Here is a 56,642-nt window from a genome sequence, read left to right on the forward strand (position 1 = left end):
CCTGCCTCCCTGCCCCATTCCCTAACTTACATTTGTCCCCAACAATTCTTCTATGGCTTGTTGTTCAACTGGGGTATGTGATGGAACTGTCTGACGGGCATCGGTAATCAGCCAGTCTAAAGCAGCCGCTTGAACATCGATCGCAGCCCCAGTTTTATCCACACAATAACGTCCAAAGACCAGCTTATCGACTAACCGGACTCCGGGGCCCAGGCGCGACCATTCAAAGATCACGCTGTTGTCTACTGTTGCGCCACTACATATCCAACAATTGGGGCCAATCATTGCCGGGCCGACAATTTTAGCTCCGTCTTCTATTCTCGTCATGCCACCAATGTAAACTGGGCCTGTGATATCTACTTTGTCCCAATTTACAGCGACATTTAAGCCAGTGTAGATACCAGGGGCAACTTCATGACCGGGGATTTGCACATTTTTGATTTCACCCAGCAGTACACCGCGAATCGCCCGCCAATAGTCTGGTACTTTACCAATATCTACCCATTCAAAGTCCATAGGGATGGCGTAGAAGGGGGCGTCGATTTCCACCAATTTCGGGAACAATTGACCACCGATGTCATACTCGACTTCAGAAGGAATGTAATTAAATACTTCTGGCTCAAAGATGTAAATACCTGTGTTGATGTTGGTGCTGAGGGCTTCTTCAGTTGAGGGCTTTTCTTGGAAAGCTTTGATGCGTCCGTCTTCGTCAGTGACAACCACACCGTAGCTAGAAACTTCTTCCTTGGGGACAGATTTCGTGATAATAGTAGCGATCGCCCCTTTAGCTTTATGCCATTTAACCGCCGCAGTCAAATCCAAGTCAATCAAGGCATCACCGCACAAAACCACAAAGGTATCATCAAAAAACGGTGAGAAATCTTGGATGCGCCGCATCCCTCCAGCAGAACCTATTGCTTCGCCGACTAGTTTACCGTCGTCATCAATTTTCCCTTCAAAGGAATAGGCAATCTGCACACCAAACCGTTGACCGTCACGGAAATAATTTTCTATTTCCTCAGCCAAATGACTAACGTTGACCATAATTTGGTCAAATCCATGTTGGCGTAACAGTTCTAGTAAGAACTCCATCACTGGTTTTTGCAAGATGGGAATCATCGGTTTGGGAATTGTATAGGTAATCGGACGCACGCGAGTACCCTTACCAGCTGCGAGAATCATCGCTTTCATAAAAATTTATTCCTCAACCACAAACCAGTTTACTTTCATCGAGTGATACTTAATCATCAGTTTTATTTCTGCTGTAAGCCATCCATCAAAACAGAGATAACAAGAATTTAGTGGTTATTGCAACCATAAGTATACTTAGATGACAAGCGATCGCTTATCTTTTCAATTTACTCGGATTTTGGGGTTGAAGCAAAAATATGTCAATTATCTGTAGGGCTACTTTTGGCTTTCTTAGTTCATCGGGTGCTCAAAAGGTTTGCAGATGTTAGCTGAATCTGTAAGTAAGCGAATTTTAATTTCATCGTAAAACTCCTCTTGAACTAGCTCTACTTTTGATTGAGCCGAGAGTAGTAGTAGCGCCCAGAAAACGCTAACTAGGTTAGTGTGTTTAGACTCATGTCCAGATCCATTTTGGTTGAGAAGCTTTGTCTGAATCCACAACTCTACAAGTTGTTCTAAATTCAACCAATTTTGTTCTAAACATAGCTCTCTTGCCGATGAATTCAACACCTGTTCCAGTTCTCCGGCTACTTCTGTCAGATTTTCCTGGTGAGCTAACTCCAGCGCCTCCCGCATACTTTGGACGCTAGGTTGACGCCTGGGACGGATAGGTTTGCTGACTTTTTCTACTAGTTTTAGCTGGTTCGCCATGATTTGCAATTGCTCAATTAGCTCTTGCAGAGTCACCCGGCGTTTTGGCGGTGGCATTGCTGCTGGACGACGACGCAATTGCCGTTCTAATGGTAGACGATGACCCTGATGTGATACACCATCTTCATCTGACAACAGGGGATCATCTTCTGCATCTCCTACTGTTGACAATTGCATCAAGGTATTTGCTTTGAATAATACCAGCATTGATGCTGACAAAAATGCTTGTCCAGATTGAGACAAGTCCGCTTCATAGCCTCTTCCTATTGCCTCCGGTGCCATCAGTTCTAAGTAACGGTCAATCACCTCAATCACTTGGACATCCCAAGGGTCAATTTCCCCCTGCTGGGCTTGATAAATCAGAAGTGTGATTGTTTCTAATAGCTCGGAAGCTTCCATCAACAGGTTCTAAGTTAATTAATGAGAATCAAAAAACCGTAAATTCAGCACTAAACTCATTGACTATTAGCAAAGCGTACACTCTATACATTCGCTTGCGCTTCTTTTATTTAGGAATTTCCTGCTCGCAGTATCCTTTGAAATTTGTAATCAATCACCATTGTGAATTGTGAGATCAGATTATGCAACTTTTAACCTTGGGCATTGGGCATTGGGCATTGTTATTCTTTGCTCCTCTGCTTCCCTGTCCCATTAATCGGCTACGCTGTACACACATCTTTCTAAAAAACCAAAATCGTCGTAGATCCCCCTAAATCCCCTTAAAAAGGCGGACTTTGAGAGCTTTTTGCCCCCTTTTTTAAGGGGGGTTGGGGGGATCAAAAGCCTGTGGGGCAACTCTAAAAGACTTGTGTGTACACCGTAGCCTTAATCGGGGGGCGGGTCATGAGCAATAGTGACAGTTGATACAAAGTCACTCGGCTTGCCGCTCTTGATCGCATCGAAAGTGCCTTTAATAGTACCAGCGATGGGAACAGCAACAAGTGTCCCCAACAATCCAGCAATCTCAAATCCCATCAAAATAGCCACAAAAATCCAAATGGGATTCAGTCCGATAAAGTTGCCGAGTAATCTGGGAGCTAACAGGTTATCTTTAACTTGCTGCATGAGAATCGCCGCGATCGCAACTTGAACTGCCAACCACCAATTTTGCAGCAGTACTAAAATCGTCACTAGACCAATGCCTAGAGATGCCCCGATAAAGGGAATGAGTTCTGAAATACCAATTAATATGGCAAACAACAGGGCAAATGGTACCTTCATTACTAAGAAAATTGGTGTCAGGGTTAGCACCATGAACAGTCCTAGTAACAACTGGCTGAGGAAGAAGTTCTGGAAATTTAGGCGTAAGGATGTGGTGAGGGGATCTCCAATATTAGAGGGTAAAAGATTGATCAGACCATACCAGACGCGATCGCCATATAAAAGCATATAAAAAGCCAGCACCACTACTAACACTACGTCAAGTAATCCTGACAGCAGGGTTCCAGCAAATCCTACTGCACCAGAAGCTAGCTGTTGCACTAGATTCTGAATGTTGGCATTGATTTGACTGCTTACAACTCTCAGATCAAGTGGTAAACGTCGTTGTTTGGCCAGCATCTCAAACATCTCTAGGTTTGCTTGGCTGGCAGTTAACCAATCAGGGATCTTATTTAACAGTTGGATTGTTTGCTCAATGATCAACGGTACTAGGGTGACACCTAGAATCCCAAACAAAGTTAATGTTACAAGTAAAACTATAATCACGGACTGAGCGCGAGTGATTTGAGCAAGTTCAAAGAACTTAACCGGATAATTTAGCAGAAAAGCCAGAATCGCCGCAATGCTCAAGACGGTAATGGGATGCTGGAAATAGCGAAAAAGCACCGACAGCAGCCACACATTTAGAGCGATAATTGGGCCGCTCAGACCATAAATTAACAGGCGTTGAAGGGAGGCCGAACGGCGCATCTTATGCAACCTATTTTAGTTATTCCTTGAGAGAATTTGTAAAATTCTTGATGGTACTGATCATCATCATAGATATTTTTAACAGAGACATGTATAAGCGTATCTGATAGCAAGGAACCAAATCAAAATGGACAAAACTGTAGCTGACCTTCGTAAAGACTACACCTTGGAAGGTTTGAGCGAACTCGAAGTAGACCTCAATCCCTTTATCCAATTTAAAAAATGGTTCGAGCAAGCACTAGCAGCACAACTCCCCGAACCCAATGCCATGACCGTTGCTACTGCTACCCCAGACGGTAAGCCCTCGGCTAGAATGGTGCTGCTCAAAGATTTTGATGAACGGGGCTTTGTCTTATTCACCAACTACAACAGTCACAAAGGAAAAGAACTGGTAGAAAATCCCCAGGCGGCTTTAGTCTTCTGGTGGGCAGAACTGGAACGTCAAGTCCGAATTTCTGGGTATGTGGAGAAAGTTTCCGAAACCGAGTCCGACCAGTATTTTGAAAGTCGCCCTACCAAAAGTCGCCTGGGTGCGTGGGTATCTAATCAAAGCGAGGTGATAGAAAGCCGAGAGGTTCTTGAACGACGCTTGCAGGACTTCCACAGCAAATATGAAAATGAGGAGATTCCCCGACCACCTCATTGGGGAGGTTTACGAGTGATCCCCACAGAAATTGAGTTTTGGCAAGGCCGTCCTAGTCGTCTGCACGATCGCTTGCTTTATAGCCGTTTAGATAATGGCACTTGGAAAATTGAGCGATTGTCACCTTGAAGGAGGCAGGGGGCAGGGGGCAGGGAGCAGAGGAATTTTCCCCGTGTCCCCGTCCCTCTACCACTGGGCGATCGCATCTTGAATCGCTGCCCGTGCTTCTGATAGAGATTGGGTACGGGCATCATCACCTTCAGTCAAGCTATTAGCGTTAATAAATTGAATGTCTGTAAGCCCAATAAAGCCGAAAATTGCCCGCAGGTATGGTTCTTGGAAGTCATAAGCAGCGTAAGGAGATGTCGCTCTAAAGTCGTTGCCGCGAGATGTAATGATAACTGCCTTTTTACCCTCGACTAAGCCTCTTAAGCCTTGAGGATCTATAGCAAAAGTCCGGTTAGGGCGAACTATTTGGTCAATGTAAGCCTTGAAAGTGGAAGGTATATTAAAGTTATACATTGGCACTCCAAAGACGTAGCGATCGGCAGCCAAAAACTCATCCACTAACTCGTTAGAAATCCTAATTGCCTCAGTTAATTCTGGGGTATGGGTTTCTGGTGGTGAGAATGATGCTGCAATCCAAGGTTCATCGACGTGAGGAACTGGGTGATGGCCTAAATCTCGATAAGCGATCGCATCTTCAGGATGCTCTGCTTTCCAACCACTGACGAATTCTTTAGATAGTTCTCTGGAGTGCGATCGTTCAGCACGGGGGCTGGAATCAATATGTAGGATGTTTACCACCAAATATCTCCTGATTGTTAGGATTTACTGCTTTTAGTATTTTTGAGTCTCAATTTCAAAGCATTACATTAGATACTAAAAGTAAGTAGTTACTAAAGTAAAGTAGTTTCCATAAAGTAACTGTTAGACAATTTTGGGTAACTTATCGATATCGGTTTCTAAAAATCCTGATGCTTGCCCAGTCAGTATTCTGATGTCTTTCCTATCAGATACCTGCACAATGTACATACTGTGGGTAACTCAGCACTCAGCACCTACGGTGTACACACAAGTCCTAAAAACCCAACTTGATAAGGCTTTCCTCGTTCCTGGGCTGCCGCCTGGGAATGCATTCATTGAGTCTCTGGCTCAATGTCTAACTGAAGGCAGCAGCCCCTAATCAGCCATTCCCATGCTCTGCATGGGAACGAGAGAACAATGGGAAATCGAGCTTTTTTCGACTTTGTGTACACCGTAGGCACTCATAACTCAGCACTCAGCACTCATAACTCAGCACTGAGATGAATAGTCTACTGGTCTTGAGCGGTGGCTACTTTGGGAGGAAACTGAATTCTGGGGTCTGGCATGAAATTGTATCTCAAGTACAAGCCTCCCCAGACAAACAAGATAATCAACAATGCACCAATACCAAGGGGACTGGGAAGCCAGAAAACCGTTTCTATATGGTTTAGCTGACCAGGCTGGAGTTTCCACACTAGTTGATTGCCATTCTTTTCTGGCGTAATCGCAGTTTCAGTTTGTTGAATATTTTTGGCTCCCCAAGGAGTCTTCAAGCTAAATTCCAAATCAAGAATTGAACCAGCATTAGCCAGGACGTTACCTTTACTGGCAATTAGAGATAGCGATCGCAAATCCAAATCATAAATCAACCGATTTCGGACTAAAAGTAAAAAATAATTCTGCTCCAAGAGTACGTTTGATTCAATTTTCGGCAGTTCTGAGTCAGATTGGCTCTGTACAGACTCAGAAGGCTCATTAGCATGGGAGTTAAAAAATTCGTTGAACTTCTCTTGCAATTCCCTACCACTATTAAAAGGAATTGTGACGATAATTTCTTCCTGGGAAACTCGCTGCGCTTTACCCTCAAGCTTACGTGCACGACGCTCTATGCTATTTAACCATTCATACACATAATCGCCACTAAAACTGGTTAGCCGTTCTCCCAACTTAATATGCTGTACGACTTCGCCACTATTTGAGTTATCAAAGTTAATCCCCAAATCGTACTTAACACAGCCAGTCAGTAGCAGGGATGTTAACAGCACTAGCCACAAAATAGTATTTTGCCTTGGAAAGACGCGATTCATTCGATTTTGACCAATTAATCGTGAAAGAAATTCCATTTTTGCCAACACAAAACTAGATGGTCTGATTAACCAAAAGAAAATTTTTCCAAAAGTTGAAGAATTCATAACCATAATTCTCCTCAAAAGTCAACAGATTTTAAATTTGGGATTTTGGATTTGTGTCACCCACAAGGGGTGTCAATACAGTTCGGTTAACGTGTTTATTCCTCGAAGATCCCCCCAACCCACCTTAAAAAGGGGGGCTAATATCTCTTTTACCCCCTTTTTAAGGGGGTCGCCACAGGCGGGGGGATCTTATCCGAACGGTATTGCAAGGGGTGTTACGTAGCGGGACGTTAGTCCGGCATGAACCAAAAGAATCTAAAATTGGCATCAGCCGGGGGTTCCCGAAAAACTTAACCAAACCAAGTACGAAATGGTTAAGCCAATGGCAATTAACGCTACCCAGATAAAGCGATTATCTCTGGTATTGACCTGACTGAGGTCAACGAATTCTGGCTCCGTAGGTTTAGGCTTCTGCTGCACAGAAGATTTAATCGGTTTAGCAGCTACAGAAATTTTGAGTTCATTATCAGGTAGTGTGCCCAAATCGGGAATTTGGGTCATCCACTCGCTGGGTCTTTTCAGCTTTGGTGCTTTTAGGATGTAAAGCATCTGTCGTGCTTGTTTACTGGTTTCAAAATGAGGATGGCGCTTGAGTCTTTCGCAAAGAGCGATCGCATCATCCGCGCGTCCATCTGCTTCATAAGCTGTCACTAACCAAATTTCTACTTCTCCCCCAAGGCGAGAATTAGGAGCTAACAGAGCGCTGGCCTTTTCTAGATTTTCTACGGCTTCGCGGTATTGCCCATTTTCAAAGGCAACTTTCCCAGCCTGGTAACGGGTTTTAGCAATTTCTAAACTTTCTGCACTCACGTTTTATATACAAATCAGCACTGTTTTTATTTTGCCAATGCCAGCAATCTTTTTGGAATCTTTTTACAAGCCGGCAACCTGAAAGTGGATAAACTTCTAAAATTTAAATTAAGTAGCTGTGATTATTTTCTGATTAAAAATTCCGGTATCAAATGCAGGTGAACAAAATATGTTGAAAATCAAGCATTCCCAACTGAATTGGCTCTTAGCAGGCATGACCTTAGCAGTAATGGGTATAAGCATTGCCCCGGCCTCTGCCGAGCGTGTGATCATAATTGATGGCGCTTATGGAGTTAGGCAATCGCCTGCTGTTGGTTCTTTTATTTATGGGAGTCCGATTCCCACTCCTATGCCTGTAGACCCAGCAACAGGACTAATGCCAAGACACAATAATAATTACCCCGATTATTACTATCCCCAGGTAAGGCAGAACGTGAGGAATTCCACGTTTATTAATCCAACTTTGATTAATCCGACAATTCAAGACTCAACCCTAGTTAATCCGGTGATTATAAATAACTCATGGCGTCGTACCCCATTTAGTGGCGGGCGATCGCGTGTTTTTATTACCTATCCCCGTTAGGGGAATAGGGGCAGGGGGCAGGAGGAGAACTTTTTACTTAGCACTCCTCACTCCTCATTCCTGACTCAGCACTCTTAAGACGTAAACTGCGAACCAAGAATCATTGTCCCGATCCCAACATCAGTAAAGATTTCTAGTAACAGAGCGTGGGGAATGCGACCATCGATAATGTGTGCTGCACGGACTCCTTGAGCAAGCGATCGCACACAACAACTGACTTTAGGAATCATCCCACCGCTAACTACACCATCAGCAATCAACTCGCGGGCTTCACGAATATCTACTTTTGGAATCAAAGTAGATGGGTCTTTGTAATCTCTTAAAATTCCACTAGTGTCGGTCAGTAAAATTAACTTTTCTGCTCCTAATGCAGCAGCGATTTCTCCAGCTACAGTATCGGCGTTAATGTTATAAGCTTGTCCCGTTTCGTCTGCGGCAACGCTGGACACTACCGGAATATAGCCATTGCTAGCGAGGGTGTCCAAAATCTTGATATTCACATTGCTGACTTCCCCCACAAAACCTATGCCTTCTTGGCCTTGGGGACGGGCTGTAAATAGATTACCGTCTTTACCGCAAAGTCCTACAGCCAAACCACCAGCTTGGTTAATTAGCGCGACAATTTCTTTGTTAACTCGACCAACTAAAACCATTTCCACCACATCCATTGTGGCAGCATCAGTGACTCGCAGACCGTTCTTAAATTGTGGTTCGATTCCCAGCTTATCTAACCAACTGTTAATTTCCGGGCCACCGCCATGTACTACAATTGGGCGCAAGCCAACGCACGATAAGAATACAATATCGCGGATAACTTTGTCTTTGAGTGTGCTATCTTTCATTGCTGCGCCACCATATTTGACAACAACAGTGCGACCGGCGAATTGTTGAATATAAGGTAGTGCTTCGCTTAGTACACGTACACGAGTGGCTTCAGTTTGCCTGATGTATTCAGAATCGTTGACCGTCATGAGGAGCCTAACAGAAAGAGTTAAAACCTATTTCAGTCAGTGTAGAAGACTTTGTAACTCCTCACAATCTCTGCTGCCAAAGTTGAGTATTTTTGTACTGATCAGCCATAGCTGTTTAGTTCGTTTCAGAAATGTGAAAATCTATAAAAGAAGGACTAGCAACCAGAATCGAAAATTATCAGGAGAAATATGGATACACCGATTCTTAATCGGCTAATTGAAGAATTAAAAGTTATGCCTGAAGACTTGCAATATCGAGTGCTGGAGTTTGCCCGAACTTTAGTAGGTTCGCAAATTCATGGTGTTCCAGGTAGACAATTATTAAATTTTGCAGGTACAATACCGCCAAACGATATTCAGTTGATGCGCGAAGCAATTGAACAAGGTTGCGAACAGGTAGATATAGATGAGTGGTAGATACCTGCTTGACACTAATATTATTATTGCTTTATTTGCAAATGATATCGCAGTAAATAATCAGCTAGTAAATGCAGAAGAAATTTTTATTCCCAGTGTTGCTATTGGTGAATTATTCTACGGAGCAAGAAAATCAGGGCGATCGCAAGGAAATTTAGAACGTATTGAGGAGTTCATTGCCAGAAATACGGTCATTGGATGTGATGTAGAAACTGCCTATAAATATGGTGAAGTTAAGAATAAATTGCGCCTCAAAGGTCGTCCATTACCCGAAAATGATATTTGGATTGCATCTGTTGCAATTCAGTATAATTTAATTCTTGTTACGCGAGATGCTCATTTTCAAGAAGTTGAAAACCTACAAACAGTACCTTGGTGAATACGTCTTGTACACAAGTAGCTTCAGTTTGTCTATCGAAAAGTCTACATTTACCGTCCTAATCGAGAAGTTGAGATTTTGGAAAATCCCGAAGCAGTTAGTGGCAATCCAGAATTACCCGAGTTTATCCTACGGATGACCAAAATTTGGTAATTTGAGTTTTCCTAATGAGAAACTTGTGGTTTGAGAACGCTAGGAATTGCCTCAAGTACTCGCTTGGCAACGTCTTCAGGTGTATCTCCTTCTTGCAAGGTTATTCGCAGATCGGCTTGAGAGTAAAGTGGTGTTCGTTGTTCAAGGAGCGATCGCAACCTGCCCTTGAGGTCAGCATCTTGCAGGAGGGGTCTTGTGGTATCCTCAACTAAACGGCTGTAAAGTAGTTCTACTGGCGCATCTAGCCACACTATCAAACCGTGGTGCAAGTAACCCCAATTTTCTCGCCGCAGTACAATCCCTCCACCGGTTGCTATAGTCAATTTTGTAAAAGCACAGACTTGTGAAAGGACATCGCTTTCTAACTGGCGAAACCCTGCTTCCCCAACTTGTGCAAATAACTCATTGATAGATTTACCTGTTGCTTGGGCAATGACATTATCGGTATCCACAAACCTGTAACCCAGATCCTTTGCTAGTAAGTGCCCTACTGTTGTCTTACCAACGCCCATCATGCCAATTAAGTACAGGTTGACTCCTTGTAATAAGCTGCTCACCAGTTGCTTCGCTCCAATTGTGAGTTTGAGTCACAGTTTCTAATTATAAACCCAACCACTCAATCTAGGATTTAAAAATACAGAGTTTTGCAGCGATCGCGCAACCGGATAAATTAAGCCAATGCACTCAATAAAGACACAATATACTGATTGAGACTTACACCTTCGCGTTCAAAAATAAAGGATGAATTTCTAAGAAGTGTAGTAATTTTCCTGATGTAACTTGGTAATTGCTGTATAGCGATCGCTATGCTTAACGAAAAAATTAACATAGCTTGTTTGAAACTTTATCCAAACAATTTCTGTCTATTTAAATAGTCCGGATTTTAACTCTGGTGGCTAATTTTAAGTATACACAATACTGTGTTTCTACCAACACAAGGTCGTTATTCTAAAAATCTAGTTATAACAAGCCCCGATCAATTAAATGTTTCCGATAAAGGTGTAAATTATGACTTATTTTCCGCAATTTTCCAAAAAAGCTTTGCAAAGTTGAAGCTTGGACACAAAGACTACTGCATATTTCACCCCAATAAGCCTGAATGAATAAATATAGTATGAATGAGGTGTCAACTATGACTCGAATTCGTGACGTTGTACAAAAAGCTTTAGCAACTGGCTATTTGACAGTGGAAGCTGAAAATCAACTACGACAACTGTTGACTACCCGGTATGACTTGGAAGATTTTAATGCTTTTATGATTTTGCAGGAAGCTGCCATGACTGGTAAGGTCAAGCAAGAGTCTAGAGAGCAGTGTAGTGTCAAGTAGAGAAGTAGTCTGCTACGTCTCATCGACGGGAACGTTTATCATCATCCTCAAAATCATCATCATCATCAAAAAATTCCCAATCATCATCCGCTTGATTGGTAGTTGGTGGCTGATAAGGGGGAATAATTACCCGGTAATCAGCATCGTAAATTGATTCAGTTTTTCCCGCAGATGTATTTTTTGGCTCACGGTAGCTGTATGAGTAAACCGAACCAGATCCAGAACTGCTTTTAACTTCTGATTGACGTTCGTAAGTTTTAGAGTCGCTAGACTGTTGAGTTTGAGGATTAGGGGTAGGCGTTTCCTCTGACTTTTCATCAAAATTCCAATCATCATCTCTACTGCCATTTGTCTCCCAATCATCAAATACATCACTGGTAGGCTCTTCTTTTTTACTAGCTGGTGGTGGACTAGATGTAGGTTCTTTTCTACGAGTTGCCTTTGCACGAGATGAACTTGCTGTTGTTCTTTCAGAATTTTGGCGTTGTCTTGGCGCAAAATAATTGGATAAGTTAAACAAGGTAGCAATCAATAGAGATGTGAAAGCACCAGTAGCAGTACTGAACAAAATCCACATCGCTAATGGTAATGGTTGAGTCCGCACGCCCAAAAATACTAGCGATAGACCAGGTGACCAATTTTGAACTAACAACAGTGTTAGTCCTCCTAATACCGCCACCAATAGAATTAAGCGAATTACAGCCATAGCATTTTTGTCATTTGTCAGTGGTCAGTGGTCAGTGGTTAGTGGCCAGTGGTCAGTCTGATTCTCTTCACTGATTATTGTTCACTGACTACTAACACTATCAGCCATCTCTATCATTACCCTTTTAGGACTATTGTGAAATTTATGATAAATCCGCCGAGGGGATTAGCGACGACCTTGCCACCGTTGAATTGGGATGCAGTCAATATCTAGTTGATCTAAAGCACGGGCAACTACAAAATCAACTAAATCCTCAATGGTTTGGGGATTGTGATACCAGGCGGGAATAGCGGGAACAATTCTGATTCCAACTTCTGCCAAAGAAGTTAAGTTACGTAGGTGAATCAGGCTAAAAGGCGTTTCACGGGGGACAATGACCAGCTTTCGCCCTTCTTTAAGTTGGACATCCGCCGCGCGTTCTAATAAATCGGAACTCAAGCCAACTGCTAGCTTGGCCACTGTGCTCATGCTGCATGGAATGATCATCATCCCCAAAGTGGCAAAGGAACCACTGGCAATCCCGGCTCCAATATCACTCCAAGGATGACAGCGTAGTTTACCCAAAAGCGGAACTCCAGCTTGCTCCCGCCAAAATTGTTCTTGTTGAGTTGGTTCTGATGGCATCCGAATTTCCTGTTCGGACTGCCAAACCATGTAAGTTGATTTAGAGGCAACCAATTCAATACTATACTCAGCTTCTAGCAAAAATTTGATCGCGCGAACAGCGTAAATCAGACCAGATGCGCCCGATACGCCTAAAATTAGAGGCTTAGTGTGATTTGACACGTAACTTTTAGTTAATTTTACTCATCTTCAGAGTAAGGGTCTAAGTCATCAGGCTCAATATCATTTCGTAAGTAAAGCTCTGAAAGGTCGTCATTGGAACCACTACCAGCTAAACCTTTGGCGACACCATCACTACCGACGGTTACCAAATCAATTTGCTGACGGTAGTAATCGACACTTTTTACTTGTACGGCGACGCGATCGCCTAATCTATAGGAAGCGCGATTTTTGCGACCAAACAGTGCTTGTTGTCTGGCGCGATATTCATACCAATCGTCTTTGAGAGAACTGACGTGTACTAATCCTTCTACCCTCAAAGGCACACCAGGATTATTGCTGGATTCTACCTCGGCGGCTGGTACTTCAATTTCCACAAAGAAACCGTAGGATTGAACACCAGTAATCACCCCTTGAAATACCTGACCGATGCGCTGCTTCATCAGTTGAGCTTTTTGTAGTCCGGCTAAATCGGCTTCAGCTTCTTGGACTTCTTTTTCTCGGTCGTTGATTTGAACAATTACCCTAGTTAAATCGCTTTGGAGTTCTTGTTGCAATTCTGGGGGTAAAACGTTCCAGTTGATTTCCTCGTGGCTGGAAGAGTGGCGCAGGTTAACGCGCTCTCTGACACGGGTATTGCGGCGATCGCGTCCGTTTTCGAGTAGCGTGTAATACACTCTCTGCATGAGCAAATCTGGGTAACGCCGCAAGGGAGCGCTAAAGTGGCTATATTGCGGTAGTGCCAGACCAAAGTGAGATCCTTTGGTGGTGCTGTACGCAGATACCTTAAGTGTATCTTGTAATAAGTAAGTAAGGACTTGCTCTGAGGGGGATTCGGCAAAAGCTGTGGTCAAATGTTGATAATCTAAAGGTTGGATCTCGACTTCTGGATCTAGTGTTAGGTCAACGCCTAAATTTACTGCCAATTTCAGCATTTCCTGGACATCTTCGACATCGGGTGTGCCTTGAACTCGCCAGATGGCAGGAACACCAAGGGCATTTAAGTGAGTTGCGATCAGTTGATTAATTAGTAGCACCAACTCCGTGAATAGCGATCGCACGGGTAAATCATTCACCACCACAGTACCGAGAATCCCCTCATCATAATAAGCGTTTTGACTGGGCGGCAGATTCAACTGGAGACTACCACGAGTCAACCTCACCTGTTTCACGGCTGTTTGCAAAGCTTGGAGGTCTTGCAGTATTTGGGAAACCTGTGGGGATTGATCTTGAGCTTCACCTAAAAGAATTGCCTGGGCAAGTTCAGTACTCAGTGCAGTTTCTACATTGATCACACTAGATTGAATTTCCCACTCCAGCACTTGTCCAGATTGGGGATCAATTGTAATTAAAAAAGAGATGGTTAAGCGATCGCTTCCGGCTACTAAAGAACAGCGTTCTGCCACACTTGCTGGCAACATTGGCAGCACTAATTCTCCCAGATATACTGATTTACCTCGTTTGAATGCTTCTCGATCTAGGGGTTCGTCAGGCTGGACATAGTGAGAAACATCAGTGATATGAACGCCCAAAAGCCAATTTCCGGCCAGGTTTTTTTCCAAACTAAAAGCGTTTTCTATAACTTTGTCATCGCCATTTACCCCTTCAATAGTGAAGGTAAATAAATTACGTAAATCCAGCCGGTTTTTTAGGTCTGCTTTGAGTAGCTTTTTGGGTAACTTGGCGGCGGCTTCTAACACATTATCCGGGAAAGTCCGGGAAAGGTCGTGCTTGCATGTTACCAAATCTATATCAGCAGCAGCTTCGGCATCGCTACCGAGAATTTGCACCACTCGACCGAGGGGAGGATATTGTGCCAACGGATAACGCAAAACTTCCACATGAACCAGGTGATCGATCGCTTCTTCCAATTTCGCCCCGTTAGGTTGGATCTTGAGTTCAAACAGCAATCGATCATCTAAGGGCACAGCCCGGAAACCGCTTTCCACCTGCTTAATTCGTGCCAGTAACGTGTGGTTGGAACGTTCTAAAATCAGCTTCACCTCTCCTTCAGGAGAGCGACGACGACTGCCTTCTTTCAGAACTCTTACCAAAACGCGATCGCCATTCCAAGCATTACTCAAATGACTTTCGCGGATGTAAATATCCTCGGCTCCTTCCACATCCTGAATAGCAAAGCAAAAACCTTTACTAGAACAACGGAGTTTTGCTTCGATTATTCCCTCTTCTGAGACACGGCGATACTTGCCCCGTTCTTTCACCAAAAGACCGATTTTTTCCAGAACATCTAAAGCAATGTGAAGTTTTTGTAAACTTTTTTCATCCTCGCAACCGAGTTTCTTTTCCAAAACTTTACGAGCTACCAATTTATCATCGGTGAAATTGGCAAGGAGTGTAGCGATTGAAAATTCCATGCAGTGAACCGACCTTTGGTCAAAACATCATTTTTGTTTAATCTGGTTCTTTCCTGTATTCCCTCACGGCTTACAGAAATAAGCTAGAAACGAATTGCCCTGAGGCAAGGCTTCCTAAGTTCTAAGGAAAGGAAGCCGACCCAGGCTTGCGGGAAACTGCTCCCGCTTGCGTAGTGTCTCCGTACCCTTTCAGGGAAGCAAGCTATGCACAGCGCCCCGCTCTTCAGGAGAAGTTCCGAGCAAAGGAAGCCGACCCACCGACAACTCTAGGCATCTACGAACTTCTCACTGCACGATGTTCTCAGAGTTCGCCTGCGTTCAAGTTCCTTTATCTAACCAAACTTAGAAAGCACGCCTGATTAAGATTTAGCCCCACTAGGTAATTACGCGACTGGTTTTTGAGAAGCTAGCTGGGTTTAGAGAACTCTCCATGCTGCCCAAAAGCGCTATGCAGGGGAGCCACTGCGGTCTTGGGGTTTCCTCAAGAGCAAGTGGCGTCAAAACTACAGGTGTTTGATTGTCTAGATTGAAGGTAATTTTACGCTATTAGACTCTGATTTTTAACTAGGAGGAACTGCTGGTGAACCCAATTTTCCCACATGTAGAATCGGTAACAATTAGGTGAGCAGCTTAATGAGCAGTGAGGGCGAACCTTATCTTCATTATTGTAGATTTAGAGCGCACTTCCAGAAAATAGTTCTAGACATCGAGTTGGGTAATTAATATAGCATTATATGCAAGACTACCCAGGGAAGTTGGCACTAGCCAAAAATTTCTTCAAAAAAGAGCTACTGCTACAATTGGAACACGAGACAAAGCCAGAATATCACCTTGATGAGCCAGAGGATGGATTATGCCTGCTCATCGCCTCCAAAGAAACTGATGACACATGGCAAGCAATTCAAAATCAATAAATGCAATCATGGCTCGCATCTTGGCTATCCACTAGATGTAAATTAAAGTAAGGGCAGCTTACCTCGCTTGAGCATAGAGGCAATGTCGACCCCGTTATTAAACAGATTTAGATTGGTAACAGTATTATGTTGGCTCAATTCCAGAGCTTGTATCCCAAGGGCAGTCTTATTTCGGAATTAGTACAAATTTTTCAAGGAAAATATATTGTCCGGGCAAGCGTGCAAATTGAAGGTGTAACCCGTGCTACTGGTATGGCAGCAGCAGAAACAGTAGAAGCAGCAGAAGACCAAGCTAGAACTAGGGCGCTGATAGTTTTGGGTATTACAAATGCGGCACCAGAATCAGTGGCATTTACCTCAAATCCAATTTCACAGGTGCAGCTGAACCCTTCCTTGAACATCAAAGGTGGATTAAATGAATCTGCTTATTCCTCTGTAAAAGATGAGGATTTTGTTAGTCATCAGTGGTCAGTGGTCAGCGACAAAGAAATATCTATGCCGCCTTCCAGAGTACGGAACATCAAACCAGAACCAGCAACCGATGATGTAAACGCGCCAACTCCTGCCAGCATAATCCAACTTACAACCGAGACGCGAAGCGCAAGCGATACCTATAGCCAGGATTTAGACCAACACCCTCCTGTGATTGCTAACCTGGAGCTAGAATTTGATCCTTCATCTGAAAACTTGGAAATGATGTCTAGTAGTCAGATGGAAAATCAAACCTTTCCAGGAATTTCTACTAATAACGTCACACCATTTACACCTCGCAGTTATAGCCCTCAAGAAGATGTCAACACCCCGTCAGGGGCAGGAAAGAGAAAGAAGAAAGCTGAACCTGTAGATTTATCGGATGTAATTGCTAAAACAGATGTCGAACTTCAGCGCTTAAGCTGGACACCAGAACAGGGACGCGAGCATCTGATTAAAACCTACGGCAAGCGAGGCCGCACTTTGCTAACCGAAGAAGAATTGCACGGATTCCTCAAATACCTTCAATCTGAGCCAGACCCATTAGCGGGATTTTGATTTGTCATTTGTCCAAAAATAACCCCTCTTTACTTATGAAGAGGGGTTATTTTTCGGGCTTAAAAGAATTAAAAGTCAATACACTTGGGTTAAGGATAATCGTAGGTTGGGTGGAACGTTCGCGTAGCGTCCCGCAGGAAAGTGAAACCCAACATCAAGGGTTAATTAATTGTTGGGTTTTGTTCCTCAACCCAACCTACGCAGGTTAAGGTTTTTATGGCTAACACCAAGCGTATTGAATTAAAAGTAGTAAATCACCATTTGTCAATCACGACTATTAATTAAGAACAGCAACTGCTGGACGGCTACCAGCAGCGTGACGGTCAATTACTTGGTCAATCAAACCATATTCCCTGGCTTCCTCTGGCGACATGAAGAAGTCACGTTCAGTATCTTCAGCAATCCGCTCAATTGGTTGACCTGTATGTTCAGCTAAATAGTCGTTTAGCCGCCGCTTGTGATACAGAATTTCCCGCGCCTGAATTTCAATATCAGTCGCCTGTCCCTGAGCGCCGCCTAGAGGTTGATGAATCATAATCCGAGAATGGGGTAGACTCATTCGCTTACCCTTAGCACCAGCGCTGAGGAGAAAAGCGCCCATACTCGCCGCCAATCCCGTACAAATAGTACAGACATCAGGGCGAATGTGCTTCATTGTGTCAAAAATGCCCATGCCAGCCGTCACCGAACCACCGGGAGAATTGATATACATATAAATGTCTTTCTCCGAGTCTTCAGCATCCAAATACAGCAGTTGGGCAACAATCAAGTTAGCGATGTTGTTGTCAACCTGTTGCCCCAAAAAGATGATGCGCTCACGCAAAAGCCGTGAGTAGATGTCAAAGGCGCGTTCACCCCGACCCGATTGTTCAATAACGATAGGAATCATGAAAGCGTGTTTGTGGCTACTTTAAATACATTTTATCGATGACAGCACGAAACTGGAGCTGATCTCTCCTGTTCTCAGGTAGATATAAGTAAATCTTTCCCATTCTGCCTTATCAAACAAGAAAGCAAAAGGTGTAGGACTTACCGAAACAGTGCTGAGTCACCGTTAGCCCAGAAACGAGTTCTGAGTAAAAAAGCAATAATCGCACTTTTTCTAAAAAAGTCTAGAGCAAGTCCCTTTAGGCATAGACAATATTAAGATTTGTACCCTTTCTTAACCCAAGCGTATTGGACTATAAACTTCACTACAACAAGGGGCATCTCACCTTTTTTTGATTGGCTTGCGTAAATATACATACTAATTTTTAATTTCTATTAGTAATTTTTAAATATTAGATGAATCTTGTTTAATTAGACAGGTAATTTTACTGTAAATCAAATTTTTGCTCATCTAAATAAAATCACAATTACCGTTATTTTGGTTCTCTAAATTAACTTCACAATTAATTAATAAAATTAAGTACAATCTCGGTTTGATATTTAGTATTTAATTTTATATTTTATTCCTATGTAGTTCTAAAAATAGCTACAGGTTATACCAAAGATAAATAACAAACTAAATATCGATTTCGCTGATTTAAATTTTGCTCAACTGTCAACCTACCTATGGTTTTTTTCTGAGAAAAACTTGTTATTTACCATAGGATTTGCTAGGACATATAGCGCGATATTGTCTTTGATATCGGGCGATCGCAGCTTAGTTTAAACGCGAGTGCTTGATTGTTTATTTGCTCAATAAGCACAATGCTATGCCTACCACAGCTACCGATGAATTAAAACACGAAATTTGGCAGTTGTTGCGACAATATCAGCAATCTCCGTCAGAAAATATTCGCAATCAACTAGTAAAACTCAATTTTGGACTTGTAAGAAAAGAAGCTCACTACTGGACAAATCAATGTCATGAAACCTACGATGATTTGCTCCAAGTTGGATGTTTGGGTTTAATCAGAGCTATTGAAAGATTTGAACTTTCCAAGGGACATGCCTTCAGTTCCTATGCTCTTCCCTATATTCGGGGTGAAATTCAACACTATCTCCGAGATAAAGGCGTCACCGTGCGAATTCCTCGGAGGTGGTTAGCGCTACAACAGCAGGCAATAGGAGTTTCTCGTTCTTGGCGTGAAAAACATAATCGTCAACCAAGCGACTCGGAATTAGCAGAGGCACTGGGAATTTCTGTAAACGAATGGCAAGAAATTAAATTAGCATGGATCAATCGCGCTCCCCTGAGTCTTGATGTGCCAATCCAAGATGGAGAAGAAGGCTCTACCTGCTTGGGAGAATTGGTTCCAGATCCTCACTATCGCAGCTTTCAACTGGCACAAGAAGACCAACTTCGCTTACAACAAGCATTGGTTCAGCTAGAACAACGCACCCGCGATGTTTTGGAATGTGTGTTTTTGCAAGATTTGACACAAAAACAAGTTGCAGAACATCTGGGCATCAGTGTAGTAACGGTTTCCCGTAGAGTCAAGAAAGGACTGGGTTTGATGAAACAGCTTATGGGTGTGCCAGAAGATTGACTGCAAACAAACTAACCCCGCAGTTCTGCTAGGTAGGTAGTGCTAAAAATAACCCTTGAAATGCAAAAAATTAGGTTATAAAGAGAACAGACTTTGCCTTTGATACAAATTTCAGGCATGTTAATTTCCACTTTTCAATTCTCCAATGGCTTTTGAGAACGGCTCATGGGCAGAAATTCAACAATTACAATTGCAGCTATTTTAACCTTGGCGATCGCTGGATGTGCTTCTGAAGATACACCACAAGCCATCAATCCTGCGCCGATTGCCAAAATGGCAGTAAAGTTGCCACCAACGACTCAATCCTTTAAAAATCCGGTGATACCTGCCAAACAGGTTTCACAAGTTACTTCTACATCTGTTAACTTGATTCAATCCACTAATGCTACAGAGCGGACACGATTAGTTGTAGTATCAAAAAATCGAAGTGACCCCTTTGCACAAGTTTTTGGGCAGACGGTTTACGGAATCCCCAAAATATCTGGAAGACCTGTTCCCGTGGTGCCTAAGCTACCGACTGCATCAATAGCAAAACGAAAACTTCCAACACGCAGCATAGCTTTAAATCCAAATCCAAAGAAAAATAACGTTTCTTCTGTATCAAAACCAAAAAAAGTCAATCCTCCCTTGACTTCAGTCTTGCCTAAGCTTTTGCCTCAAGTTGTCCCCAACCCTACTTTAGTATCTGTATTGCCACCGCCAGCACAACCTGAATTAGCAAGAGCTGTTCTTGTGACTGGTGTAGTTCTAATTAGTAAGGAACCACAGGCAATTATCAAAGTACCGGATGAGCCGACGAGTCGCTATGTGCAGGCGGGACAGCGATTAGGAAATGGCGTACTGGTTAAACGTATTGAAATGAATCAAGGCTACAACCCCATTGTGATTCTGGAACAATATGGCATCGAAGTTGCCAAAATGGTAGGAGAAGGGGCTGTTAAGTCAACGCCGCCAGCTGCACCTGCTACTGGTGATCCTATTTCGGTGACAACGCCCCTCCAAAACCCTTTTAATGTGGGAGCTTCCTAAAGATGGAGACTAAGGAAAAAATTGAATTTCCTGGTTTGCCTTTGGCTGTTTATCGAGAAATAGCAGCACATCTACGCCAAGTCGAAGGTGTAGAAGTAGATTTAATTCCTCAGTCATCCCAACAGTTTGATTACAATCAAAGTCAAATTGGTGGCTTGAGGCTTTCGTGGACAGCAAACTCTGGTTCAGAAAGTCGGCAGCGAGTTAACCAGATTTTGGTTTACTATCAAAATCGCTATACGAATCCTATTTGATTTGTGAAAATCGAAAGCCTTGCATTCCCGAATTCTCTAAGAATTCGGGAATTTTGTTATTATTCTCTGATTTTCTTCCACTGTTACGTTGAAGCGGTAAGCGTAGCCATGCCGTCAGCGAAGAGGAAAAGGGGCAGTTCTTGCAGGGGGGAAACCCCATAAATAAATTTATTGGCTCTGAAACCATGAGTGCAGGCGAAATGAGCGTATCTTTCCCCCCGGCTCCCTGCTCCCCTGCTCCCCTTGCCTCTTGGTCAGGCTTATCGCCTTTTTGTCGCTCTTTGTCTCACAGAACAGCGATCGCTGCAAGGATGATTTAACACAGCTTCATAAACAGTATTGTCTAACGACCTCACAATATGCAGCAAAGTGAGGATTTTAAAAAGCAACGTTATGATCATTGATGCAGTAATCCAGCTTGGGTCTAATAATAAATAAGTTGGCATAAATAAACCTCCAGAGTACGGAGACGATTAATCGCCTCTGTAGAGCAGTCAAAAACCATTGTTCCATAACCCAAAGTTTATGGACTCTTGACTGTTACTTAGGTGCTGTATCCAACCAAAATCAGCCGTTGTACAAATTTCCATAAGGATAATTGAAGTGACTAGGACTAATTCAGACTTTCTTACCTCCAGTGATCCGGCGATCGCAGAGTTAATCAACGACGAACTACAGCGTCAGCGAGACCATTTGGAGTTGATTGCTAGTGAAAACTTTACCTCTGCTGCTGTACTGGCGGCTCAAGGTTCAGTACTGACAAATAAATACGCTGAGGGATTACCTGGTAAACGCTACTATGGCGGTTGTGAGTTTATCGACAAAATCGAGCAACTAGCGATCGACCGCGCTAAACAGATATTTGGTGCTGCTCATGCGAATGTGCAACCCCACTCTGGCGCACAAGCCAATTTTGCAGTGTTCCTGACGCTGCTGGAACCAGGGGACAAAATTATGGGGATGGATTTGTCTCATGGGGGACACCTTACCCACGGTTCACCTGTAAATGTCTCAGGTAAGTGGTTCCAAGTTAGCCACTACGGTGTCAGCCAACAAACAGAACAACTTGACTACGACCAAATTCGGGAGCTGGCGCTGAGGGAGCGTCCTAAGCTGCTGATTTGTGGTTACTCGGCTTATTCCCGGATAATTGACTTTGAAAAGTTCCGTAGCATTGCTGATGAAATCGGCGCTTACTTACTTGGCGATATTGCCCACATTGCCGGTTTGGTTGCTAGTGGTCTTCATCCTGATCCCATTCCTCATTGTCATGTAGTAACAACAACTACACATAAGACTCTACGCGGCCCTAGAGGTGGTTTAATCTTGACCAGCGACGCAGAACTAGGTAAAAAGCTAGATAAATCTGTTTTTCCTGGCACCCAAGGCGGGCCATTGGAACACGTCATTGCTGGTAAGGCGGTAGCATTTGGAGAAGCCCTGAAGCCTGAGTTTAAAACTTATTCTGCCCAAGTGATTGAAAATGCTCGTGCTTTGGCAGAACAACTGCAAAACCGAGGTTTAAAATTAGTGTCTGATGGCACTGATAACCACTTAATGCTGGTGGATTTACGTTCTATTGGTATGACAGGTAAGCAGGCAGATCAGCTAGTTAGTACTGTAAATATTACTGCCAACAAAAATACAGTTCCCTTTGATCCGCAATCGCCATTTGTTACAAGTGGTCTGAGATTAGGTTCGCCAGCAATGACCACGCGGGGCTTAGGAGTAGCAGAATTTACCGAGATTGCAAATATTATTAGCGATCGCCTACTTTCTCCAGATTCCGACATAGTTACCCAAGATTGTCGGCAACGGGTAGCAGCATTGTGCGATCGCTTCCCCTTATACCCTCACCTGGAAATTCCTGTACCAGCCCTAGCCTGAGATGATAGTTAAGAGTTAGGAGTGATGAGTTTTAAGTTTTAAACTCCTAACTCCTACCAGCCCTAGCCTGAGATGATAGTTAAGAGGAATGAGTTTTAAGTTTTGAACTTTTAACTCTTAACTCCTAACTACTAACTCCTAACTATTGCTTCCAATGAGTGCAGAAATTATTTGTGTTGGTACTGAACTGCTGCTAGGAGATATCCTCAACGGCAATGCTCAATTTCTAGCGCAACAATTAGCGCAGCTAGGTATTCCCCACTATTATCAAACAGTGGTTGGCGATAATCCAGAACGGTTGAAGCAAGTTATAGAAATTGCTATTTCCAGAGCGCAAATTCTTATTTTCACTGGTGGACTCGGCCCGACACCAGATGATCTCACCTGCGAAACGATCGCCGATTTTTTTAAAGTTCCCTTGGTAGAACACCCAGAAATCATCGAAGACATAACTCAGAAATTCGCCCAACGTGGTCGAGTTATGTCACCAAGTAACCGCAAGCAGGCTTTGATTCCCCAAGGTGCAGAAATTCTACCTAACCCCACTGGAACAGCACCCGGTATCATCTGGCAACCCCGTCCTGAAATCACGATTTTTACCTTTCCCGGTGTTCCCAGTGAAATGCACCCGATGTGGGAAGAAACAGCCGTCCCATTTCTCACAAGTCAAGGTTGGGGTAAGGAAATTATTTACAGTCGGAGTTTAAAGTTTTGGGGTATTGGTGAATCTGCTTTAGCGGAAAAGGTTGCTTCCTATTTAAACTTGGCAAATCCCACAGTAGCCCCTTATGCAGGTAAGGGGGAAGTAAGATTGCGAATTTCTGCTAAAGCAACTTCAGAAGCAGCAGCAGAAGCTCTGATTTTGCCGATTGAGAAACAGCTTAAAGAAATTGCCGGACTGGATTTTTACGGTGTCAATGATGATACTCTTGCTACCGTGGTCGGTCAGTTGTTGCGAACATCGAAAGAAACGCTTTCGGTGGCAGAATCTTGTACTGGTGGCGGTTTAGGGCAAGTGTTAACTGAGATTTCTGGCAGTTCTGATTACTTTTGGGGTGGAGTAATTTCTTATGACAATTCGGTGAAGGTTGGGCTGCTGGGGGTTAATCCAGAAGATTTAGATAAATTTGGGGCGGTAAGTGCGATCGTTGCAGAGCAAATGGCAATTGGGGTAAAAACGCGCCTTGCAACAACTTGGGGATTAAGTATTACTGGTATTGCTGGCCCAACTGGGGGGACAGATACTAAGCCGGTGGGTTTAGTTTACGTTGGTTTAGCTGGGCCAAAGGATGAAGTGGCAAGTTTTGAGTATCACTTTGGTGCAGTGCGAGGTCGAGCTTTAATTCGTCATGTGAGTGCGAATGCAGCGTTGGATAATTTGCGGCGGAAATTGTTGACGAGGTAGGAGGTATATTATGTTTGTCATACAAATCGTATGACAAGCGAACCTAACGATACGATGCGAATTAATGCGCGATTAGATGAAGAGTATGCAGTAAGTTTTATCAATAACTTATTTTTAGAGGTATTTACGGTTTTTGATTTGCGATGCCAAGGGCGGGCTGCGCCTACGCATCATGGTAAGCGTATTTCTGAACTTATGGCAAAATATGCGGACTTACCAATGGATCTTGCCGATGCTTCGTTAGTGATTTTGGCAGAACATCTGGGGCATGGAAGAATTTTGTCGATAGATTTTAGAGATTTTAATACTTACAGTTGGAAAAATCAGCATCCATTTGAAAATCTGATGCTGTTGGATGGTTGAGGGGATGCTTTGCTGCGATACCTACGCTTTTGGTTAAAAGTTCGTTGGTAGATTTAGCGATCGCACCCACTCACTGTATTTAATCCAAAGTAACTTGTTTAATTGTAATACTCATCATTTCTTTGCCCTCACTATTGGGTGCAACTTGCGGTTTGCTCCAAGCTGTTACTTCAGCAAAGCCGAGACGATACAGCAAATGAATAATGCTGTTAATACCTTGACGGGAACCAATTACGAGAATTTTGACCTGTTCACGGTTGCGAAAAGATGAGGGAGGGTTCTTAAAGTCTGTTGTGTCAAAGATAAATTCTTCAGCCATTGAACTAAACCTTATTCTTAGATGATGTACCTGATTGCGTACTAAAGTTTAGTCTAGCTCGTTGTACGCAATCAGGTACATTTACTTGCTTTGAATTCCCTGACAAAATCTTAGGACTTACGCATTGACAGAAGCAATTAAATATGAATATGGGTTTTCAGACATTTAAGTTTGATTTTTTCACCATTAGCCAGCGATGCCTGCGGCGGGCTGCGCCTACGCTAGTGATCTAAAGCTAGTAGCGAATGGTCTGAAACAACGGATTTTCGTTGATACACATGATAGTCATTTTGTACAGTGCGTAAGTCCTGAATCTAAGAAATGGGGAAAGCAGGTAAAACACTCAAGCAAGTATTAGAGACTTACGCAATCAGCCAGAATCAGCTAGCTGTCGCAATGGGTATTGCAAGGTCTAGTATCAACGGTTGGGTAAAAGAGACTAGATCACCAACATCTGATGCAATATTAGAGATCCGCAAAGGTCTACAGAAAATCAACTCAGAAGCTGCTGAGGAATTTATAAGACTTTACTTAAGTGAAGAGGAATCCTGATCTGAGGCATGGAAAAGGCAGGTGAAGCACTCAAGCAGATTTTGGCAAAATTGTTTAATCATGCACTATGAGCAAAATTCCCATCCTTCAACCAAATCACTCGTACACTTTCAGAAGCTATTTTGAAATGTCATTTGAGCCAGAAGACATACTGGCTGAATTTGGCTATTCTTTAAAACGTTCTTCTCTCAATCAACAAAAGTCCAGCATTGAATTAGACAGACTCGCAAATCTCAAATCTAGGATTGAGGAGAGTTTGCCATATATTAGTTTGACTAGTGAGGCAGCCCGCAGAGAGTTATTAATTGCCCCAATTTTACTGGATGTTGTTCATTACACTCATGCCCAACTGAGAATCGAATATCCTCTTATAGTTACAGAACAGTTAAAAGGTTCCCTTGACTATTATCTTCATGCAGACCATAAACTCTTAGTTGTAGAAGCTAAAAATGCTGATTTGGCGAGGGGTTTTACCCAGCTTGCTGTAGAACTGATTGCTATTGATGCGTGGACTGACTCTCAAGAGCAAAATTTACAGGGGGCTGTTTCTACAGGGGATATCTGGCAATTTGGTCTATTGAATCGAGAAAGTAAACAAATAACTCAAGACTTGAACTTATATCGTGTTCCTGCTGACATAGAGGACTTGCTTCGTATTTTGGTGGCGATACTAGGTTGCTGAGAAAGATGGCGATGTTTGTCCACAAGCGGTTCTGCTTCCTGAAGCAAGATATCGATCGGCAATTTACGAGATCGCCTCTCTGCTAATCATCAGGCGATCGCACTTTTGCATAGAGGTTGCGATCGCCTCACTTCACATACATGGAGAAGACCAAACTTTAACAGCCATATCTGCTAATGATTCTGCTCTTTTATTGATTTCTGTTTCGTTCCATTGTTTCAGATGTTGCAACCCCCGATTCAGACGTAGAGGACTATCTGCGAATCCACCATTTATATCCCGCTTCTCTATAAACGGGCGATCGCTCAACTCCGGGTTATATCCAGTTAGAGTTAGATTGCCAATAGTATGTAGATACTTAGCTTGAATTTCTTTCCATTGTTCTCCCAAATCTGTCTGCCATTCTAAAGAAAGATTGGGATTTTGTGGCATGATATGCTCAATAGTATATTTTGGAACATTGACTAACTCTTTATGCTCATAATTTTCTAGTTTACGAAGTAGATAGTTGCAACCGCGAAAGTTATAAATATCCTTAACTACCAACTCTCGACGAAACTCTTCATCACCTGGAAATCTTTTGTAACTCTTTTTACCACCCAAAGCAATCTGTAAACTTTCTAGGTAGTTTTCTCGATCAATTTCTCGGCTTAAAGTGGCAAAACTCTTGTTCATAGAGCTAGTAGGAATGCCACAGATACTCCGCCGAAATACATAGCTTTCCACAAGCCTGAGAATACTAATAAATTCTTGCCGTCCTATTTTATTTTGAATGTAATCATCATAAACTTCTATTAAAAATGGATAGGCAACATCTACCCTAAGAGTATTAATATCCGTAATTAACTGCTTAATTTCTTGGTCAGTTTCCTGAGCAAAAGCTAACTTTACAAAATATTTAGAGTAAAGGTAAACATCTGCTACTATCTCTTTGATCAAAGTATCTTTTTTATCTTGTACATAAATCTTAAAGCTACTATATACATCTCCAATATTAGGAATAGTTCCTGATCTAGATTTGATGGTCAGATAGTCCCGAATGAAGCGGTCAAATAGCTCAGAATTTGCGGTTTTATCAAAGCTTTTCTCCATTGGATGCCAATATAGATTGTAAATTTCGTCCTGCTTCTCCGGTTGAAGTCCCATCAATACATAGTTCCGAATCTTGTCTGCTTCTGAAAGCTTAAGTCCTGTGGAATTTAGACTTTCAAATATTAATTGTGGATTATCATGATCGCGCTCTAGAGAAATTTCTACAATCATTAACTTGTATATGCCTCGATACAGAGCATTGAGGTCAATGTCTGGTTTATGAATTTGAATCTCAAAATATCGGTAGTTATCAACAAGCTGCTGAGATTTATCGTCAGGTATTTCTGTATCTTCTAGTAGTCGAATTAAAGTTTCTCTATCCTTCTGATTTAAAAGTAACTTATATCGTTCACTACCCTTTGCATGTCTATTGAAAAGATAAAAATCCTCTAGCGCTTCAGAACTAATATCAATTTCTTCATTGCTTGCTCTAATAGCTTTACTTAAAACAGAAAGCAGTAATGAAAGTGTTGTTAAACGTTGCTGACCATCAATAACTAATAATTTAGGTATTACTGCTGTCAGATACACACTATCTACCATGTAAACTAACGAACCAATGAAATGCCCTGAAATTGTATTATCATTTGCAGCACGCAAAATATCATTCCATAGCTGCTGGCATTGGGGAATTTTCCAACTATAAGGACGCTGATAGATGGGTATAATTAATTGCTTGTTGCCTTCTAAGAACTTGAGAAAGTTGGTTTGAGTAGCTTTCATGGTTTTAGTATGTTACTGGGAAACTATAGGTATCAAAGCTTCAGCACAAACCGCTCTTACGTAATCAGCTAGGCTAGATTTAGCTATGTTATGGTTAGCAGTGGTGAGAAGCTGTCTGATATCTTAGTTCAAGTATTCCCACTAATAAGTTATTGATAACTTTCCTCACTTGAAATGCCATACTCATGCTGCATTTCCCGTTTACATTCCTAAACAGAACGTGTTTGACCTGTGTTTACGTCCTTCAGCACCTTTATGAATAGTAATATTTAATACATTGACTCATTAACCATCAGCCATTCTACACCTACGCATCAGCACAATTAATCTGGGGATCGCTTGCTCTATTCTTGACAATTTGTTACAAAATGTCTTTTGAAACCGATGCGGTGGCTATTGACTTTGGCTCAGTTTTAAGTGGCAAACTCAGTCTTAAGCAACCCACTCAAGCGATCGCACTTTTGCCTAGAGGGTTTAAAAGGGTGAATCTTTACTACTCATCACACTAAAAGCGATCGCACCCACTGCCGAAATTGTCGCCGCGCTCCACTAGCTCCCTGTGTCTGGCTCAATTTCAAAAACTGCAAAATTCCCTCAATCACAGGCAAATCCCCAAATGTGGGGCTAGTTTCTACCTGCAAATAGTCTCCTTCATGCAACACGAAGACTTGCAACTTACTATTTCCATAACACCAAAGTTCTGGAACACCCAGCGCGACATAAGCTGAAAGCTGAGTCTTTGAGGTTACATCTATTTCAATAGCTAAATCTGGGGGTGGATCTACTGACAAATCAAGTCTTCGCTTGCCGATCATCCGGCGTGCATTCTGAATATAAAAGCAAGTATCTGGTTCAATACCTGCTCTCATTTCCTGACGCTTGAATGTTGTTGAACCATAAGGCTCCCAATCCAGTTCTAATTCATCGAGCAGCAACTTAACCATATCGCCGATCAGTTCTTTGTTTACTTCATGTTCTGGTAACGGCATCCGAATTTCCAAAATCTCCTGAAAGTAAGCAACTCGCGCTGCACGATGCTCACCAATTTCGTCTAAAATTGCTTCAAACTCTGCCCAACTAATCTCGCGCAATGTCAAATATTGCCCTGGTTGAACGTCAATCTGGCGCAGTTGTAGTGTAACGACCATTTCACCCTCCGTACCGTTCGTAGTTCAGGGTTTTGCACTAAATAAATTTAATGCTAGCAAATCTAAACAGTAACATCTGATACACTCCCCCATGAATCATCAGCGATTCTACACCTACGCATCAGCACAATTAATCCGGGGATCGCTTGCTCTATTCTTGACAATTTGTTACAAAAGTATAAAGAACTTCTAGAGACTAAAAACCACATGCTCGGCGGACTTACTGGTTTACAAGATCCTAAAGGCACAGATTGGGGGGAGCGGATGCTCAACACGGTCGCTAGCCAAACGATTCGCCACCTGTTTACCCAAAGCGAGTCAGTAGAAGTCTTTGTGCGCTGCTACCCCTCCAGCAAACTGTTGCAAGGCAGCATTGATAGCTTCAAAATGAGCGGTCGTGGCTTGGTGATTCGGAGGGATTTCGCGGTTGAGGAAATGTCTTTTGAAACCGATGCGGTTGCTATTGATTTCAGCTCGGTTTTAAAAGGCAAACTCAGTCTTAAGCAACCCACTCAAGCGATCGCCCAGGTAATTTTATCAGAAGCAGGGATCAACCAAGCCTTTAATGCGGAACTGGTTAAAAAACGCTTGCTTAACCTCTCCGTACCATCCTTGACAGAATTATCTGGCGGTGAGCCAGTCTCCTTTACCGAAGTCCAGGTACAGCTATTACCTGAAAATCGGTTGCAGCTTGTAGCAAAAGCAGATTTAAACAATGGCGAACTTGTACCCCTGAGGATGATCGTGACTGTAGCCATTGAAAAGCGGCGGCGAGTTTCCTTCAAAAACCCCAAGATTGAACTCGACCAAGTGCCAGAAGCCCAACGGGAAATCTCGCAAACCTTGAGCGTAGCGCTGGTAGAAATTTTGGATAATATGGTTGATTTGGATCGTTTTGACCTTGATGGAGTGAAAATGCGGCTAAACCGATTAGAAACTGAAGGTCAAAAACTTATTTTCAGTGGATATGCTGAAATTGAGCATATCCCACATAGTGCTTGATATGACCAGTAAAAACTAGCTATGAGATAAAACTTAAACCAAATATTGTTGGAATAGTAGGGTGACAACAATGTTGTCACCCTACTTCATTGAAAACAGTTAGAAATTTTAGATTCAATCCAAAATCATCTACCGTCCAACACCTACATATTGGAATCCAGCCCTGACCATTGCTTCGCGATCAAGAAAGTTACGACCATCAATGATAACGGGGTTGTTCATCAATTTTGCCATCTTCACATAATCGAGAGTGCTGAACTGCTGCCATTCGGTGACAAGTACCAAAGCATCGCAGCCGTCAGCAAGTCTTTCGGCATCGGTTTCTACTAGTACACCAGAAAGACCGTGACGCATACCTGTTTGGGAAATAATCGGGTCGTAAGCTTTGACTTTGGCTCCCAGTCGGTTTAGCTGTTCAATTAAGTTGAGTGCTGGAGCGTCGCGCAAGTCGTCAGTATCGGGTTTGAAGGTTAGTCCGAGTAGTCCGACTGTTTTGCCTTTGAGGATTTTCAGAACTTGTTGGAGTTTCTCTAAAGCAATCAAGCGTTGGCGTTCGTTGACACTAACAGCAGATTTTAGTAGCTGGGCTTCATAACCATAGTCATCAGCAGTGTGAATTAGAGCAGAGACATCTTTGGGGAAGCAGGAACCACCCCAACCAATACCAGCTTGTAAAAACTTGTTACCGATGCGGGAATCTAGACCGATACCTTTGGCTACTTGGGTGACATCAGCACCGACGCGATCGCAAATATTAGCAACTTCGTTAATAAAACTAATCTTAGTGGCTAAAAAGGCATTAGCGGCGTATTTGATCATCTCCGCCGAACTCAGGTCTGTTGCCAGAATTGGCACTGGGGGTAAAGATTGATCCTCAGCGTACTTGCGTTCCACAATTGGGGCATACAGTTGTTTCATCAAGGCTACTGCTCTTTGGCTATTGCCTCCTAGTACAATGCGATCGGGGTTGAAGGTGTCGTGAACTGCCGAACCTTCGCGCAAAAACTCTGGATTGCTGACTACATCAAACTCGGCTACAAATTCAGATAATTTCTCATTACTCGGCACTCCACCTACGGTTACCAGTGTTTTCTGCCGCTCTACAACACCATCTAGAACAAGCATCCGCACCCAGTCACCTGAGCCAATGGGCACTGTAGATTTATTTACTATGACTTTATAACCACCGTTGAGATTTTCCCCAATCCCACGGGCTACAGCTTCAACGTAACGAGTATCACTTTCACCAGTGGGTAAAGGTGGCGTTCCCACAGCAATAAACAGAATTTCTCCGTGGGAAACTCCAGCAGCAAGATCGCTAGTAAAATGAATCTTCTCTGTTTGAATGGCAGACTGCATAATTTCTGAGAGTCCCGGCTCAAAAATTGGAGATTGCCCAGACTTCATTAACTTAACTTTTTCTTCGTTATTGTCTACGCAAATGACATCATGCCCAATATGAGCCAAGCAAGCACCTGTAACTAAACCGACGTAACCAGTACCAATTACGCAAACACGCATTTTTAATTCCTCGCTTTATTAGCGTTAGTTTAAAAAAATAAGTTGTCAATACGACACTTACACACCCAGAGGAAACACAGCCACTCAAGTACTGGCTAGCATAGGATCAAGCTTGCACAAAAGTTCTGAGCGGTGCTAAACACTGCTCAGGAAGCTGGATTTTTGATATCGCTTGTGATGCGATCGCGGAAATCTTCTATTGTTAGTTTTAACCCCTCTTGCAGAGGAATGGTAGGTTCCCAATTTAACCAAGTTTTTGCCTTTGTGATATCAGGCTGGCGACGGCGGGGATCGTCCGAAGGTAATGGCTCAAACTTAATCTGTGCATCCGGGTTGATCATGTTTTGCACAGCTTGTGCCAGTTGTAAAATCGTGTATTCACCAGGATTCCCCAGGTTTACTGGGCCAATGTGGTCGCTATTCATTAGGCGGATAAATCCTTCTACTAAATCGGAAACGTAGCAGAAGCTACGAGTTTGCGAACCATCGCCATATACAGTCAAAGGATTGCCTCGCAAGGCTTGAACTATAAAGTTGCTCACCACCCGACCATCATTTTCTAACATTCTCGGTCCGTAGGTATTGAAGATCCGAACAACTCGAATATCAACTTTATTTTGCCTGTAGTAATCAAATGATAGAGTTTCAGCAATTCTTTTCCCTTCGTCGTAGCATGAACGTATCCCAATGGGATTGACACTACCCCGATACTCTTCGGGTTGGGGATGAACTTCTGGATCTCCGTATACTTCACTAGTTGAAGCTAAGAAAAATCTAGCTTTCACACGTTTAGCCAGACCCAACATATTCAGTGTTCCCATCACATTAGTTTTAACGGTTTTAACTGGGTTGTATTGGTAATGTACTGGAGAAGCAGGACAAGCTAAATGATAAATTTGATCCACTTCTAACCGAATTGGTTCGGTAATATCATGGCGGATCAGTTCAAAGTACGGATGACCTAACCATTTGAGGATGTTGCGTTTATGACCAGTGTAAAAATTATCCAAGCATATTAATTCATGCCCATCATTCATTAGTCGGTCGATGAGATGGGAGCCAATAAACCCAGCACCGCCCGTTACTAAAATTCTCATAGTTTCCCTATTACTTACAGATATTTTCAGTAGCTATTGCACTTACTTTTAGATTACCCAGCTTGGGGACAAAAATACAAAACAAAAAAGAACAAGGCTCAATCAAAAAGTGTTCTTGAACTTACTTATTTTTTATGGTTGTAATTTTGTGATCTTTTTACCTGCTTCCTTAACAATTTAATTAGTAAAATAACAAACATTGTCTGAAACTTGTTGGTCTTTTACCTAAAGTTCATCAAATCTTCAATAATAAAAAGTGTTTTTACGGTTAATACTGTTATTGTTCGGCATTATTTGTTGTAAAAAACTTTACAACTACGATGCCTGCGTTGGGCTACGCCAACGCAGCCCCAGTTTACTCAAGTAGACTGAAACTATACTTCATATTATACGGTAGATGTAATGTTAGCAACCGTATTAGATATGACTACATTTGTTTGAGTGCGTTGGGGTTCTCCAAGCATGACAATTGAGCAGGTAAGTTGTCTGGCTAACTGGGTTGTGACATCGCTAATAGCTAACCCTCCAGGACTGGTACGATTACGTATAAAAGGTAAAACTACTAAATCATATAATCGTGCTGCCTGCAAAATTGCTTGGGCAACATTTTCATGAGCAATAATTTGAATTTCTGGGGCATTGGCCAAAGCTAATTTAGATACCATTAGGTAGAGATGCGATCGCCTCCAAGCAATTTTACTGGAACTAGTATGGCGATCGCACACATTCAGCACAGTAATGTGGCTCTGATTTGCTTCTGCCAACATCTGGGCAAATCGCACAGGCTGTAATGTCGATGCTGTTAAATTTTCTACTGGTACTAAAATGCGCTGAATTTTTTTCGGTGATTCTACCAGACGTGTTACTGCCACTGGACAATGGGATGCCCAAAGCACACCATCAATCACATTCCCAAATAAACGCGCTCGGAACCCAGTGCGTTTACCCCAACCCATAACAATTAAATTAGCATTTTGTTCACGAGCAGCTCTGCTAATTCCCTGAGCAAAGGCATCATCAATTCGCAGCACTGGTTCTGCAACCACGCCCAATACTTGACTTTGTGCCGTGGCTTTTGCTAATAACCACTCACTTCGTTGTAAAGACGCTTCTAACTGCGGTGCATCCATGTGAGCAGCAGCAGTAGCGATCGCTAGTGGTACAATTGTCCCCTTTGACTGACGCGCTAATAACGCTGCCATTTCAATCAAATACTGCTGGGTCTGAGGATTATAAACAGGTACAACTATAGTAAAAGCACCGTCTGTTTCTGTGGCGTTCTGCGTTGTCGGTACTGGATCTTCGGCTGGTGCGGAAGTTAAACCAACAGCTAATCGACTTGTCATCAACGGCCCCAAGGTTGATGTGATCAGCATTAAAACAATGATGCTGTGTAATACTTCTAGTGACAGCAACTGGGCCCGATACCCCACTAAGGTTGCTGCTAAAGTTGTACCAACCTGGGGAAGTGATAGCGACCACATTGTTAGCATTTCTTGCCAGTTATAGCGGTAAACCAGTTTTGCCAACAAAGCTGCGATCAATTTACTGGCAATCAAACCGACTATCATCAACAGCGTTAACTTGAGGGTGTCCAAGTTGTTCACAAAGGCAGGTAGATTGATCAGTAAGCCCAGATCAACAAAGAAAATGGGAATGAACAGCACATTGCCAATAAATACCATCTTTTCTTTGACTGGGCTTTCACCCACAGCTTCATTCACCGCCAAACCCGCTAAAAAAGCACCAACAATTTTTTCTACCCCCATCAATTGAGCGCCCACGATAGCAAGGAACACAGAAAGCAACACAAACAAAAACTTGTTTCCTTCATCGTCTCCTGAACGCCGAAAAAACTCTTTACCTGCCCAATCAAAGCCTGTTACAACAGCAACAGAGTAAATAATTAACCAACCCGACAAGGTGAGTAGTTTAACAAAGCTGAATGCTCCAGCATGAGCGACGGCGACACAAACGGCTAATGTCAGTAGTGCGCCAACATCTGTAAAAATCGTAGCTCCAATGGTGACAATAACGGCTTCGTTGTTTACCACTCCCAAACGATTGATAATTGGATATGCCAAAAGGGTATAGGAAGCGAATAAAGAGCCAATTAAGATCGAAGTATTCCAGCCATAGCCTAAAATCAGACTTATTAAGGTTCCGATCGCCACGGGTACACTGAAAGTTAAGCTAGCAAATCCGAAGGCACGACTTTTCCGGCGGCGAAACTGTTTCAGATCAACTTCTAGCCCAGCGATAAACAGCAAGTAAATTAACCCAATATCTGATAGTAGGTTAATCATCGGCGAGTCAGACTGAAATAGATTCCAGCCTGATGGCCCAAGTACTAGCCCACAGCTCACCAAACCCACTAATCCTGGTAATCTTAGCCGTTCAAATATTATGGGTATAACTAAGATGACCACTAGCAAAATAGCAAAGAAAACAATTGGTTCCTTACCCAGAACTTGGGAAGTTGGCTCTAGAGCAAGAACTTGTGATATGAGTTCCATAGGTAGGAATTGAAGGGGCTATGGTAAAACTGCGATTACCTTGGGGGCGATCGCCTGATGGAGAAATGCAGAAGCCACCTGATGAAAAATTAAAAATCTTAACTTACGCTAACTAGATAATTGTCTCAGAACTAACTACCTACGGGTGGATTTGACTCAAAATGAATCGCAAGCGATCGTAGTCGTCTTTAAGTAACACGCTCAGGCTACGTCCAGCTTTAATTAACCATTCTCGGTCAGCTTTGCGTAACTGGTACACATCTCGAATGGCAGCTGCGGTCAAAGACTCTACTGGTGCACCGTTAATACAAAGCAGTGTCCGCAAAAAATCTAGTTCTTCAGTGAATTTAATGATCGCTTCTGGTTCGCACTGATAAACAGCTTGATGAATTTGCGGGGGACGGGGTGGTAGATACTGATATATTGTTTGGTTATAACTTCGATTTTCCGAAGACAGTTCAAATCCCACGATCGCAGCCCGGAATTCAGTTCTGAGCATGGCAAATATCTGGGGTTGTTCTTCGCGTAAATCTTGCAATGACAAGCCCAAAGCTCTAGCCCGATGTACAGAATCTATGGGCATAGTCGTGGCATAATACACCACAGCATAAACTTGATTACCCGATTCTTCATCCACAGAACAGACCCAACTAGCAAAAGGTGGCATGGAGGGAAAGCTCAAATCTTTGGGTTCGAGACACTGGGCTAAAAATTCGGTACTAGTAGTTTCAATCACCTCTGCAATGTGATTGGGATGGCGATCGCCAGTAGCAAACTGTGGTAAAGGAAGGCGCATAGTAATTTAGTCATTGGTCATTAGTCATTTGTCATTAGTTTTTGCCAAATGACAAAGGACAAATGACTAATGACTAATCTTATTTGGCTTTTTTACGTCCGGCGGTGGTTTCTACGAGTTCCAATTCGCTCAGGCGGAAGGTAACTAATTTATCCCAGTTACCACCTTCAAATAATACGGCTACCTTGCCATCACTGAGTCGTTGCACGAGTCCTTCATAGCGATAATAGGTATCTGCGGGATTTTTGACGCGAACAGTTGCTCCAGGCAGAATCATGTTTTTAGCCTCGCTTGTTTCCTTTTAATAGCTTAATACTTGTCACACAAAGAATTTTGGATTTTAGATTTTAGATTTTAGATTTTAGATTGATCCCAGCAATCAAGTCACTGTCTCTTACTAATTTGAAAAAAGAATGCGACAAATAGACCATCAGTAGAGACGCGATGAATCGCGTTTTTACCCTCTGTCATTTAATTTTAGATTTTAGGCTTCGTCGTGAGCGCTACTTCAACAAGGCTCAGTACAAGTCAGCCGAACGGTTTAGAATCTTCAATCCAAAATCCAAAATCTAAAATCTAAAATCCAAAATCCAAAATCTAAAATCTAAAATCGATTGACAAATGACGAATCAATAATACTTCTGTCTTTGTCGAAAATTTGCTACCGATTCTACTATTCCCAAGGAAATGAAGTTAGTCAGCATAGCAGAACGCCCATAACTCATCCAAGGTAGGGGAATTCCTGCTACAGGCGCTAAACCTACAGTCATGCCAACATTCACAATTAGCTGAAACAGGATCATGGACAAAACGCCAATAGCCAATAAGGAACCAAAGTTGTCTTTGGCGGTTTGGGCAACGTGCAGTAGACGCCAGCAAATTAAGCAGAAGACAAACAATACTACCAAACAACCAACAAAACCAAATTCTTCGCCCACTGCGGAGAAAATAAAATCAGTATGCTGTTCCGGTACGAAATTCAGTTGCGTCATTGGCCCCTTGAACAAACCCCATCCCCAAATTTCACCAGCACCAATGGCAATGCGAGATTGAATTAGGTGATACCCAGCGCCGAGAGGATCGTGATCGGGGTTCATGAATACAGTTAGCCGAGCTTTTTGATACTCTTTCAAAACATGGTTCCAGGCAAAAACTCCTAATTCACCACCCAATATATTGAGACTCCACGCACCAATAGCACTGAAACCAAATCGACGCCAGGGGAGAGTTAGCCAGCCAAGAATAGCCATAGCAACTGACCAAATTAGCCCTAATAAGCCAAAAGATAATCCCTTAAATAAAACTATTGGCTCTGCTAAAGGCCAAGATATACCAAATAAAATGGCGGCAACCACAGGAGAAATCATCAGAATTAACCAGCCTGGGTTGGCATTCGCCCAGTAAAGCATTCCTAAGACGATCGCCCCAAATACCAGTGATGTTGCTAAATCTGGCTGCAAAAATACTAATCCCCAAGGTATAGCGGTGATTGCCAGAACGCGGAAAACACCTTCGAGGCTAGAAGCAGTCCGCCTGTGTAGCAAAGCTGCTAAGGTGATAATCATGCCTACTTTGGCAAATTCTGAAGGTTGTACGTTAAAGCCGGCAATACTAATCCACCGTTGCGCTCCTTTGGCGCTAGTACCAGCAATCATCACAGCAATTAAACTGAAGTTCGTTAGTGCGTATGTTACCCAGTGCCACTGCATCAAGATTTCATAACGGATGCGAGATAAAAACAGGGCTATAAGCACGCCGATACCCGATACCAACCAGTGCCACCACCAGTCAGTTACTGGCTGCTTCAGTTCCGTACTGAGGATCATGATGCCGCCAAAGATGCTGAGAGCTATCGGCAAACAAAATAATAGCCAATCTATATACTGCCAGGGCTTAACCCAAGACTTCCAGCGAATTTTGGGGAGCGATCGTTTTAACAACATTGTGTAAGTTTAGACTTTAGCTTTAATTGTTGGGAATTGAAAAGAGGCAGAGGGGCGGGGGGCAGGGTGCAGAGAGGAAAATTCTTCTCCCTTGCTCCCCTGCTTCTTCCCCACTCCCCAATCCCCAATCCCTAGTATTCCCAAGCTATAGCGCAGGAAGTAGATGGAAATTAAAATTTATTATGTCAAGGCTGCAACTGATACTTTACCAGCAATGGTAAGAGCGATCGCTGTTAATGCTTTTGCCGAAGCTGAATCTGGATCACCAACGACTATCGGCACACCACTGTCACCGCCAACTCGTGTACAAATCTCTAGTGGCACGCACCCCAACAACGGCACTCCCAATTCGGCGGCTGTTTTGGAGCCACCACCAGAACCAAAGATGTCATACTGCTTATCTGGCATATCTGGGGGAATAAAATAGCTCATATTTTCCACGATCCCCAATATCGGGATATTCATCTGCTGGAACATTCGCAATCCCTTGCGAGAATCTAACAAAGCTACAGTTTGGGGCGTGGTAACAATTACTGCCCCTGCCATTGGCACTGCTTGGGTTAAAGTTAACTGAGCATCTCCGGTTCCCGGTGGCATATCTACAATCAAATAGTCTAGTTCTCCCCATTCAACTTGATAGAGAAACTGGCGAATCACTCCATTGAGCATAGGCCCCCGCCAAATTACTGGTTGATCTCGGTCAATCAAAAAGCCCATTGAAACTAACTTGACGCCGTGATTAAAAGCAGGTTCCAGGATGTCACCTGTTTGGGTTGAGCGCACGGTAATTTGGGCATCAGCTAGACCCAGCATGGTAGGGTCATTAGGGCCGTAGATATCAGCATCTAGTAAGCCGACTTTCGCCCCCGTTTGGGCTAGAGCCACTGCTACATTTACCGCCACCGTACTTTTACCAACGCCACCTTTGCCACTGGAAACAGCAATGATATTTTTGACTCCAGAAATGCCAGTGCGATCGGGTAAACTTTTTTGTTGCGGTGTTTCTGCCGTCACTTCTATGCTGATATCTGTAACACCTGGTAGCTTTTTGACAGCTTTCTTACAGTCTTCGACAATAAATTCCCGTAAAGGACAGGCAGGAGTGGTCAACACCAAAGTGAAACTAACCTTACCAGCGTCAATTTTGACGTTGCGAATCATATTCAGTTCCACCAGACTTTTGCGGAGTTCTGGGTCTTCCACTGGTCGCAACACTTCTAAGACAGAGCGGGAATCAAGAACATCGTACATAAAAATTTAAAATTCAAAATGAAAAGATACAATCGTGGCGAACATCTTAGCTATTAACTGAATGCTTTCTTAAGCAAGGTCAGCTTAGTGTTTTCACTGTCACTGCCGTAATAAAACTTAATAAATTGCATTATTACCTAATAGAATCTTAACTTTCTTTAGGGATTAGAAATATAAGAAGGTAAGAGGTTACAGGTGATAGTGAACAGATTATTCCCTGTAACCTGTAACCTGTAACCTCAACCCTCAACCCTCAACCCTAACTCCAGTCCCCATTGCTAAAAATCAAAACAACTGTCATTAAGGGATTTTTTCTTACCAGATACCGTTGGTAATGCTGTCTTTTCTACTGCCTCAACTAAAGACCGTGCAACGCGGTCTGTATAAGGACGGGATAAAGACCAAATGAGGGGCGATAACCAACCGCGTAGCGTTACAGAATAAGACAAACAAGTACCACAAACCGTTGACTCTACTTGGTAAGTCACCCGTTCCTCTATCCCAGGAATCGCCAGCACTCGGATACTCAGCATCTCTCTATGGTTGACGCGCTCTACAAAAATTCGGATAGGAATCGGCGAAAAGCGTGTTACAGCGTGAAAAATCAATCCTGGTTTGGGTACTAATCCGTAGGGTACGTTAGTACTCTTAAGTAGTGGATGCCAAGAAACATCTGTTAAGTCAGCGACTTTTTGCCACAGTTCATCTACAGAAGCAGAACTAATCTCTCGATACGTCCGCACCAGAGAAGCGCAAAACCGACGACGTTTACGGTGGATGAATTTGGATAACCAATCTTGCATTTTTCTCATCCTCCTCGCTAAACACTTTCTGGGAACTCTGGTATGGTGGGCAACTACACTCAGCTCCTAATTTAAAACTTTCTCAAAAATGCCCTAAACATAGCAAGCCTCATTCGGTGCAGACGCCAACAGCAAACATAGTAATATGGCAAATAAGTTGTGAGCAGACCAGTCAAACCCTTGATAACTGAAGGTTACAGACTCAAGTCTAGTGTTTATAGCAGAATATTCCAATTAAAAATTTCAAAAAAAACTCAGTCAATATACAAGCCTATACGCATTTGAGGGAAAATAACTCTAGTGATGCCCTTCAATCGTATAAATGCTTAACCAGTAAGAAAAAAGCGGGTTGGGCAAATAGAGCTTGATTGTTGATGCGTGTTTCCCCCAAATTTTAAGATGAGAAATTTGTGGCTTTCTGGAAATTGTAATTTAGGTTCGGGAATCTATGTTGACCAACTCGCAAATACCAACTGTAGCAGCAGAATTATCCAAGTCTTTGCCAGCAACTGACGCTCAGATGAGGGTCAGTCAGTTTATGAAACAATTGCAAGACGAAATTACGCAAGGGTTAACAAAACTAGATGGTGTGGGCAAGTTTCTCGAAGATAGTTGGGAACGCCCAGAAGGGGGTGGGGGGCGATCGCGCGTGCTGCGCGAAGGTGCAATATTTGAACAAGCAGGTGTAAATTTTTCTGAAGTTTGGGGTTCCCATTTGCCAGCCTCAATTTTAGCCCAACGTCCTGAAGCAGCAGGGCATGGCTTTTATGCCACAGGCACTTCAATGGTGTTACATCCTCACAATCCTTACGTGCCCACAGTTCATCTAAATTATCGCTACTTTGAAGCGGGGCCAGTGTGGTGGTTTGGTGGTGGTCTTGACTTGACACCTTATTATCCCTTTGCTGAAGATGCAGCACATTTACACAGAACATTAAAACAGGCTTGTGACCAACACCACCCAGAGTATTACCCAGTGTTTAAGCGTTGGTGTGACGAATATTTTTACCTCAAGCATCGTGACGAGACACGGGGTGTAGGTGGTCTGTTTTTTGATTACCAAGATGGTCAGGGTGCTTTATATCGCGGGCCAAATCCCAATGGTGAAGCGGCTATTTATAGCAACCAAGTCGGAGAGCCAGCAACCCGCAATTGGGAAGATTTGTTTGCCTTTGTGCAAGACTGTAGCGGAGCATTTTTACCAGCTTACGTACCAATTGTAGAACGACGACATGGGATAGAATATGGCGATCGCCAACGAAATTTTCAACTCTACCGCCGGGGACGGTATGTAGAATTTAACTTGGTTTACGACCGAGGCACCATTTTTGGTCTGCAAACCAACGGACGCACCGAATCAATTCTCATGTCCCTACCACCCTTAGTGCGTTGGGAATACGGCTATCAGCCAGAACCGAATTCCCCCGAAGCCGAGTTGTATGAAACCTTCCTTAAGCCTCAAGATTGGATCAACTGGACACCCAATCAATAAAGAGTGCTGAGTGCTGAGTGCTGAGTTATGAGTGCTGAGTGCTGAGTGCTGAGTGCTGAGTGCTGAGTTATGAGTTATGAGTGCTGAGTTATGAGTTATGAGTGCTGATAATTATCCTGAGCTTCCCCCACTCGCTACTCCCTACTCAGCACTATTTTGGTGAGTTAAACTACTAAAGATAAGCACTTAGCAAAAAAAGGTGACAATTTTAGCTATAGCTTGTTAATCTCAAGTGACAGCATTAGATAATTCTGTAACTAGTTAATCTTAAGAAAAATGTCACGGGGGAGAGCTTTAGTGATTCATATAGACCAAAAAACTTATACAACCCAAGACGGAAACACCGTTATTGTCCTGACACCAGCAGGTCGTCTAGACATTACCACTGCTTGGCAATTTCGCCTGAAGTTACAGGAGTGTATTTCTAAACTCAGTCCCCATGTAGTTGTAAATCTGGCTCAGGTAAATTTTATTGATAGTTCTGGTCTTACATCTTTGGTAGCTGGAATGCGTGATGCTGATAAAGTCAAGGGCAGTTTCCGCATCTGCAATGTACATCCAGAAGCCAAACTCGTGTTTGAAGTGACGATGATGGATACTGTCTTTGAAATCTTTGAAACAGAAGAGGAAGCTTTAGAAGGTGTACCTCGTAGCATCGCCAGCTGAAAGAGTGCTGAGTTCCCAGTGCTGAGTTTAAGAAAGGGTATAGAAGGAAAGAGGGGGCAAGGAGAATAACTCTTAACTCAGCACTCAATACTGATTTCGCTTGGTGTAGCGATAAGGCCCCATAATCGCTCCCCAAGTAGCTTTTCCTGTTGCTAGATCAATTCCTTTGTCGTAGCTGTGAAATTCTGCCGCAGTGGCTTCAAATCCCAAGGAAACATAGACGATATTGCCAAGATAAGTAAAGCTGCAACGAGTGTCTGGCAGTGGGGTGGCGATAAACTTATAGCGATCGCCAGCTAGTTTTTCCTGGGTAACTGTTAGGATACAACCTGGTAGTAAATCTAATTTATCGGGTGTCAGTGTGTTCAGGAGAGCAGGATTACAACCCGCGCCTCTTAATCCACCTGGATCTTGAGGCATATAGTATTGTACTTCCAGAGATGTATCAGAGTTGCTTGCTGGACGCAACCGCATAATTCGCTGGCGGTAAGGTTGATCTAGGTTAACAACGTTGGCCTGTTCGGCAAATAGGGTGATGCTATCTTCTGTGAACAGATTAACTGGTCTTTGCCACAGGCGCAGGTGGACGTACCAAGCTGGTTCTGCGATCGCTTGCTCCCGATTATCAAATTCACCAGTTAGGTACTCACCTAAACAAATTAACTGTGGCGAGAAGATCATAAATACTATAAATAAATCCTAGAATTTTTGGCTAGTTATTGAGGGAAGAGAGTTTTTACTTGCTGTGCCGATCAACTTGCAAAGTAGTTCTAATTTGCTTACATTGTAAATGAAAGCGTCACCAGCCAAAAGCTCAACTTGGCAAAGTAGCCTTTAAGCGAGAAAATAAAGATATATCGCCCTTAACATTTTCTTTTTCTTTGTGAATAACGTCCGTACCGTCTCTGATACAAAGCGAACTTTTTACAATCTTCACACCCGTCCGGTAAACACTATTTATCGTCGGGTAGTGGAAGAGTTGATGGTGGAAATGCATCTGCTGTCAGTAAATATCGATTTTAGCTACAATCCAATTCATGCCTTGGGCGTCGTCACTGCCTTTGACCGCTTCATGCAAGGCTATCTACCAGAACGGGATCAAGAATCAATTTTTAACGCCTTATGTCAGGCTATAGAACAAGATCCGCAACGCTATCGACATGATGCCCAAAGAGTGCAAGCTATAGCGAAAGGTTTGCCAGTTAAAGATTTAATTGGGTGGCTGGGCCAAAGTACTTATTTAGATAGAGATGCTGATTTGCAAGCACAACTGCAAGCGATCGCCAATAATCCTAACTTTAAATACAACCGTTTGTTTGCAATTGGTGTATTTTCGTTATTAGAACTGTCAGATCCCGAATTAGTCAAAGACGAAAAGCAACTCACTGAGGCTCTGAAAGCGATCGCTGCTGGCTTGCACTTGTCTGATGACAAACTCAACAAGGATTTAGAGCTATACCGTTCTAACCTAGATAAGATGGCGCAAGCCTTGCTAGTGATGGCAGATATGCTCTCAGCCGATCGCAAAAAACGCGAACAACGTAAACAACAATTAACTACCCCAGTTGCTCCCCCAACTTCTAACGAATAGTTAGGATTTAGGAGTAGAGACGCGATTAATCGCGTCTGTAGTTACTAATAACTCCTAACTCCTAACTCCTAACTCTTAGCTTTAAACGCCTAGTAATTTGTATATTAAGCTGTTAATTATAGTCAGCGCCAATGCGCCAATAACAGCACTCCAAATACCGTAACGCAAGCGAAATCCCTCTACTAACCAAGCAGCAATACTAAAACAAACCACGGCAATCATAAATGTGAAAATGCCGGATAATAAGTCCAAGGTGAGTAAATTTGGTACTGCAAAAACGAGGCTTAAAATCGGTCTGACTATTGCCGTCACGATCCCAAGCACTGCGGCAGAAAAGAAGGCTTTACCAGGAGTGTCAATTTCAACTCCCAAAGGTAATTTACTAATTATCAACAGGCTGATAGCTGTTACTAGCCAAACAATCAAAAGCGTCACGATATTCATGCCACAATCCCTGAAACGTGAATGGCAATTGGTGATAAATTACTCAGTCTAGCCGGGGAAAAATCTTTAAATCTCAACCAATTATTTATAAATTAGCAGGAAATTTTTCTCTAGCCGAGATTTATTCTAGATATCTTTAGGATTGGCAAAAAGCTTCAAGGAAAGTGGGGATGAGGAAGCCGCAGAGAAATAATCAATGCTCTATGCCCCATCACCCATGCTTCTATCTCATCTTTTAGGAGTAGGTTGGATTTGTTTGAGTGCTTCAGGCGCTTGGGATGCTGGTGGGTTGGAAATACCAGGATTGATAGGACTGATGCCCTGCCCAGTTGGAGGTTGTACCGTAGGCAAGGGCACTTGATTGGGTGCTAAGGGAAATTTAGGAGTAATATTGCCTTCGGGATTGATGCCTGGAATTGGTACGGTGGTGGGTACTGGGGCAGCACCGGGATTGATTGGAAAAGAGGGGATAGGAGGTTGGTTAAGTGAGTTTATGGGTGGCTGAGACGGGCCAGGGATAATTCCTAAAGACACGCGATCGCCTCCTACTTGCCGCAGCAAATCCAATGTTTCAATAACATCGTTATAAGTTGCTGTCCGCGAAGCATTTAGCACCACAACGGCACTGGGATTTTCTTGGAGATACTGTTTTAAGCTCTGTCTCAAATCCTCTTTTTTTACAGGCTGTTTTTCGATATAAGTATTGCCAACAGCATCGATACTTACAATTAAATTTCCACTCTGTGAAGTTATCCCAGATACTGTACTGGGGCTGGCTTTGGGCAAATCAACATTGATTGCTTGTTGGCGCGTAAATTGCAGTGCCGCTAACAAAAAAAACGTCAGAATACAAAAAATTACATCAATTAAAGGAATGATTTGAATTTGGACATCTTCAATTGGGGTATGTAGATTAACTTTCATCGTCTTACTCTAACGCCTGGTTTGGGGGTTCAATATCTTGACTATTAATTAGGTACATTTGGGGGTTCAGGAGGCTCAGGAAACCTGTTTTTCCCTTGCTTACGGGGTGAAGTGATATTTTCTGGCACAATTGCTGATGTACTATTGCTAAAGTCCGGCGGGGACTGGCGATAGAGCAATTCCATCTCATTCCCTGCTTTCCGAAAAACTTTCACTTGGCTGACTACAAAACTTTGAAATAGGCGGTAGAATACCAAACTGATGATGGCAACTATCAGCCCAGCTGCCGTACTAATTAAGGATTCACCAATACCAGTAGTCACCCCAGCGGTAGATTCGGTTCCCAAATCGCCAATCCGAATTGCTCGCAGAGACTGGATCAAACCCAAAACTGTGCCCAACAATCCTAGTAGGGGGGCGAGGGCGATCACGGCTTCTAAAAGTTTTTCGCCCCGCCGCATTCCAGCCAATTCATCTTCTGCCGTGGACTCCAGTGCTAGTCGAAAGGTTTCTGCATCAGTTTTTGGAAAACGTAAGGGGGCGTAGAGAAAACGCCCGACAGGCTGATGGCTGGCTTTTCTGGCAATGTCCGCAGCTACTTCCCAATTATCCTGGGCAGCATTTAAGATGCGATCGACTATTTGCTTTTCCTGAGTCAAAATTCGCAACCAGAACCACAAACGCTCGAAAATCACACTCAAAGACAGAATCGACAGAATCAACAAAGGCCACATTGCTGGCCCGCCCTTGTAAAACAAATCTAAAATATCCACTGTTTACGTTTCCTCCCTCCGTAATTAGAGCAACAATCCACAAGCATTTTAATTTTAGAGATTAATGCACAACTACTGTAATCGTGTGCCCAATTGCAACGTAGTTATGTTAAGTATTGAATTTACATACATTAGCAGCCAGAATACTTGCCTTTTAAATTGTTTTGTAGCGTCTTCCAGACTAACTGGGGCGGTTATTCCCACCGGAAGTTTAGAGGAGAATTTGTCAAAATTAAAGATAAATGGAGGTTCAAAATATGAAATTTTCAATCCAATCGCTTTATACTTGGTATCAGAATTTGCTTCGTAACCCCAAGTACCGTTGGTGGGTAATTTTGGGAACATTATTCTATTTGGTCAGCCCGATTGATATTGCCCCAGATTTTATACCAGTTGTGGGACAGATTGATGATGTTTTCCTTTTGACGCTGTTAGTTACTGAGGTGTCTGGGCTAGTGATTGAAGGGTGGAAAGCTCGTAAGGGTGATCTGGGGACTGAAGCAGCGAATACTACTGAGGGTTCTACTTCGACCGCAAGTACTATTGATGTTGATGCTGTGTCTGTTAAGTAGATTTAATAAAACCCCTGCTTTGGGAATTTGGGGTGGGGGTATTTTTTTAACGCAGAGGGGCGCGGAGGGAAACGCAAAGGAACGCGGAGGAAGAGTTAGAGGTTGTTGGCTATGCGTTTGATGCCTTCTTTGAGGTGGAGGACGTTAAAGTTGAGGAGAAGACCTAGTTTGCAGTTTGCTAGTTTGAGATAGGTTAGGAGTTGAACGGAGTGAATCGGGTTGAAGGATTCTACAGATTTAATTTCTACAATTACTTGGTTTTCAACTATCAAATCTAATCGATAAACGCATTCCAATTGCACATCTTGGTAAATCAAAGGCAATGGAATCTGCTTACCAACATTCAACCCCGCTTTCTTCAACTCGTAATCCAAGCACACCTCATAAGCTGACTCCAACAAACCAGGCCCCAAAGCAGTATGCACCCTCATCGCACACCCAATAATCACCCCACTCAACTCATTCTCTCTCATCCTCTGCGCTTCTCTGCGCTTCCCTTAGCGTTCCTTTGCGTTTAAAAATCTTTCACAAACTCCGTCAAGAACCTGAATGCCTTCAAAATATAACCAGCACAATCTGTAGGAGAGGTATTGTAAAACGATCGCCACGCACTCGCCTTATCCTCATCATAGCGATCGCTTCTATCGGAATGGTTTTCTAACCATGCCAATCGTACTGCATGACCAATCAACACATCCAACACTATATATTCCTCTACTTGTAAATTAGGATTATTAGCTGCGATCGCTGCTAATTCAATTAATGCTTCAATATTAACTTGGCGGTATTCTGGAGCTTCGATTTTATTCAACAAATGCTCAACTAACAAAGCAAAATTCCTTTCGCCAGCTGTCATTTCCGACAGCATCAATTCACTATCTAAACGATTGCGACGCTCTAGTTTATCGCCAATTACTAGACCCTTGCAATGTCGCATTAATAGCCAAACCTGCTTAAAAAATTCTTTTGGTACGCGTCCTGTCACACCTTCTGCTTGGCGAAACTGCCGCCAACCGCCTGGTGGGGTTTGTATTTCTTCTTCTATCACTGGTAATACCACCCAAGCAATATCACTTTCTTTTTGCTTGACGTGCAGTGATTCTTGTTGACGCAACAGGTTACTCATGCCACTATATTTAGTTAATACCTGACGCAAGCGCATTTTCACATCAGAGGGTGAAAGCTGCATTAAGCGATCATAAGCTTCATCTTGAGTGACGTATAATTCCCGCGCTAATTCGCTGGTAATTAATAATATGAGATAGCCGACTCTTAGCGTCAGTAGTCCTTGAAATAATTCGGATTCTGAACGAATTAAGATCCCAAGATAGATTAAAATTTCTTGGGTAAGGACGCGATCGCGTATGTCTTCACCACAAAAATGATTAATTTTATCGGTAATTTCATTGGGAGACATGGGTACGGTAATCAGGGATGCCTCACTGTAAGCTTTACCCACAGCAATTTGCTTACCCCGTACCAAAATACTTGTTACTGTATCTGATAGGCTGATATCAACCATTTGCCGCAGCCCAGCAGCCCGACGTACCACTGCCCAAATGCCTAAATCTCCAGCTTTGGTGTAAACTTCATCTAGTAAATCGGCTACGGTAACAGGATATCCCAGATCGCCATAGCCCGTATCAAATTTCATTCCCTGCAAGCGAGTTAAAGTTTGTAATAACTCAATTTGCTCATAGATATTTTCTGATGAGCGCAAATAAGAAAGTAATAATTCCAAGTTGGTTTCACACTCCATCTGAAATTCTTGGGTGTGTCTTAAGCGCCAGATTTTCTCAGGATTATAAGTCAGGTAATAACAACGTAATCCGGCATTTTTCACTGGCGATAGAGAAAATTCTGCATCTTGGAGAAAATCAATTCTTTGGATTCCAGCTGTCAGCATTAACTGATTTAGCCGTCCTAATTTCACCCGGACACCGTTACAAACACCATCTTTAAGTTCTTGCATCAGTTCTAACAATGCCTCAGAACCGATTTCTAACATGGTGTGCGTCAACATTAAAGTCAGAGTGGGACGCCCTAAATCACTCCAATATTTTTGAATGTAAGCCAGTTCGCTTCTGATTTGATCTAGCAGAAAATGGTAATCAAGGGTTAAATAAAATTGTTGGGAGTCTAAAAATGATGGCAGAAATACAATTGTCTCCCCACGAATCCGAAATATTCTAGATGTTGTTAAACTCCGCAAACGGCGCACCGGACGCCCAGTTAAACCAAGTTTGCCGTTACGTCCAATTTGAGTATAAATAGCTGAAAGTTCTCCAGCTTTTCTCACCTGAATCGGTTCTACTTGGGTGGGTATTTGGGCTTCAATTCCATGAACTTCTAATTTTGCTTGTAAATCTTCATCTTCTGCTAGCAAGGCAATTTGTACCAATGCCTCACGCTGTTTTCCCACACACAAATGTCTTCCCAAGGGGTCGATATCACCAACCGCCAGTAATCCTTCAGTTAACATTTGGCCGAGAAGATATAAACTTTGCGCCCATACTAAGGGAATATTTTCATTGGGCAAACGTGGTTGCGTTTGAGGTGCTAATTTTTCAGCCTCTATGTTTTCTTCTGGGACATAATAAAGTTCAGGCAATAAACGCAAACCATCTTGTTCTACGAATAATGATTCTAAAAGTTCTTGGTATTTTTCAACTTGTTCTTGCTCGCCGCGAAATAATCCATCTAGAACTAAATAAGTTAAAAATAACGGCCATTCGCATTCAATATGCTCAAATTGTTTGAGTTCCCACGGTTCGTAATGTAAGCGTTGATTATCTTCTAAAACGGTTTGGTGTCCATCACGCAGAAAGCGTTTGCAGCCGTATTTACCTGCGAGTTTATTGATAATATCGTTAAAGGTGCGATCGCGTAATTGCAAATCTTCTACTGCAAAGGCAGGATAACTAATAATACTTAACAGCGCCGCATCAATTTCTTTGGAACCAGATTCCCTTGGTAATAGAGATTCTAAGGTAATTCGGGCGCGGGCGATTTCATCTGGTAGCACATGAATCACTGATGCTTGACTACCACGCACACCAAACAAATCCAGTCCGTTGATAGCTTCTAAAGCAGCTTTTGCCATACCTACGGAACTGGTGTTTAACTCAGCACTACCACGATTAATTTTATTACCACGTTCCCAAATGCCGTAATCTGGTGTACGGTAAGCTCTTCCAATGTAGTAAACCAAATTTTGGACGAAATTCACTTCATCAATCGTATAAATTATTTGCAACCCCGCAGCAGTCATCTGCGCCAATATCAGTAAAAATATAGATGTAGCATCAAGTTGCAAATGTCCCCATTCGTCATCACCAACAACAATGTCACCAGTCGCGGTATTGTATTTGGCGTGCAGTCCATCTAGTAGCGATTGAGTATGTTTAAATGTCTCTACTTTATGAGCCTGTCGCATCATCGCAAACAGCAACCCGCGCATCAATTTGATGACACTGTGTTCTAGTTCATAAGTACGGCCTTCATCGTCGTCAATCTTGCGGTATGCAAGCGCTAAACCCCAAGCTGCCAAAATGCTGTAAACGTTGTCTCGCACCCAGGCATCAGTATAATCGCCGTGGGCTGTAATCGCTGTACTCGCAGGCAGTAAACCCGTAATTGGATTCTGCCGAGTCAGGATGATCGTTTTGATTTGCTGGTAGTAATACTCCAGGCGAGCTAGCAATTTGGTGGATGTTTTCATAATTTGGTTCAGAACTACTTGCAAAATTCGACCCTGTGGCTGTGAAGTAAATTATCTAAACCAAGCCAGAACAAGTTCTGTAATGGAGGATGGGACAACAGCTCAGGGTGGTGTGAATTTATTATTATCTCGTGTTAATAGGTTTCTGGGTACTTAATTTTAGCGATCGCAAATTAAAATACGATATTTGTTCAAATCTTTAAAAATATGTAGTATTTTATACTTGATTTTCCAATTTTTCTAAGGCACAACGAATTCTTTTTGTTGATAATTTACGTTATATAAATGAGCACTAAATTACGTTTAATTACGTATCCATTAGTAACTATTGTTTCTTTATGATCAGTTATAAGTTGGAAATAAAATATTTGAGTGGCGAACCAAACAGCAAGCCCTCATTGGTGATTATCTGTGTTATTAAAAATTATCTCCAATCATAAAGGCTGGCGATCGCGTAACCAATGTAAAGCTGCAATAGCAGCTGCGATCGCAAAGACGGGAAGTGTGTATCCAGAACGGGACATTTTTTAAATTCAAAAATCAAAAGAGTTCTTCAAAAGCGATCGCGCGGCGTCTCGTAGAGAAAACAGCTTCAGATGGCAATTTAGACACCGACTGTAGCTTTCTTCATAGTAATGGCAAAACGCAACTTGGCAGTTAACCTCGGCAACGACACCAGCACCTTTCGTCCGTTCTCTACCCTGAAGTGTTAGGTGGCTAGCTCAATTATTTTTCATCTTCGTCTTCCCCGAATAACTCTGTCAACCCAATTTAACAAATCACTTTTGTCAACTTTAGCAAGTATGTAAGTATCTCTTTGCACTCTCTCAAGGGCACCTTTCGTAAGATATGTTGAAGTCACTAAAATACCTTTGCTTGCTTTGTGTTCGCTACGGGTATCTGCTAACTCTCGTATCACCTCTATCCCCACTTTGTTGCCAGGCTTCTTATGTTTAGCTTGCCAAACAGCCTTAAACAATCCACTCTCACCTAAATCTTTAGTTGCAATCAAATCTTTACCACCATCACTGCGTCCTGCACCTAATTCAACTGAGTATCCATCCTTTTCCAATAGCTCTGCCACTAGCTCTTCAAACTCACGCCAGTGAAGAGATGCAATATCTATTCCACCCTCAATTAATTTCTCAAGAACGCCAAAACTAGGTGATAGCTGAATAATTTCGCTTTTGCTTTCGGGCAGTACTAGCTCTGATTTACTGTATTGTTTTTTACGTTTCGGAATGAGATATTCAACGAATATTCCATCATTCAGCACGTTTTTAATATCTTGTTTTAAGCGCGTCTTTTCGGCAGGTTCGAGCCACTTATCTATCTGCTCAAGTAATTCCTTCCTACCCAAATCATTTTGAAAAGTGGACAATTCAACCGATGGAAATAGGTGATTATCTGGATCGTACTTATCGAAAAAAAAGCCTATTGCATGATCATAACCAAAAAGTATTGGCTCCCCATTTTTGGATTCTGTAACTACTTGGGACACAAATCTTGCTCAATCAATTTCAAACTACTTTAACTTTGAACATGAAAAGACAGATTCTTAACTATGCCATTACCAAAAGATAAAGCAGCACAACGCCACAGTTGAGCCGCCGCAGATAACCTTTAGGTATCACAAATCACTCTTGGTCGGTCGGCTCCAAGGCAGTGTTAGCCTGCTGACTACTGCTTCTTGCTACTTCTAGCTTTTGGCGAATCGCTGCTTGAACCTTCTCATCAAAATCGGGATCGTTGGGGCTTGCAACAATCCTACGCGGACGCTGATTAATCCTGTCCAAGTATGCTTGAAAAGCAGCTTGATCCCCGCGATGCTTGAGAAAATACTGTTTCAATTCAACATCAGACATTGAATCGTAATTAATTCGGCTCATCAGACAACTCTCCGTTGGGTAAAATTTGGAATTCAATCTCTTCGTCATACCCAGCAAGGATGTATACATTACGAGTCCGATTATCAACGCAAATGAGGTATATGGGCTGAAGCATGATATACGTCAGTTGATAGCTAATACGATACAAACTTGCTAGTTGAGGAGCAGTAGGCATTTTAGTTAATTACACCACCTGCTGCCCATTTTAGCAGTTGGCTTTGCTCAACTTTGAGATTATGACTTATGAACTTCTCCAAGTATGCCAACCATCTTATCAAACTGGGCGATCGCAGGCAGCGATTTCACTCGCATCGACTTCAAAAGCTCCGGTTTCGATGTCGATCGCCACAATTTTGCTATGATTATCTGCTTCAACCTGTGAGCGCACCTGAGATTCATAAATCTCATCGCCACGTCGAGCGAATTCTTCTTTGCTGTAGCGAGGTTGGCGAACTGTCATAGAAATAACCTTGTGTTCACGCCTCTAATTTTTCTATTTTAGGCTATGGGCTTTTTGCTTCGCTCAGAACCTAGAGTTAGATAGAGCAAAGCTCCCCAATAAACGGCTCAAGACTGGAATTTTCTTACTTCATTCCACATCGCTAAAATCATCACCATATTCAGAGAGATAGACTTCCATCCCTAAATCATTCAGAATGCGAATCATCTCTGCCGAAATTACAGCACCGCCACCTGTAGCATTCTTACGTACCTTAAATCCAATATCCGCTACATACTTTCCTTTAGGAATCACTTGATGATTTGTTTTGAGCCATTCTTCTAGTTCGCCAATCTGTGTAGGTAGTTCCCACTCTCCGGTACTACACTCACCTATTGTCCCTATGTCATCGCTTTCATCGTTATAAATATGAACAGGCATAATTTTAAAATGTTTATTATCGGTCTAACGTTCATGGTCATGAGCTGCTAGTAGCGTTAGGATTTATTTCAAATTCTGAATTAGTTAGACTCCGGCTTCTGATAATAAAGCTTCCATAGCTTCCCAAGAGAGTCCTTGTTGAATATAACGGGGTGCTTCAGGATTATAAGGACTGGCTACTCGGTCAATGTTGAGGATGTTTGCGCCATCTGGTAGAACCGGTACATCTGCATCAAATACTGTGGAGCGCATCAAAGAACTGGAAAAGCCTTTAAAAACAGCAATTGTATCTTGCTCATCGGCAATTTCCACCGTTAAAAGTAGGACTTCTTGGGGGCATTTAGCAGTGTATTGTTCCAGTCGCTTGCCAATGGAATTCATTTTGTGAATTTTAAATTTTCAATTAGAGAAAAGTCGAAGCCGTTGGTGTAGGGTGTCAAAGACAGGCTTCCTTGGATTTGAACTGTGGCACAGTGACGGTTACTGTGGTGTGGCCGAGCGTCCCTGCTTGCCCAGCTTAATCAGAACAAAATAGCTTAAGTAAAGCACATAAATTACTAAACTAATTATGCCAAGAAAACCTAAGAACTCAGCTTTGCTATTAGCATGAAAATATTCTTTGAATAGCAACGGTGCCTCGAACCAGACGCGACAATTGGAAGTCTTCAAGGCATTTTCAGAAAAAGCACAACCCAAAAAAGGGATTAAGGCTAGTGCACCCAAGATACAATAAACAGTTGTAGCCCAACGCCAAGAAGTAAAAATAAATTTCAAAGCTCCACTGGTTTGATACTCAATTTCATCGTTGAGATCCACCCAGAACCACAGTGAAATCGGGATCAAAATCCGAGCCATCAATCCCGAAAAAAAGCTAACTGGATATTGAGCGATCATTAAGTAAATCGTGATTGCCACCAAGCTTGCTACTCGCCAATATATAGTTAACAGGCGTTGTATACTTTCTGCTTTTTGCACAAATGCCCAAATCAGAAGAATTAGCGGAATAATTCCTAAGAATAATACTGCCAGTCGGTAATCAATCCAGACGAAAGGGCGGAACCAAGTATTATAGTCCATATTTTTTCTCAAAGGATAAATAAAACATTTTTAACCAACAGCGAGTATCTATAACTGACATATTTATAAGCTATTAGCTAGTAATTTATCTATATTACATAACAGGTTAATCCAAGCACAAAGCTCAGTGGCTAGTCTCAAAACTTTACCCTGACTTCTTTTTGCAAGCAAGTGGCTCCCAAACTCATACCATTTCCCGAAATTTATACTACAAACACGTTTGTAGGGACGTATAAATGTACGTCCCTACAGCAAATTCATTTGTTGCAAAGATTTTTGAAAAAGGTGTTATAAAATGAAGTTTTATAAGTTATTTAATTCATTTTCTTTTGCAAAAAACAAGCAACTCGAAGATATTCAACTTAGATTTGGCATCTACCTGTAGTAAGCATCAAAGAGAATTTCAAAATCCACCCAGCCGCTATATACTTACTTGGCACTCCCGAACAAAATCCCAATTTATTTAAGTGTAAAGGTTTATTTTGAAATCAAAAAACTCTCAAAGTTAAACCTTTAGACATACCTAACTGCACATATTTCACCAATCTTGCACCTCTTAGGGAACATGATGAAAGAAGGCGATCGCAATTTTAGACGGCAGTGGACTGGAGATACCAGATATCAGTAAATACATCCTAGTTGCTTGCTAACTCAACAGAAAATTCACTTGCCTCAATTTCTAGTCCTCGTAAACCCGGCATTCAATTGCCTCTGGGTTGTCATCACAATACTGTTCTAGAGAGTTTTTTGGCTTGCTTTGGCGCTTGTGTGAGGCTTCGGCTTGCAATTCTTCTACTGCATCCCAAGCAGCAGCACACTCTGGTGAGCTGCTACCTGTAATATCACAGGTAGCGCGTGCTTGTTCCACTTCATCTTGAATTTTTTCTTGGATGTCGCCCTTTACTGTTTCTTGGATGTTGGTCATTGCTTTAGTCTGGTTGTGTGTTGTTAATACTAGTATAGAAAAACTTCAAAAATGGTAGCTTTTGGCTTTATTACTAACCATTCTAACAATTTAGCTGATAAGAGGTTAGTGCCTGAGCCTATTGATTTATAACCAATACATCAAATTAACGCATCTATTATAATGTATTTACCTTTATTTTTTAATATTTTCTGGAATTAGTACTATAGAACAATAATCATACAATATATTTAGATGCATGTATTTAGGGAATTGACAACCCCAGCTTCCTGGGATGGGGAATACAAAGGGCTGGTGTCAACTCTTGTAGGATGCAACTCTTTCCAAAATGAATAATCAAAAACTACTAGCCTAAAAAGAGAAAGAAGCCCAAAACTCATGGCAGACCAAATGCAATGGACAAACGCCCTATCAACCCATCATTCATTGGAAGCAGCAGTTGCAGATGTGGTACAACGATCGCTCTCGTCGTTAACTGCACCTGCGGATTTAGGGCTGGTATTCATTTCGTCTGCTTTTGCGAGTGAGTATTCCCGACTATTACCCTTGTTGGCTGAGAAACTTTCTGTGCCAGTGCTAATTGGCTGTAGTGGTGGAGGTGTAATTGGGACAACAGTTAGTGGAGAAACCCAGGAGTTGGAAGCTGAACCAGCTATCAGCCTGACTTTAGCGCACCTTCCCGGTGTGAAAGTTCAAGTCTTTCATGTTGTTGCTGAAGAATTACCTGACTTAGACGGCCCACCAGATGCTTGGCTTGATTTGGTCGGTGTGCCATCATCACCGACACCCCAGTTCATCTTGCTGTCTAGTTCCTTCGCCTCTGGAATCAACGATTTGTTGCAAGGGCTGGATTTTGCTTATCCAGGATCAGCGATCGTGGGGGGAGAGGCTAGTGGTGGGGGTATGGGTGGTCGTGCTGCCCTATTTTGTAATGAGGTTTGCGGTGGGCTGGGTCAACACTTGTATCGTGAGGGTACTGTCGGTATAGCTTTGACTGGCAATATTGTGTTGGAAACGATTGTAGCCCAAGGATGCCGACCTATTGGCAAACCATTGCAAGTCACAAAAGCCGATCGCAATATCATTCTAGAATTAGATGAAAAAGTACCTCTGATGGTATTACGAGATTTGATTGCCAGTCTCAGCGAACAGGAACGTACCTTAGCACAGCACTCTCTATTTGTGGGTGTGGCAATGGATGAATTTAAGATGGCTTTGCAACAAGGAGACTTTTTAATTCGGGGTATTCTTGGGGTAGATCCCACAGCTGGGGCGATCGCTATTGGCGATCGCGTCCGTTCTGGTCAAAGGCTGCAATTCCACCTGCGTGATGCCCAAGCCTCTGCTGAAGACTTAGAATTACTTCTACAAAGTTATCAACACAAACGAGACTCTGAACCCTCTGCTGTAGCTGCCTTGATGTTTGCCTGTCTGGGACGAGGTGAGGGACTCTATGGTAAACCGAATTTCGATTCTGAACTATTTAGGCGCTACCTCAACGATATTCCTGTAAGCGGCTTTTTCTGTGGTGGTGAAATCGGCCCTGTTGGTGGCAGAACCTTCTTACACGCCTACACTTCAGCATTTGGAATTTGCCGCCAAAATCAGTGATGAGTTATGAGTGCTGAGTTATGAGTTAAAAATTTAGTTCCTAACTTCTAAATCCTAAATCCTAACTTTTATTCAATGATGTGGACTCAAATCGACGCGCATATTAGCCAAGTGACTGGTGAAAAATTTCAGAGTCAGCAACGGCGATCGGTTGGTGG

At 42.6% G+C, this 56,642-nt stretch carries 61 protein-coding genes and 1 pseudogene (1 of these 62 running past the window's edge); 23 read left to right on the forward strand and 39 right to left on the reverse strand.

Features of this window, described 5'->3' with window-relative positions; genetic code table 11:
• Positions 1 to 21 precede the first annotated feature (21 nt).
• From F8S12_RS15310 to F8S12_RS15320, 3 genes are all read right to left on the reverse strand, one after another.
• On the reverse strand, positions 22 to 1,191 hold the full coding sequence (locus F8S12_RS15310; protein WP_196517017.1) for a sugar phosphate nucleotidyltransferase: 1,170 nt from the start codon (positions 1,189 to 1,191) through the stop codon (positions 22 to 24).
• A gap of 231 nt (positions 1,192 to 1,422) precedes the next feature.
• Positions 1,423 to 2,241, reverse strand: a complete 819-nt coding sequence (locus F8S12_RS15315; protein ID WP_196517018.1) for a segregation/condensation protein A — start codon at positions 2,239 to 2,241, stop codon at positions 1,423 to 1,425.
• Between the two features lie 426 nt (positions 2,242 to 2,667).
• Positions 2,668 to 3,753, reverse strand: coding sequence for an AI-2E family transporter (locus tag F8S12_RS15320; RefSeq protein WP_196517019.1), 1,086 nt, complete (start codon positions 3,751 to 3,753; stop codon positions 2,668 to 2,670).
• Between the two features lie 127 nt (positions 3,754 to 3,880).
• Between F8S12_RS15320 and pdxH the strand changes: the two genes are divergently transcribed.
• Positions 3,881 to 4,525: a pyridoxamine 5'-phosphate oxidase gene (gene pdxH, locus F8S12_RS15325; protein ID WP_196517020.1), complete on the forward strand. Its 645-nt coding sequence runs from the start codon at positions 3,881 to 3,883 to the stop codon at positions 4,523 to 4,525.
• A 57-nt stretch (positions 4,526 to 4,582) separates the two neighbouring features.
• Here pdxH and F8S12_RS15330 read toward each other — a convergent pair whose 3' ends face one another.
• From F8S12_RS15330 to bamD, 3 genes are all read right to left on the reverse strand, one after another.
• A complete protein-coding gene (locus tag F8S12_RS15330; protein WP_196517021.1) occupies positions 4,583 to 5,203 on the reverse strand; it encodes an FMN-dependent NADH-azoreductase in 621 nt (206 codons plus the stop codon).
• 509 nt (positions 5,204 to 5,712) lie between these two features.
• Complete coding sequence (locus tag F8S12_RS15335) at positions 5,713 to 6,615, reverse strand: DUF3153 domain-containing protein (RefSeq protein WP_196517022.1); 903 nt, start codon at positions 6,613 to 6,615, stop codon at positions 5,713 to 5,715.
• Between the two features lie 267 nt (positions 6,616 to 6,882).
• Complete coding sequence (gene bamD / locus F8S12_RS15340) at positions 6,883 to 7,425, reverse strand: outer membrane protein assembly factor BamD (protein WP_196517023.1); 543 nt, start codon at positions 7,423 to 7,425, stop codon at positions 6,883 to 6,885.
• A 169-nt stretch (positions 7,426 to 7,594) separates the two neighbouring features.
• Here bamD and F8S12_RS15345 point away from each other — a divergent pair, with 169 nt between their 5' ends.
• Positions 7,595 to 8,008: a hypothetical protein gene (locus F8S12_RS15345; protein ID WP_196517024.1), complete on the forward strand. Its 414-nt coding sequence runs from the start codon at positions 7,595 to 7,597 to the stop codon at positions 8,006 to 8,008.
• Positions 8,009 to 8,082: 74 nt separating this feature from the next.
• On the opposite strand, the gene argB is transcribed toward F8S12_RS15345, so the two are convergent.
• Positions 8,083 to 8,979: an acetylglutamate kinase gene (gene argB, locus F8S12_RS15350; RefSeq protein ID WP_196517025.1), complete on the reverse strand. Its 897-nt coding sequence runs from the start codon at positions 8,977 to 8,979 to the stop codon at positions 8,083 to 8,085.
• Positions 8,980 to 9,168: 189 nt separating this feature from the next.
• Here argB and F8S12_RS15355 point away from each other — a divergent pair, with 189 nt between their 5' ends.
• Together F8S12_RS15355 and F8S12_RS15360 are read left to right on the forward strand one after the other, a co-directional pair.
• The gene (locus F8S12_RS15355) at positions 9,169 to 9,396 is read left to right on the forward strand and encodes a hypothetical protein (protein WP_196517026.1); all 228 of its coding nucleotides are present in this window, start codon (positions 9,169 to 9,171) and stop codon (positions 9,394 to 9,396) included.
• On the forward strand, positions 9,386 to 9,775 hold the full coding sequence (locus F8S12_RS15360) for a type II toxin-antitoxin system VapC family toxin (RefSeq protein WP_196517027.1): 390 nt from the start codon (positions 9,386 to 9,388) through the stop codon (positions 9,773 to 9,775). The genes F8S12_RS15355 and F8S12_RS15360 overlap by 11 nt, the downstream gene beginning before the upstream one ends.
• Before the next feature lie 164 nt (positions 9,776 to 9,939).
• Here F8S12_RS15360 and F8S12_RS15365 read toward each other — a convergent pair whose 3' ends face one another.
• Complete coding sequence (locus tag F8S12_RS15365) at positions 9,940 to 10,485, reverse strand: shikimate kinase (protein WP_196517028.1); 546 nt, start codon at positions 10,483 to 10,485, stop codon at positions 9,940 to 9,942.
• A 113-nt stretch (positions 10,486 to 10,598) separates the two neighbouring features.
• Positions 10,599 to 10,757 carry a hypothetical protein gene (locus F8S12_RS15370; RefSeq protein WP_196517029.1) on the reverse strand — a complete coding sequence of 53 codons (159 nt, stop codon included), beginning with the start codon at positions 10,755 to 10,757 and terminating at the stop codon, positions 10,599 to 10,601.
• A 303-nt stretch (positions 10,758 to 11,060) separates the two neighbouring features.
• Here F8S12_RS15370 and F8S12_RS15375 point away from each other — a divergent pair, with 303 nt between their 5' ends.
• Positions 11,061 to 11,255, forward strand: a complete 195-nt coding sequence (locus tag F8S12_RS15375) for a hypothetical protein (protein WP_196517030.1) — start codon at positions 11,061 to 11,063, stop codon at positions 11,253 to 11,255.
• Between the two features lie 19 nt (positions 11,256 to 11,274).
• On the opposite strand, the gene F8S12_RS15380 is transcribed toward F8S12_RS15375, so the two are convergent.
• The 3 genes from F8S12_RS15380 to F8S12_RS15390 all read right to left on the reverse strand — a co-directional run bounded on the left by F8S12_RS15380 (position 11,275) and on the right by F8S12_RS15390 (position 15,119).
• Complete coding sequence (locus F8S12_RS15380; RefSeq protein WP_196517031.1) at positions 11,275 to 11,961, reverse strand: LapA family protein; 687 nt, start codon at positions 11,959 to 11,961, stop codon at positions 11,275 to 11,277.
• 165 nt (positions 11,962 to 12,126) lie between these two features.
• Positions 12,127 to 12,747, reverse strand: a complete 621-nt coding sequence (locus tag F8S12_RS15385; RefSeq protein ID WP_196517032.1) for a flavin prenyltransferase UbiX — start codon at positions 12,745 to 12,747, stop codon at positions 12,127 to 12,129.
• Positions 12,748 to 12,764: 17 nt separating this feature from the next.
• Positions 12,765 to 15,119 carry a ribonuclease R family protein gene (locus F8S12_RS15390; protein ID WP_196517033.1) on the reverse strand — a complete coding sequence of 785 codons (2,355 nt, stop codon included), beginning with the start codon at positions 15,117 to 15,119 and terminating at the stop codon, positions 12,765 to 12,767.
• 734 nt (positions 15,120 to 15,853) lie between these two features.
• Here F8S12_RS15390 and F8S12_RS15395 point away from each other — a divergent pair.
• Positions 15,854 to 16,033 (forward strand): hypothetical protein, encoded by a 180-nt coding sequence (locus F8S12_RS15395; RefSeq protein ID WP_196517034.1) that lies wholly within the window; start codon positions 15,854 to 15,856, stop codon positions 16,031 to 16,033.
• 126 nt (positions 16,034 to 16,159) lie between these two features.
• Positions 16,160 to 17,062, forward strand: a complete 903-nt coding sequence (locus tag F8S12_RS15400; RefSeq protein WP_196517035.1) for a hypothetical protein — start codon at positions 16,160 to 16,162, stop codon at positions 17,060 to 17,062.
• A 277-nt stretch (positions 17,063 to 17,339) separates the two neighbouring features.
• Here the strand turns inward: F8S12_RS15400 and clpP are convergent, their stop codons facing one another.
• Complete coding sequence (clpP, locus tag F8S12_RS15405) at positions 17,340 to 17,951, reverse strand: ATP-dependent Clp endopeptidase proteolytic subunit ClpP (RefSeq protein WP_196517036.1); 612 nt, start codon at positions 17,949 to 17,951, stop codon at positions 17,340 to 17,342.
• 808 nt (positions 17,952 to 18,759) lie between these two features.
• Here clpP and F8S12_RS15410 point away from each other — a divergent pair.
• The 3 genes from F8S12_RS15410 (at position 18,760) to F8S12_RS15420 (ending at position 20,819) form a co-directional block, all read left to right on the forward strand.
• Positions 18,760 to 19,536 carry an RNA polymerase sigma factor SigF gene (locus tag F8S12_RS15410; protein WP_196517037.1) on the forward strand — a complete coding sequence of 259 codons (777 nt, stop codon included), beginning with the start codon at positions 18,760 to 18,762 and terminating at the stop codon, positions 19,534 to 19,536.
• A gap of 165 nt (positions 19,537 to 19,701) precedes the next feature.
• Positions 19,702 to 20,565 carry a hypothetical protein gene (locus tag F8S12_RS15415; protein WP_196517038.1) on the forward strand — a complete coding sequence of 288 codons (864 nt, stop codon included), beginning with the start codon at positions 19,702 to 19,704 and terminating at the stop codon, positions 20,563 to 20,565.
• A gap of 2 nt (positions 20,566 to 20,567) precedes the next feature.
• Entirely contained in the window at positions 20,568 to 20,819 is a 252-nt protein-coding gene (locus tag F8S12_RS15420) for a hypothetical protein (protein ID WP_196517039.1), read from the forward strand.
• Between the two features lie 260 nt (positions 20,820 to 21,079).
• On the opposite strand, the gene F8S12_RS15425 is transcribed toward F8S12_RS15420, so the two are convergent.
• Complete coding sequence (locus tag F8S12_RS15425) at positions 21,080 to 21,265, reverse strand: hypothetical protein (protein ID WP_196517040.1); 186 nt, start codon at positions 21,263 to 21,265, stop codon at positions 21,080 to 21,082.
• A 157-nt stretch (positions 21,266 to 21,422) separates the two neighbouring features.
• Between F8S12_RS15425 and glyA the strand changes: the two genes are divergently transcribed.
• The 3 genes from glyA to F8S12_RS15440 all read left to right on the forward strand — a co-directional run bounded on the left by glyA (position 21,423) and on the right by F8S12_RS15440 (position 24,474).
• The gene (glyA, locus tag F8S12_RS15430) at positions 21,423 to 22,706 is read left to right on the forward strand and encodes a serine hydroxymethyltransferase (protein WP_196517041.1); all 1,284 of its coding nucleotides are present in this window, start codon (positions 21,423 to 21,425) and stop codon (positions 22,704 to 22,706) included.
• Between the two features lie 154 nt (positions 22,707 to 22,860).
• Positions 22,861 to 24,111: a competence/damage-inducible protein A gene (locus F8S12_RS15435; protein WP_196517042.1), complete on the forward strand. Its 1,251-nt coding sequence runs from the start codon at positions 22,861 to 22,863 to the stop codon at positions 24,109 to 24,111.
• Between the two features lie 30 nt (positions 24,112 to 24,141).
• The gene (locus F8S12_RS15440; protein WP_230968028.1) at positions 24,142 to 24,474 is read left to right on the forward strand and encodes a hypothetical protein; all 333 of its coding nucleotides are present in this window, start codon (positions 24,142 to 24,144) and stop codon (positions 24,472 to 24,474) included.
• Positions 24,475 to 24,553: 79 nt separating this feature from the next.
• Here the strand turns inward: F8S12_RS15440 and F8S12_RS15445 are convergent, their stop codons facing one another.
• Entirely contained in the window at positions 24,554 to 24,793 is a 240-nt protein-coding gene (locus tag F8S12_RS15445) for a hypothetical protein (protein WP_196517043.1), read from the reverse strand.
• Between the two features lie 321 nt (positions 24,794 to 25,114).
• On the opposite strand from F8S12_RS15445, the gene F8S12_RS15450 reads away from it, so the two are divergent.
• Positions 25,115 to 25,345 carry a helix-turn-helix domain-containing protein gene (locus F8S12_RS15450; RefSeq protein WP_196517044.1) on the forward strand — a complete coding sequence of 77 codons (231 nt, stop codon included), beginning with the start codon at positions 25,115 to 25,117 and terminating at the stop codon, positions 25,343 to 25,345.
• Between the two features lie 67 nt (positions 25,346 to 25,412).
• Entirely contained in the window at positions 25,413 to 26,027 is a 615-nt protein-coding gene (locus F8S12_RS15455) for a hypothetical protein (protein WP_196517045.1), read from the forward strand.
• Positions 26,028 to 26,159: 132 nt separating this feature from the next.
• On the opposite strand, the gene F8S12_RS15460 is transcribed toward F8S12_RS15455, so the two are convergent.
• On the reverse strand, positions 26,160 to 27,842 hold the full coding sequence (locus F8S12_RS15460) for a DUF262 domain-containing protein (protein ID WP_196517046.1): 1,683 nt from the start codon (positions 27,840 to 27,842) through the stop codon (positions 26,160 to 26,162).
• A 365-nt stretch (positions 27,843 to 28,207) separates the two neighbouring features.
• On the opposite strand from F8S12_RS15460, the pseudogene F8S12_RS15465 reads away from it, so the two are divergent.
• Positions 28,208 to 28,300: pseudogene (locus F8S12_RS15465) on the forward strand (DUF2993 domain-containing protein); the annotation flags it as partial.
• Positions 28,301 to 28,342: 42 nt separating this feature from the next.
• On the opposite strand, the gene F8S12_RS15470 reads toward F8S12_RS15465, so the two are convergent.
• Positions 28,343 to 28,990, reverse strand: a complete 648-nt coding sequence (locus tag F8S12_RS15470; RefSeq protein WP_196517047.1) for a Uma2 family endonuclease — start codon at positions 28,988 to 28,990, stop codon at positions 28,343 to 28,345.
• A 207-nt stretch (positions 28,991 to 29,197) separates the two neighbouring features.
• Between F8S12_RS15470 and F8S12_RS15475 the strand changes: the two genes are divergently transcribed.
• Complete coding sequence (locus F8S12_RS15475) at positions 29,198 to 29,992, forward strand: LmeA family phospholipid-binding protein (protein ID WP_196517048.1); 795 nt, start codon at positions 29,198 to 29,200, stop codon at positions 29,990 to 29,992.
• 129 nt (positions 29,993 to 30,121) lie between these two features.
• On the opposite strand, the gene F8S12_RS15480 is transcribed toward F8S12_RS15475, so the two are convergent.
• The 8 genes from F8S12_RS15480 to F8S12_RS15515 form a co-directional block, all read right to left on the reverse strand.
• Positions 30,122 to 31,513 carry a UDP-glucose dehydrogenase family protein gene (locus tag F8S12_RS15480; RefSeq protein WP_196517049.1) on the reverse strand — a complete coding sequence of 464 codons (1,392 nt, stop codon included), beginning with the start codon at positions 31,511 to 31,513 and terminating at the stop codon, positions 30,122 to 30,124.
• Between the two features lie 146 nt (positions 31,514 to 31,659).
• The gene (locus F8S12_RS15485) at positions 31,660 to 32,610 is read right to left on the reverse strand and encodes a UDP-glucuronic acid decarboxylase family protein (protein WP_196517050.1); all 951 of its coding nucleotides are present in this window, start codon (positions 32,608 to 32,610) and stop codon (positions 31,660 to 31,662) included.
• A gap of 386 nt (positions 32,611 to 32,996) precedes the next feature.
• A complete protein-coding gene (locus F8S12_RS15490) occupies positions 32,997 to 35,126 on the reverse strand; it encodes a cation:proton antiporter domain-containing protein (RefSeq protein WP_196517051.1) in 2,130 nt (709 codons plus the stop codon).
• Between the two features lie 139 nt (positions 35,127 to 35,265).
• Positions 35,266 to 35,922 carry a hypothetical protein gene (locus F8S12_RS15495; protein ID WP_196517052.1) on the reverse strand — a complete coding sequence of 219 codons (657 nt, stop codon included), beginning with the start codon at positions 35,920 to 35,922 and terminating at the stop codon, positions 35,266 to 35,268.
• Between the two features lie 79 nt (positions 35,923 to 36,001).
• Complete coding sequence (locus F8S12_RS15500; protein ID WP_099099801.1) at positions 36,002 to 36,199, reverse strand: NAD(P)H dehydrogenase subunit NdhS; 198 nt, start codon at positions 36,197 to 36,199, stop codon at positions 36,002 to 36,004.
• 352 nt (positions 36,200 to 36,551) lie between these two features.
• Positions 36,552 to 37,865 (reverse strand): rod shape-determining protein RodA, encoded by a 1,314-nt coding sequence (gene rodA, locus F8S12_RS15505; RefSeq protein ID WP_196517053.1) that lies wholly within the window; start codon positions 37,863 to 37,865, stop codon positions 36,552 to 36,554.
• A gap of 180 nt (positions 37,866 to 38,045) precedes the next feature.
• Positions 38,046 to 39,116 carry an Mrp/NBP35 family ATP-binding protein gene (locus F8S12_RS15510; protein ID WP_196517054.1) on the reverse strand — a complete coding sequence of 357 codons (1,071 nt, stop codon included), beginning with the start codon at positions 39,114 to 39,116 and terminating at the stop codon, positions 38,046 to 38,048.
• 278 nt (positions 39,117 to 39,394) lie between these two features.
• A complete protein-coding gene (locus F8S12_RS15515) occupies positions 39,395 to 39,919 on the reverse strand; it encodes an SRPBCC family protein (protein WP_196517055.1) in 525 nt (174 codons plus the stop codon).
• Between the two features lie 448 nt (positions 39,920 to 40,367).
• Between F8S12_RS15515 and hemF the strand changes: the two genes are divergently transcribed.
• Both hemF and F8S12_RS15525 read left to right on the forward strand, forming a co-directional pair.
• A complete protein-coding gene (gene hemF, locus F8S12_RS15520) occupies positions 40,368 to 41,411 on the forward strand; it encodes an oxygen-dependent coproporphyrinogen oxidase (RefSeq protein ID WP_196517056.1) in 1,044 nt (347 codons plus the stop codon).
• Positions 41,412 to 41,708: 297 nt separating this feature from the next.
• Positions 41,709 to 42,077, forward strand: a complete 369-nt coding sequence (locus F8S12_RS15525) for an STAS domain-containing protein (protein WP_196517076.1) — start codon at positions 41,709 to 41,711, stop codon at positions 42,075 to 42,077.
• Positions 42,078 to 42,161: 84 nt separating this feature from the next.
• Here the strand turns inward: F8S12_RS15525 and F8S12_RS15530 are convergent, their stop codons facing one another.
• Complete coding sequence (locus F8S12_RS15530) at positions 42,162 to 42,758, reverse strand: chromophore lyase CpcT/CpeT (protein WP_196517057.1); 597 nt, start codon at positions 42,756 to 42,758, stop codon at positions 42,162 to 42,164.
• Positions 42,759 to 42,960: 202 nt separating this feature from the next.
• On the opposite strand from F8S12_RS15530, the gene psb29 reads away from it, so the two are divergent.
• Positions 42,961 to 43,668, forward strand: coding sequence for a photosystem II biogenesis protein Psp29 (gene psb29 / locus F8S12_RS15535; RefSeq protein WP_196517058.1), 708 nt, complete (start codon positions 42,961 to 42,963; stop codon positions 43,666 to 43,668).
• Between the two features lie 81 nt (positions 43,669 to 43,749).
• Here psb29 and F8S12_RS15540 read toward each other — a convergent pair whose 3' ends face one another.
• The 3 genes from F8S12_RS15540 to F8S12_RS15550 all read right to left on the reverse strand — a co-directional run bounded on the left by F8S12_RS15540 (position 43,750) and on the right by F8S12_RS15550 (position 45,809).
• A complete protein-coding gene (locus F8S12_RS15540; RefSeq protein ID WP_196517059.1) occupies positions 43,750 to 44,112 on the reverse strand; it encodes a phage holin family protein in 363 nt (120 codons plus the stop codon).
• A 228-nt stretch (positions 44,113 to 44,340) separates the two neighbouring features.
• Positions 44,341 to 45,036, reverse strand: coding sequence for an ExbD/TolR family protein (locus tag F8S12_RS15545; RefSeq protein WP_196517060.1), 696 nt, complete (start codon positions 45,034 to 45,036; stop codon positions 44,341 to 44,343).
• A 44-nt stretch (positions 45,037 to 45,080) separates the two neighbouring features.
• On the reverse strand, positions 45,081 to 45,809 hold the full coding sequence (locus F8S12_RS15550) for a MotA/TolQ/ExbB proton channel family protein (RefSeq protein ID WP_196517061.1): 729 nt from the start codon (positions 45,807 to 45,809) through the stop codon (positions 45,081 to 45,083).
• 257 nt (positions 45,810 to 46,066) lie between these two features.
• Here F8S12_RS15550 and F8S12_RS15555 point away from each other — a divergent pair, with 257 nt between their 5' ends.
• On the forward strand, positions 46,067 to 46,381 hold the full coding sequence (locus tag F8S12_RS15555) for a YkvA family protein (protein ID WP_196517062.1): 315 nt from the start codon (positions 46,067 to 46,069) through the stop codon (positions 46,379 to 46,381).
• 95 nt (positions 46,382 to 46,476) lie between these two features.
• On the opposite strand, the gene F8S12_RS15560 is transcribed toward F8S12_RS15555, so the two are convergent.
• The 10 genes from F8S12_RS15560 to F8S12_RS15605 form a co-directional block, all read right to left on the reverse strand.
• Entirely contained in the window at positions 46,477 to 46,854 is a 378-nt protein-coding gene (locus F8S12_RS15560) for a GxxExxY protein (protein ID WP_196517063.1), read from the reverse strand.
• A gap of 41 nt (positions 46,855 to 46,895) precedes the next feature.
• Positions 46,896 to 50,102 carry a glycoside hydrolase family 15 protein gene (locus F8S12_RS15565; protein ID WP_196517064.1) on the reverse strand — a complete coding sequence of 1,069 codons (3,207 nt, stop codon included), beginning with the start codon at positions 50,100 to 50,102 and terminating at the stop codon, positions 46,896 to 46,898.
• Between the two features lie 733 nt (positions 50,103 to 50,835).
• Entirely contained in the window at positions 50,836 to 51,603 is a 768-nt protein-coding gene (locus tag F8S12_RS41650) for a restriction endonuclease (protein ID WP_196517065.1), read from the reverse strand.
• 136 nt (positions 51,604 to 51,739) lie between these two features.
• Positions 51,740 to 51,991, reverse strand: a complete 252-nt coding sequence (locus F8S12_RS15575) for a DUF6887 family protein (RefSeq protein WP_196517066.1) — start codon at positions 51,989 to 51,991, stop codon at positions 51,740 to 51,742.
• On the reverse strand, positions 51,978 to 52,166 hold the full coding sequence (locus F8S12_RS15580; protein ID WP_196517067.1) for a DUF6888 family protein: 189 nt from the start codon (positions 52,164 to 52,166) through the stop codon (positions 51,978 to 51,980). The genes F8S12_RS15575 and F8S12_RS15580 overlap by 14 nt, the downstream gene beginning before the upstream one ends.
• A gap of 99 nt (positions 52,167 to 52,265) precedes the next feature.
• Entirely contained in the window at positions 52,266 to 52,451 is a 186-nt protein-coding gene (locus F8S12_RS15585) for a hypothetical protein (protein WP_196517068.1), read from the reverse strand.
• A 129-nt stretch (positions 52,452 to 52,580) separates the two neighbouring features.
• Positions 52,581 to 52,871 (reverse strand): hypothetical protein, encoded by a 291-nt coding sequence (locus tag F8S12_RS15590; RefSeq protein ID WP_196517069.1) that lies wholly within the window; start codon positions 52,869 to 52,871, stop codon positions 52,581 to 52,583.
• An 84-nt stretch (positions 52,872 to 52,955) separates the two neighbouring features.
• On the reverse strand, positions 52,956 to 53,252 hold the full coding sequence (locus tag F8S12_RS15595; RefSeq protein ID WP_196517070.1) for a DUF7734 family protein: 297 nt from the start codon (positions 53,250 to 53,252) through the stop codon (positions 52,956 to 52,958).
• A 99-nt stretch (positions 53,253 to 53,351) separates the two neighbouring features.
• Positions 53,352 to 53,948, reverse strand: coding sequence for a DUF3177 family protein (locus tag F8S12_RS15600; protein WP_196517071.1), 597 nt, complete (start codon positions 53,946 to 53,948; stop codon positions 53,352 to 53,354).
• 679 nt (positions 53,949 to 54,627) lie between these two features.
• Positions 54,628 to 54,873, reverse strand: coding sequence for a Calvin cycle protein CP12 (locus tag F8S12_RS15605; RefSeq protein WP_196517072.1), 246 nt, complete (start codon positions 54,871 to 54,873; stop codon positions 54,628 to 54,630).
• A gap of 378 nt (positions 54,874 to 55,251) precedes the next feature.
• Here F8S12_RS15605 and F8S12_RS15610 point away from each other — a divergent pair, with 378 nt between their 5' ends.
• Both F8S12_RS15610 and F8S12_RS15615 read left to right on the forward strand, forming a co-directional pair.
• A complete protein-coding gene (locus F8S12_RS15610; RefSeq protein WP_196517073.1) occupies positions 55,252 to 56,484 on the forward strand; it encodes an FIST signal transduction protein in 1,233 nt (410 codons plus the stop codon).
• A gap of 78 nt (positions 56,485 to 56,562) precedes the next feature.
• Positions 56,563 to 56,642, forward strand: the start of a protein-coding gene (locus F8S12_RS15615; protein ID WP_196517077.1) for a fructosamine kinase family protein. 784 nt of this gene lie beyond the right edge of the window; 80 of the gene's 864 nt are visible here — the first part of the coding sequence; the start codon lies at positions 56,563 to 56,565; its stop codon lies beyond the right edge, outside the window.

Origin of the sequence: Nostoc sp. WHI, from assembly GCF_015714725.1 — a bacterium.
GTDB lineage: Bacteria > Cyanobacteriota > Cyanobacteriia > Cyanobacteriales > Nostocaceae > Nostoc.

Bases quoted from the DNA above. Each gene is read 5' to 3' on its own strand.
- F8S12_RS15380 (WP_196517031.1), bottom strand. From the start codon at position 11,961: ATGGCTGTAATTCGCTTAATTCTATTGGTGGCGGTATTAGGAGGACTA.
- F8S12_RS15595 (WP_196517070.1), bottom strand. From the start codon at position 53,252: ATGAATTCCATTGGCAAGCGACTGGAACAATACACTGCTAAATGCCCC.
- F8S12_RS15355 (WP_196517026.1), top strand. From the start codon at position 9,169: ATGGATACACCGATTCTTAATCGGCTAATTGAAGAATTAAAAGTTATG.
- F8S12_RS15455 (WP_196517045.1), top strand. From the start codon at position 25,413: ATGAGCAAAATTCCCATCCTTCAACCAAATCACTCGTACACTTTCAGA.
- F8S12_RS15485 (WP_196517050.1), bottom strand. From the start codon at position 32,610: ATGAGAATTTTAGTAACGGGCGGTGCTGGGTTTATTGGCTCCCATCTC.
- F8S12_RS15440 (WP_230968028.1), top strand. From the start codon at position 24,142: ATGACAAGCGAACCTAACGATACGATGCGAATTAATGCGCGATTAGAT.
- F8S12_RS15375 (WP_196517030.1), top strand. From the start codon at position 11,061: ATGACTCGAATTCGTGACGTTGTACAAAAAGCTTTAGCAACTGGCTAT.
- rodA (WP_196517053.1), bottom strand. From the start codon at position 37,865: ATGTTGTTAAAACGATCGCTCCCCAAAATTCGCTGGAAGTCTTGGGTT.
- F8S12_RS15575 (WP_196517066.1), bottom strand. From the start codon at position 51,991: ATGAGCCGAATTAATTACGATTCAATGTCTGATGTTGAATTGAAACAG.
- F8S12_RS15590 (WP_196517069.1), bottom strand. From the start codon at position 52,871: ATGCCTGTTCATATTTATAACGATGAAAGCGATGACATAGGGACAATA.
- F8S12_RS15335 (WP_196517022.1), bottom strand. From the start codon at position 6,615: ATGAATTCTTCAACTTTTGGAAAAATTTTCTTTTGGTTAATCAGACCA.
- F8S12_RS15510 (WP_196517054.1), bottom strand. From the start codon at position 39,116: ATGTACGATGTTCTTGATTCCCGCTCTGTCTTAGAAGTGTTGCGACCA.
- F8S12_RS15460 (WP_196517046.1), bottom strand. From the start codon at position 27,842: ATGAAAGCTACTCAAACCAACTTTCTCAAGTTCTTAGAAGGCAACAAG.
- F8S12_RS15315 (WP_196517018.1), bottom strand. From the start codon at position 2,241: ATGGAAGCTTCCGAGCTATTAGAAACAATCACACTTCTGATTTATCAA.
- F8S12_RS15580 (WP_196517067.1), bottom strand. From the start codon at position 52,166: ATGCCTACTGCTCCTCAACTAGCAAGTTTGTATCGTATTAGCTATCAA.
- F8S12_RS15605 (WP_196517072.1), bottom strand. From the start codon at position 54,873: ATGACCAACATCCAAGAAACAGTAAAGGGCGACATCCAAGAAAAAATT.
- F8S12_RS15495 (WP_196517052.1), bottom strand. From the start codon at position 35,922: ATGCGCCTTCCTTTACCACAGTTTGCTACTGGCGATCGCCATCCCAAT.
- F8S12_RS15480 (WP_196517049.1), bottom strand. From the start codon at position 31,513: ATGCGTGTTTGCGTAATTGGTACTGGTTACGTCGGTTTAGTTACAGGT.
- F8S12_RS15395 (WP_196517034.1), top strand. From the start codon at position 15,854: ATGCAAGACTACCCAGGGAAGTTGGCACTAGCCAAAAATTTCTTCAAA.
- F8S12_RS15360 (WP_196517027.1), top strand. From the start codon at position 9,386: ATGAGTGGTAGATACCTGCTTGACACTAATATTATTATTGCTTTATTT.
- pdxH (WP_196517020.1), top strand. From the start codon at position 3,881: ATGGACAAAACTGTAGCTGACCTTCGTAAAGACTACACCTTGGAAGGT.
- F8S12_RS15560 (WP_196517063.1), bottom strand. From the start codon at position 46,854: ATGAGAGAGAATGAGTTGAGTGGGGTGATTATTGGGTGTGCGATGAGG.
- F8S12_RS15425 (WP_196517040.1), bottom strand. From the start codon at position 21,265: ATGCCAACTTATTTATTATTAGACCCAAGCTGGATTACTGCATCAATG.
- F8S12_RS15585 (WP_196517068.1), bottom strand. From the start codon at position 52,451: ATGACAGTTCGCCAACCTCGCTACAGCAAAGAAGAATTCGCTCGACGT.
- F8S12_RS15555 (WP_196517062.1), top strand. From the start codon at position 46,067: ATGAAATTTTCAATCCAATCGCTTTATACTTGGTATCAGAATTTGCTT.
- F8S12_RS15320 (WP_196517019.1), bottom strand. From the start codon at position 3,753: ATGCGCCGTTCGGCCTCCCTTCAACGCCTGTTAATTTATGGTCTGAGC.
- F8S12_RS15490 (WP_196517051.1), bottom strand. From the start codon at position 35,126: ATGGAACTCATATCACAAGTTCTTGCTCTAGAGCCAACTTCCCAAGTT.
- F8S12_RS15345 (WP_196517024.1), top strand. From the start codon at position 7,595: ATGTTGAAAATCAAGCATTCCCAACTGAATTGGCTCTTAGCAGGCATG.
- F8S12_RS15545 (WP_196517060.1), bottom strand. From the start codon at position 45,036: ATGAAAGTTAATCTACATACCCCAATTGAAGATGTCCAAATTCAAATC.
- F8S12_RS15600 (WP_196517071.1), bottom strand. From the start codon at position 53,948: ATGGACTATAATACTTGGTTCCGCCCTTTCGTCTGGATTGATTACCGA.
- F8S12_RS15470 (WP_196517047.1), bottom strand. From the start codon at position 28,990: ATGGTCGTTACACTACAACTGCGCCAGATTGACGTTCAACCAGGGCAA.
- F8S12_RS15540 (WP_196517059.1), bottom strand. From the start codon at position 44,112: ATGAATATCGTGACGCTTTTGATTGTTTGGCTAGTAACAGCTATCAGC.
- hemF (WP_196517056.1), top strand. From the start codon at position 40,368: ATGTTGACCAACTCGCAAATACCAACTGTAGCAGCAGAATTATCCAAG.
- F8S12_RS15515 (WP_196517055.1), bottom strand. From the start codon at position 39,919: ATGCAAGATTGGTTATCCAAATTCATCCACCGTAAACGTCGTCGGTTT.
- clpP (WP_196517036.1), bottom strand. From the start codon at position 17,951: ATGATTCCTATCGTTATTGAACAATCGGGTCGGGGTGAACGCGCCTTT.
- F8S12_RS15450 (WP_196517044.1), top strand. From the start codon at position 25,115: ATGGGGAAAGCAGGTAAAACACTCAAGCAAGTATTAGAGACTTACGCA.
- F8S12_RS15445 (WP_196517043.1), bottom strand. From the start codon at position 24,793: ATGGCTGAAGAATTTATCTTTGACACAACAGACTTTAAGAACCCTCCC.
- F8S12_RS15415 (WP_196517038.1), top strand. From the start codon at position 19,702: ATGGGCAGAAATTCAACAATTACAATTGCAGCTATTTTAACCTTGGCG.
- F8S12_RS15500 (WP_099099801.1), bottom strand. From the start codon at position 36,199: ATGATTCTGCCTGGAGCAACTGTTCGCGTCAAAAATCCCGCAGATACC.
- F8S12_RS15400 (WP_196517035.1), top strand. From the start codon at position 16,160: ATGTTGGCTCAATTCCAGAGCTTGTATCCCAAGGGCAGTCTTATTTCG.
- F8S12_RS15310 (WP_196517017.1), bottom strand. From the start codon at position 1,191: ATGAAAGCGATGATTCTCGCAGCTGGTAAGGGTACTCGCGTGCGTCCG.
- F8S12_RS15370 (WP_196517029.1), bottom strand. From the start codon at position 10,757: ATGTTAATTTTTTCGTTAAGCATAGCGATCGCTATACAGCAATTACCA.
- F8S12_RS15435 (WP_196517042.1), top strand. From the start codon at position 22,861: ATGAGTGCAGAAATTATTTGTGTTGGTACTGAACTGCTGCTAGGAGAT.
- F8S12_RS15390 (WP_196517033.1), bottom strand. From the start codon at position 15,119: ATGGAATTTTCAATCGCTACACTCCTTGCCAATTTCACCGATGATAAA.
- F8S12_RS15565 (WP_196517064.1), bottom strand. From the start codon at position 50,102: ATGAAAACATCCACCAAATTGCTAGCTCGCCTGGAGTATTACTACCAG.
- F8S12_RS15475 (WP_196517048.1), top strand. From the start codon at position 29,198: ATGCTCGGCGGACTTACTGGTTTACAAGATCCTAAAGGCACAGATTGG.
- F8S12_RS15420 (WP_196517039.1), top strand. From the start codon at position 20,568: ATGGAGACTAAGGAAAAAATTGAATTTCCTGGTTTGCCTTTGGCTGTT.
- argB (WP_196517025.1), bottom strand. From the start codon at position 8,979: ATGACGGTCAACGATTCTGAATACATCAGGCAAACTGAAGCCACTCGT.
- F8S12_RS15530 (WP_196517057.1), bottom strand. From the start codon at position 42,758: ATGATCTTCTCGCCACAGTTAATTTGTTTAGGTGAGTACCTAACTGGT.
- F8S12_RS15410 (WP_196517037.1), top strand. From the start codon at position 18,760: ATGCCTACCACAGCTACCGATGAATTAAAACACGAAATTTGGCAGTTG.
- F8S12_RS15610 (WP_196517073.1), top strand. From the start codon at position 55,252: ATGGCAGACCAAATGCAATGGACAAACGCCCTATCAACCCATCATTCA.